This is a genomic window from Runella limosa DSM 17973 (assembly GCF_000482465.1).
GTDB classification, from domain to species: Bacteria; Bacteroidota; Bacteroidia; order Cytophagales; family Spirosomataceae; genus Runella; species Runella limosa.
In genome coordinates, this window is sequence record NZ_KI519426.1 from 258518 (window position 1) to 315661 (window position 57144).

Sequence of the window (57144 nt, forward strand, 5' to 3'; positions counted from 1 at the left end):
TTCAACAAATGCAAGCGGCCATGATGGCCATGAGTATGCCAGGGAAAGGTAGTAAAAAAGGAAAAGGTAAGAACCCAGGGCAAAGCATGGGTGATTTACAAAAGCAACTGAACCAGCGGATTCAGCAACTTCAGAAAAACCAGCAAGGAGGCCAAGGTGGCATGGGAGGACGCCAAATGTCGGAACAATTAGCTAAAATGGCGGCCGAACAAGCCATGATTCGCCAGATGATGAAAGAACTGATGGACTCTCAGAAAGGAACGGAAGCTGGTAAAAAGTTGGGCAATGAAGTCAAAGATTTGATGCAAAAAATGGACGAAACCGAAACCGATTTGGTGAATAAACGGGTAAATCCTAATTTGATAAAACGCCAAGAAGAGATTGTGACGCGGTTGTTGGAGTCGGAAAAAGCGCTACGTCAGCAAGAAGAAGACAACCAGCGGAAATCGGAAACGGCCAAGCCTCAACCAAAAACACCGCCTGCGGCTTTTGAACAATACGTGAAAGAAAAGCAACGCCAAACGGAGTTGTTGCGCACGGTGCCACCAAGTTTTGCACCTTTCTACAAACGAGAAGCCGACAATTACTTCCGAAAAACGGGAGGAAAGTAAGGATAAAAGTATTGACATGAAAAAAGGCGGGTTAACCCGCCTTTTTTCATGTATTCCAGTTGCAAACACTTACACTTATTTATTTCAATACGCCTATTTGTCAGCGCGAGTCGTATTCTTTACTTCTGTTTTTGTCGAAGAAGGAGCAATAACTGTTGATTTGGCTACTGCAACGTTTTCTACTACAATGGTTGGAATCTCTACGTTTACATCCTGCGTTGGAAGCATTGAGATCAAGCGCAAATCATTTTTAGAGAACAATACAGTTGACGTAGGCGCTGTGAAGTTATCGTGTGTTGGCAAAGATGCCATCAATTGTTCGGCAATCTGTGTTTGGGTGCGGAGGCTTTTGCCATCTTGTGCCTCGGCGAAATGTCCAAGTGTCGAAACACTTAAAACAAGGGCAATCATAATAGATTTCATAGTGGTACTCTGTTTAAAATTAACGATTTAGCAATCTGCTTTTGGCTGTTGTGGTGTCTCAGAGGTGTTGTTGTTCTGATGACGATGCAAATGTGCAGCCTTTTTTTGGGTAGAAGAATTGAAAATGGATAAGTGGATTATTTTAAGGGATGAGCGGTTGGTGAAATTTTAAAAAACAGAATAATATTCTTAAAATATACTAAATTGTTGCAGTTGAATAGTAATAGTTAAATGAAAAATAAATAAAATGCAATTTAAAACAAAATAAAATTTTGCTTATTATATAGTATTATTCCGCGACAATTGAATTTTGTAAAGATGGCTATTGTGGGGTGTAGAAGAAAAATAGATAAATCATTGTTTTTGTGATACTTATACTTATTTTCACCGTCGTAAGTGCAAATTCTCCTTTTCACCACCAATCCCCTCATTACGTACTATGTCTTCAGGTGTCAAAACGCTTGCTTGGATTCTGCTTGTTGGCTGGATAGGTGGGGCTACCTACTGGCACGTTTGTAAAATCAAACTCCTGTGTGATGGTCCCTCAACTATGACTACAGCTCCCACTTATGTGAATCCCCCGCTGTCTATTGTTGATGGCGCCCAGCTCAACCTAAGTTCACCGCTGAATTTTGGTTTTAAGAAATCGGTCGCCGACCCCAACTACGCCAATGTGAAGAAAGAGCTAGATTCGTTGGCGGCTTACCTCAAAGCAAACCCAGGTCGAAAACTGACCGTCACGGGCTTGTATGCGTCTATTGAGCAAAACAACACTACTTTCCCCGACTTGGGATTTGCCCGTGCCGATGCGCTCAAGAAGTACCTTGTTGATGCAGGTGTGCCAGCAGCACAGCTCCAAACGGCAAGTAAGATGATTGATTTGCAGTTTAGCGTCGATGATTCTACGCACGGAATGGAATTTGGTTTTGATAGCCTTGCTCTTCCAAAATCAGAAGAAGCGCTGGCCGCTGCCGAAAAATACGAGGATGTTTTTAAACCAATGGATTTGTATTTCAAAACGGGAAGTGCTGATTACATCCATACACCCGACAATGAGAAGTTTTTGGACGAAGCTAAAAAATACCTAGCTACGCACAAAGATAAAAAGCTGTCGTTGACGGGGCATACCGATAACGTTGGGGCTGATGATAAAAACTTGGCACTTTCGGGCAAACGAGCAGCAGGCGTGAAGTCGGCTTTTGTGAAATTTGGCATCGCCGCCGACCAACTATCGACCGAAGCCAAAGGGGAAACCCAACCCAAGGCATCCAATGATACCCCCGAAGGCCGCAAAGCCAATCGACGTGTAAGTATTGTGGTTCAATAAACATTTACTCATTCAAATTTGACTTTTATGTACGGACATTTTAATCCTTTTGAACAAACAGGTGCGTGGTGGCAGCATATACTCATGGTTGTGATAGCGGCGGTGTTGGGGTACATTATTGGCTATATCACCAAAAAAAGCGAAGCAGAAAACCTAGAGGCAGAACTAGCCTCTTTGGATGCAGCAGTGGATGATTGCCAAAAAACGCAAGTGATTTCAGTAGCGCCTGCGCCTGTTAAGGTCGAGACCGCAACGGTGGTGCCTGTTGCAGCGGCGCTTGCACCCCTGGTCGTTCCTGAACCCGTTGTCGTTCCTGACGATTTAAAAATTGTGGAAGGCATTGGGCCAAAAATTGAGGAATTACTCAATAATGAGGGCATTTTGACCTTTGCTCAACTTGCAACGACCTCCCCAGAGCGTATCAAAGAAATATTGGTGGCTGGGGGCTCGCGTTTCCAAATGCACGATCCAACTACTTGGCCTGAGCAATCGGCATTGGCCCGCGACGGTAAGTTTGAGGAATTGAAAGCGTGGCAAGACGAACTCAACAAAGGCCGCAAGGGATAATGGTTTTACTTTCAAACTGACTTTTACCATGATTATATTACAAGTAACTCCTTTAAGTCAAAATTTTTGGGTCGCAGGTTTAGAAGCAATTGCTCTACTTGCGTTGGCTGCCTATATTGGTTGGTGGCTAGGACAGCGAACTTTTGCCGTCAAAATCGAAGGCTTACATGCTGATATTGATGCGAAACGTACCGCTTTAGACGATTGTAAAAAATCAAAAGTGGCGGTAAAGGTAGCGCACGCACCCGTTGAAACACCAGTGGTTTCCGTACCAGTGGCGGCTCTTGCCCCCGAACCCGTTGTGCCTGTCGTGCCCGATGATTTAAAAATTGTGGAAGGTATTGGGCCAAAAATCGAAGGGCTGCTCAACAACGAGGGCATTTTTACCTTTGCCCAACTTGCCACCACTGCCCCCGAGCGCATCAAAGAAATATTGGAAGCCGCAGGGCCTCGCTTCCAAATGCACGACCCAACTACTTGGCCAACACAATCGGCCATGGCGCGCGACGGCAAATGGGATGAGCTAAAGACTTGGCAAGAAGAACTGAATAAAGGTAGGTTGGAGTAGCCAGACTAGACCTCTCTGTTTGATACATTTAAAAGAAAGCCCCTTTTTGGGGCTTTTTTATTACCGTTTAATAAATCGAAATACCGCTAACTAAGTTTAACATCCAGTTTAGGCCAAATTCAAGCTAGTTTTGATTAGTACATCGCGTACGAATCAGGTAATTAGGTTTGTTTCAATACTTTAAACTGTGATTGTTATGAAAATTCTTCCTGTTGTCAGAGGTGGTATCGGCCTCCTTTTTCTGTTTTTTTCTTCTTCCAATTTTCTGAGTTGTGCTTGTTTGGATGCGACCGTAGGCGAACCTGCCGAAACGGTTTCGGGCCAAGTAGTGGTCAATGTAACGGGGCTTGAACAGCTATCAACCAATGGCGAAAAAAAATACGTCACGGTGAGCTATTCGGGAAATTTAGAGAACAGTGATTCAAAATTTGGTGAGACGGCCTTTAGCGTCAATCGCTCTTACGAAATCAAAGCGGGGAGTGTACACCCCAATCCTTCCATTACCCGCGTTGCCCTGAAATATGGGACGTGGACTGTGCGGGTTCAGGCCGATAGTTGGTCGAGCCAATGTAGCTGCAAAATGGACGACAAACACAGTCCAAGATTTGTTTTTACCTATCCAAACTCCCAAGGAGTTTGCCAGTAGCGTACGCATTAACCTTTTGTTTTACACCTAAACTTTCATGTTATGAAGTCAACCCAATTCGATCTGTCGTATCGACAACTCAGGCTGCTGCTTTTGGGGATGTCGTTTATTTTATGCCTGTTTCCTCTAAAAATGGGACGGGCAATGGCCGATGCTGATGTGGATGTAAAAATTCCGATTGAAGAACTTCAGCGTTTGATTCAACAACTCGAAGACGTTACGCAAGGGCTAACGGGGCAGTTGGGGATTGAGCTACGGCGAACGGTAGATGAGCTGAATGATAAAATTACGCAGCAAATTAGCAACATCAAAGATGCTTCCATCGACGTATTGAAGGCGGCTTCTGCCGAGATTAGAGCCATTATCCAAACCCTTACCCAAGAAGCCCGAAAACTGCTGGCGGAAGTCAATCAAATGGTACGCGATGCCGTCAAATGCCTTGACGAGGTCTTGGCAAAACGGATTGCGCAAATCAAAGATACCATGATTGAGCTGATTGATAAAACCTCGGTCGTCATCCAACAAACGATTGACAGAGTGCGCATTGGCGCCGTTGAAATTATTGACCAAGGTACAAATAGTGTGGTGGTTGTGCTTGACAAAACCCTCGAAAATGCCATACGTATCGGGTTATTGGTGGCTATTTTTATTCTACTTTTTTGGATGGTGCGTACCCTTTACAAACAAAACATCAATCGGATGCAAACCCACCAAAAAATAGTGATGGGGTTTGTAACGGTGGTAATGATTGCGATGGGCACGGTGCTGGTGTCGAGTTCGGCCATGGCCAAAATCGCAGGAAAAGAGATTAAAATCCCCAAATGGGAAAAGTACTGCGAAGATGGTGACGCGTATTATGCCCAATTTGTGACCCAAAAAAACAACGGAGCAAGCACTGCTGATTTGCATATTATTGGCATGAAAGCCCTCGAAGCCCTTGATATGTGCCGCGTAGCCACGGTTAGCGCCGAAGTAGCGAGAAGTAAGCAGATGGCCATCAACGAGATTTCGGTGATTCTGTATCCACCCGCACCCACGCCCGAAACCATTCCAACGTCAGATCCGCTGGTGGCAGATTGTAAACCAAGTAGTCCGTCGGGGCCTAAAAAGCCATTTTACCCAGGTTGGTATTCTAAGTATGATTTTTTGAAAATAGCCACCTTGGCAAAAATGCAAGAGGAGAAAAAAATCAACGTGAAGGATATTTACGTGCGCGTTTCTCCCCAATTGATGACCGTTTCTCCAGCCCAAGTTGAAAAAACGTACAAGCAGAAAATTTCGACCTATACCAAAGTGTCGCCGCAGTCGCTTGAAGTGCAGCGGGTTACTCCACTGATGTTTAAATACAATGGTGCTTTGCAAAAAATAAATTCACAACGTTAACTCTTTACAATTATGCCAGGTCCAGCTGTCCATCACTTGATTTCGGATGAAGTGGCTAAACGCATACATGCCCTTAATCTGACTCCCGACGCCGCAAAATTACTAGCTGATTTTGCCCCGTATTTACATTTTGGTGCCCAAGGCCCCGACCCTTTGTTTTTTAACACCAAAGATTTAAGCCCCGAACTACGAACGCTCGTCAGATTGTATTTTGACGCAGTGGATTTTATGGAAGACTTCAAAAAAGAGATTCTGAAAATCATTCCTCCAGAATTAATTGCGGCAGTAGAAACCCTCGAAGCAGTTTGGGACAACGTTGCGGCACGTTCTTCCACCATCACCGAAATTCAACAACTTTTGGGTGAATCGCAGGCATTGCTGGGGCTGCTTCAATCGACTTTGCAACAAGCGGCGATAAAGTATTTGACCGATACAGTCAATGTTTTTAATCAGCTCAAACACCCGATTCAGGACGTGGGGCAGCCCCATGATATTTGGTGGTGGTTCGATACACTGCATTACCGACGCACGGGGAAGTTTGCCCAAACTTTGCTGAAAAATGCGACACCTGGCACGGCCGAACACGCTTACGCCATTGGTTATTTGACCCATTTTGCGGCCGATACCGTTGGACACCCATTTGTCAACATTATGTCAGGAGGGCCGTACCGTACCCACGCCCAGCGCCACAAATTTGTGGAGAATCACCAAGATACGTACGCGTTTAAAGAAATGCGCTCGGGGGAAGAGTTTGTAGAAAGTGATCTTTGGAAAGACTACGTAATGGGGAGTGAAACAAAACTGCCCGATGGCGTGAGAAACCTTATTTTGAAAAGTATCAAGGAGGTTTATTTCAAAAACAATGATTCGGAGTATGGTGCTGAAATGACCGATGAAGACCTTGACGATGTGTATCGAATGTGGTTGAAATGGTTTAAAAATACGACCCAAAGCGGAGAGTTACCGCCGCCAGTGCCTTATTCGTTTACGGCCGAAATTGCCGAAGTTTGGGAAACGTTTACCGACAACGTGGGTGATATTGGCGACATGGTTTCTGGATCTGCGCCAGGTGATTTTAGTTTGGCGTCTATTTTAGAATTTTTAGCAGCATTGGTACTTGGTGGAGCGTTGTTGGCGGCGGCATTGATTGACTTTTTGGCGGGCGCTATCACCACTTTAGGCGCCGCTCCCATTCGGTTTTTAATTTCTTTGGCCTACGAAAGCCTCTACAATGCCTTCATGAATTTCTACCAAGGGGTCGTGCTAAACGGCCTTGCTTTTCCTACCAAAGCGCAGTTGGGGCATTATTTGTCAAAACATACGGTGGCGAGTTATTTGCCCGATAATATGGGACAAACGGCCAATAGTTTGCTTGCGATGTATCCCACGCGATTTTTTGAGGTGGAAGGTTTGGAACAAGATTGTCACTTGGTGTATCCTGTACCAGCACTTGCCGAGCTCGAACCCGATGCCACGACGGGCGCACCAAGTAGCTACTACAAGGCCACTAACTTGCATTATATTCAAGGACAAATAAAATTTGAAAAGGAGATTTATAAAGAACTGAAGGAGTTTAGGGACAAAATTACGCCCGCTGACTCACCCACCGACATTCAGAGTCGGTTTGACCGCATGGAGCGAAAAGTGGTAGGAGACACGCTTGGGAATGCCATTGATTTTTCGGTTTTTTTGTACCGTGAGTTTCTAAATGGTGAAAAGATTCCTGATTTTAATTTGGATGGAGATAGGGGAGTAGGGTACTTGTGCTGGCGCAAAGTCAAGGATGATACGGCGCTCAACGACCCTTCTGCACCGACGGTGGCAGTGTTGCCCAGTGAAACGGTCAAACACGTTCAAACCGACATCATCAGCCCAAATTCTTCTACCATTCTCTAAACCACACTTCTTATGGAAACCCTCAAATTCATTCGTGAGCGTCGTCAAAAGGCGAAGAAAAATATAGAAATTTTTCAGAATAGCCGTGATTTTAAAGAAATGCGCCAGCACGAAAAGCGCCCTCCCAAGCCCTATCGTGATAAAACATTTTTATACATCAAAGGCTATGATTCGGATACGGGCAATCGCCCCATGCCCGCTGGTACGGTGTTTTGGATGAGCCCCGATATTGAAATTTTTGACGGAACTATGCCCATTGCCAATAACCAGCTGGTGGCGGGAAAAAATTACCAAATTGCCGTTACCGTTCGGAACGGAGGTGATTTGCCCTGTTATTCTTGTCACGTTGAGCTTTTTATCTGTAATCCATCCTTGGGTTTTGATCCCGTTCATGGCACATTATTGGGCGTACAAACCACGCAAGTGCAAGCCCAAGGAGATACGACCCTTTCGTTTCCAATTGTGGCAACCTCTGCCATGATTGGGCACCGCTGCCTTTTTGCAAGGGTGTTTAGCTTTGTCAATAATGACTTGCCCAGTTCGGCTACTACTTTTCCTGTGGTGGCAGACAGGCACATTGGTCAGCAAAATCTGAATATTATTCAGCAAAATAACTTTGTAAAAGTGCTGATGACAAATGAGTTTGCGGGGCAGAAAAACTTTCAGGTGAAAGTGGTGCCGCGTAAAATGGACGTCATCAAAGGCACGCGAATACCGCAGCTTCGGAGACTGATTTCGCCCCTACAGGCGGTGGTTCTCCCCGAATTTTCAATTAAACCCTTAAAAGTAAACGCAGGAATTGAGATAAATAGAATGCGAGCAACTACCCCAAACCGTGCCTTGTTGGTAAGAAATCCCGCTTTAGAGGCTTCTAACTTGGCCGTTTTGACTCCTTTGCGTAAAAATCTATGGGATTTTAAATTGGACAAAGGTACAAGAGAACTAGAGGTGGCGATTCCTGATTTTAAGCTTAAAAACAACGAAGCAGTAGTGGTCGATATTGAACTAACAGATGCTGACCAAAACAAGGTGGTGGGTGGAATTCGTTTTGTGGTAACGGCTTAGGTTAATTTCCCCAACCCCAATATTGGAAAGGGTTGGGGAAATTGCATTTATTCAAAAAAAGGAACGCCTTTGGGCGCGTATTTTCGCATTCCTTCTTCGTTGATGTCAACGCCAATGCCAGGTTTTTCCGAAAGAGGAATGTAGCCGTCTTTCACCATGGGGCCGTCGAAGGTGACAATTTCCTTAAACATTGGGTCTTCGTGAAAGTAAATTTGCCATTCCAAAATGAGGAAATTAGGCACGGTTGCGCATACGTGAGAAGCTGCCATCGCCCCCAAATACGAGGCTACCATGTGCGGCGCAAAAGGGACGTAATAGAGATTGGAAAGGTTCGCAATCCGTTGGCCTTCGCCGAGACCGCCTGCTTTTTGTAAATCGGGCATGACGATGTCAACCGCGCCTAATTCCAATAATTTACGAAAACCGTGGGCCAAATAATGGTTTTCGCCCGCGCAGATGGGCGTTTGGGTCGAATCACGCACAATTTTATAAGCTTCTGGATTGTCGGCGGGAAAGGGTTCTTCCAAAAACAACAGCTTCAAAGGTTCCATCATTTTGGCCACACGCTTGCCAGTGGTGGTGTCATAACGTCCGTGCATATCAACACAAATATCGACCTTAGGACCTACTGCCTCCCGAACGGCGGCGATTTGGTTGTACATCCGTTCGAGCTCGCCATTGCTGGCAGTCCAGTTGTACGAATCAAACTTGTTGGGGTCGTTGCGTTCGTCAATGTCAAATTTTACGGCCGTAAAGCCCATTTTAGCGGCATTTTTGGCTGCTTTGGCAAAATCATCAGGAGTGGGGCCGCTGGTTCGGTAGGCCCCTGTGTCGCAGTAAACGCGGATTTTATCCCGAAACTTTCCTCCTAACAATTGATATACAGGAAGTCCGAGGGCTTTGCCTGTGAGATCCCAAAGGGCTGTTTCGACGGCAGAAAGCACTGCGATGTACATTCCTGCTTGTGATCCTTCAAAGTAGCCCGAACGACGAATATCCTCAAAAAGTCGGTGTACGTTGAGCGGGCTTTTTCCCTTGATGCGTTCACCCATCATTTTTACCAAATGGTAGGTGCCAGGGGTGGCATCAACGCCTTCACCGCAGCCGTAAATTCCTTGATTGGTATAAATTTTGACAAACAAACTATGCCCGCCTCTGATGAATCCACATTTGATGTCAGTGATTTTGAGGTCGGAAGGTGCCGACGATTGAGGTGTTCGCTCGATGGCAGTTTCGAGTTCCTGCCCAAAACTTTGCAGGGATGATAAACCAAGCGCCGCCGAAATAGCACCCTTGGTTAAAAAGTTACGGCGTGATGTCATGAGTTACTGATGAGGTTTATGTAAACTGATAGGTAATGTTGCAACTGAAATCGGAGGAGGTTACCAAGTCCGTTTTTTGAGGTATTCTTGGATTTGTTCTTTGGGAACGGGCAATTCGTTGATGTGGGCGTTCAACCATTGCGAAAAGTCTTTTTCAATTTCGTCGGACCAGCGGTTGTCAATTTGCCCTGGGGTATATTTTTGTTGACGGAGCCGTTCGTGGCCAAACATGTCCCGCAGACGAACAATTTCGGAAACGGTAACTACTTTTTCGGCCAAATGAGGTGGGATGAAAGTTACGGCACCGTCGCGACCCAACACGATGTCCCCTGGTATGACCATAACTTTGCCGATGCGGGTAGGGCGGTTGATGGCCACGAGGGTCGTATTTAAGTCACCATCGGGGTTGTTGAGGTGATGCGAAGGGTGGTAAGTCCTAAAAAACGAAGTAAATCCACCAATTTCTTTTAAGCCCGCAATGTCCCGAATGGCTCCTTCATACACGATTCCATTGCCAGTTTTGGCATAAATAGAATTTCCCAAATTGTCGCCAATCGTTGGGCCGTTTTCGTGCGCACCTAGCTGGTCAACGACATACACGTCTCCCCTGACAAGCATGTCAATCGGCCACGCGTTTTGAGATTTGATACGACCGTCTTTTTCGTGTCCTTTTTTGTCGATAACCCGATGAACATCAGGCCGTCCAGGCATAAAAGTTGCCGTAAGCGCTCGCCCAATCAGCACACTGTCGGGGTTAATACACTGCCAGCCTTCGGCGTATTGATAGCGAAAATTTTCGCCTTTCATTACCGCCCAGGCCTCTTCGTGGGTTACCAAACGCATTCGTTTCAAAATAGCGTCGGGCACTTTGGGGCGGCCATCGGGGAAGCGTTCACCTTTCCATTCGGGGGTGAGAAAAAGAAGTTCTTCTTTGGAGATTTGTTGGGCAAAGGCAGGAAAATAAAGGCAACTGCATAGCAGTAGCACCTTACAAAGGGATACGAATTTCATGATGACTGATGATGGTTAAGGTTACGAATCTACGACCATAAAAGAAGGGTTATAGTTCAACTTACTTTATCTGTGTAGAATGAATGTGAAATAAAAAAAGCTACGTTTAAATTGCTCAATCTTTAACTCCGAAGAAACTATTCACTCCCCAAAAAAGGTTTTGGGAGAAACACAGTTTCAACCATGACGACGGAAAATACACTTTTTGCACCCCTGAAAATAAAGGGAATTACCCTCAAAAATAGAATTGTAATGTCGCCTTCGCCATTTTGTGAAATTTTCTAAAATCAATGCCAAAAAATATCCAAAAACAAGCGCTCAATTTTTTTGAAAAACAAGAGTTTAACAAAGCTTTGCCCCTTTTTGAAGAAGTTGCAGCAAAAGATAATCGTGCTGAAAATTGGTTTAATGTAGCCACTTGTGCCGTTATGGCGTTGCAACTTTCCAAAGGGAAAGAAGCATTGGCAAAAGCCACTACTTTGGCAGAAAAAGAAGCAAACCCCGATGGTCTTTCGGTGGGGATGATGTACTTTTATTTTATGTGTGCCTTGCGCGATAGTGGTTTTGTGGAGGAAGGTATGAAAGAATTGGAGCAGTTTCGGGAGAGTTATTCTTCCTTGAAAATTACGGATGACATGTTTTTGAGTATCCGTGGTTTGCCTTCTCTTCAACAATTTTTGGCAATGGGGGTAGGTCTGCTTAAAAAGCAGACGAAGGTGCTGCCACAAGAATGGTTAGCTCAATTTGGAAATGCACTCGACGCCGAGGGGCAAGCCGAGGTTGCGACCTTTGCCAAAGAGCAATTCTAAAATAGTTGGGTCTTCGCGACGCTGTATGCTTAAAATTGTTGCTCTAAAGCGGAATTTTGAGCGTGACACGCGTGCCTAAGCTTTGTCCCATTTCATCTAGTAAATCGTTGTAATGCACCAATTCTTGGGAGTTGAAGGACGAACTTAAAAGCCTAAGTCGTTCGGAAGTGGCAGCTGTTGAAAATGATTCGTGCGAAGCGAATCGTTTTTGTTTTATTTCCGCTGATTTTGCCCTGCCTACGCCGTTATCCTCTACCACGCATATAATATGTTCTTCCGTTTCGTCCATCGAAAACATGATTGACAACCGTTTGTCGCCATTTTTATGCAATAATCCATGCTTGATGCTATTTTCAACGAAGGGTTGAATCAACATGGGTGGAAGTTGGTGATAATCTTCATCCAATTGGTCATCAAGTGAAATTTCGTAGCTAAAACCCTCTGAAAATCGCATTTTTTCTAGTTCAAGATATTTCGTAAGGAGTTCGATTTCGGTTGCCAGTGTGATGCGTTTTTTTCCTGAAATACTTAAAATTTGGCGAGTGAGGTAGGTAAAATTCCCCATTTGCTCGTTGGCAAGGGTTTTGTCACCGTACATAAACTGTTCTTGAATGCTATTGAGGGCATTGAACATAAAGTGAGGATTCATCTGGCTTTTGAGGGCTTTCAGTTCGCTTTCGGTCGCTTTTTGTTCAATTTCTATGCGGCGTTGTGCTTCTTCGAGTTGGGTGGTAAGGAGTTCGTTTTGCTTTTGTGTTTTAAAACGCATAAAAAGCGCATAAGCCAAGATACTTCCAATCAGCAAGAAAGCCAGAATAGCGTAGATAATGGCAGTTTTTCTTCCTGATTCAAGTTCCGAAATTTGTTTTTGTTGGGCCAAAGATTTGATTTCGCTGTCCTTTTTTTCGGTTTCGTATTTGGTATTAAGCTCTTGGATAGTTTTGTTTTTCTCCGAACTAAACACACTGTCTTTCAGGGTAGTGTATTTTTCTAAATACTCGAATGCCGCTTTAAATTGATTCGTTTGGGCGAATCCTTTTTGCATTTCAAAATAAATATCTCGAAGCGCCTCATTGTCCTGATTTTGAAGGGCAATGACCTTGGCTTGTTGTAAGAAATCCAGTCCTTTGGTGGGATTGCCAAGGGCGGAGTAGGTTTTGCCTATGTTATTAAGGTTTTTCCCCCTGACAAAATCGACGCGGTATTTTTCAATTTCAACCTTGGCTTTTTCAAAATAATCGAGGGCTTTGGGGTATTGTTTAAGCTCAAAATACGTTTTGCCAAGGTTGTCAAGCGTAAGTGCAAGTCCAAAACCGATGTTAAGTTTTTGACAAATAGCAAGAACTTCGTTGTAGGTTTGAATCGCTTTGGTGTATTGTTTTAATTGAAAGTAAGAATTTGCCAAGTTAGTCAAAATGGCTGCTCTGTTTTGGGTGAAAACTTGCCCGTTTTTGAGCAAAAGTTGGTCACATTCAGTCAATAATTTGATAGACTTTTGGTCTTCAAAATTATGCGAGAAAACGTTGGCTAAATTACTTTTTCCGATGACGATATTTGAGTAATCGTTTCTCTTTTCGGCGATTCGAAGGGCTTGGAGGTAAAAATTGATTGCTTTGTCGTTGAGGGCGCGGCTAAAATAGTAATTTCCTAAGCAATTTAGCGACCGAATTTTCCCAAGTTCATAACCCAATTTATTGGACAACTGGTTGGCCTCCGTCGCCATTTTTAACACCAACGTGTCGGCCCGAAATGTGGCAGCTACGCAAGCATCAACGAGCAATTCTACCCGAATACTATCTTGCGGACGGTGGTTTTTAATATCAACGAGCAGTTGTTCGTACGTTTTCTGACCCCAAAGGCTTTGAGTCATGAGTACCAAAAGAACGAGAAGAAAGGGTTTCATTTGGGCTTATTTTTAAACGCGAATGCCAGCAATGAAATCATCAAACTCTTTGACTTTTTCACGGGCAATGGGCACACTCAAACCGTTCTCAAATTCGACAGAAGCACCGTCTTTTTTATTGTACTTTCTAATTTGGTGCGTATTGATTAAAAAAGAGCGGTGAATTCGATAAAAGCGCGCGTCGTTACTAAGCAATTCATCAAATTCTTTGATTTTTTTACTAACCAAGGTTTTTCCGTTTTTGGTGACTACGTGGGTGTAGGAACCGTCGGCTTCAAAAAAGAAAATATCCTCCAATTGTACAAAAACAAGACTGTCTGACATCGGAAGGGCTATTTTTTGAAGGGTAGTAACGCTTAAATTCTCCCGTAAAGTTTGGAAGCGTTGGGGCAATTGAGGTTGCCCAATTAGCTTGGATGCTTTCTCAACGGCGGCTACGAGTTTGGAAATACTAACGGGTTTAAGGATATAATCCACGGCCGAAACTTCAAACGCTTGGAGCGCATATTCCGAGTAGGCGGTACAAAAAATCACTTGAAAAGTAGGCTGGTTGAAATACTCAAACAAGGCAAAACCGTTTTCTTCGGGCATTTCGATGTCCAAAAATACCAAATCTACTGCATGTTTATTAATCAATTTTACGGCCGATTTTACGTCGGCGGCCTCTTCAAGTACGCGTACCGCAGGGCAGTGTTCCGAAAGAATTTGTCGAAGCAATGAACGCGCCGAGGGTTCATCATCGACAATAATTGCATTGACGAGCATAGGTAGGGGTTGAAACGAACGGCTAAAGATACTTCATGTTTTGGTATATTTTGAAACATCACATCTCTGTTTTTGGGTTTATGAACTGAAATAAACAGTTGGTGGATGGTAGCCTACGTTTCGTGAACTGGGCAATTTGACAAAGGAGGAGCTTCGTAATTTTGAATCATGAACACAATTATAATTTCTACTCAAATGAAATCAATTCTTTTCCTTGCCATGTTGTCTTTGTCAACGATGCTTATTGCCAAGCCTTTAGCAGAAGTAGTTGATGAAAAAGAAGGGTATTTTACCGTTGTCCTATTACAGCCAAAAAATCAAAAAACGGTAGCTCACGTAACAAAAGTAGTTGCGACCATACTAGGCGTATCTCAAAAAGAAGCTAAAGCTATCGTAGCAAGTGCGCCTGTAGTGCTCTCAAAAAATCCTACGAAAGAAGAAGCGGCAACGATTAAGTCTGCTTTGGAAGCAGCGGGTGCTGAAGTGGAAGTAAAATAAAGTAGATAGGGTGTTGGGCATAACCACCAGTACGTTCGGTATTGGTGGTTTTTTTGTATTTGAACCAGGTCTTACTAAATTAATTTCCAGTTCTCTTCGTCAAAGGGTAAAAACTCCACGCCCAAATAAATGTCCTCAAGCGAAAGTTGTACATCTATTGAATGAAGTTGAACAGTATCTTGAAGGTTATTGTAAGCGCGGTATTCCCAAACGTCAAGCGTGTTTTTGAAAAATACTTCGACCAAGGGCAGGTATTGGTGTACCAAAACGTACTCTTTTAGGGTGTCAATCATGCGATAACGCATAAATTTTCCGCCACGATCGTAGGCTTCGGTGTCTTGTGACAATACCTCAACAATCACAACGGGGTTGTTGGCGGCATTCTTCAACTCTTCAAAATAAGTAACCTTGCCACAAACCACCGTAACATCAGGGTAAACATAACGATTGCGTGAAGTCGCAACGCGCAAATCACTGTTATAGGTAAAGCACCGTTTTCCTATTAAAGCATTGCCTAATCCACTACCCACATTGTTTGAAATCAAACTGTGAGTAGGTGTACCACCCGCCATGGCATAGACTTCGCCGTCGTGGTATTCGTATTTGGTGTCCGTTTCTTTTTCCAACGCAAGGTATTCTTCGATACTAAAACGTGGCTGTTTCATACTAAATCAATTTGCTGAATGGAAAAAAAGCGGCTTACCCTCAATAGTAAGGTGTAAGCCGCTTTTAGATTTTCTATTTTGGTAAGTATTATTTTGCTCCTGCTGGGCAGTGCTCTCTCAAGTACTTTGTAAACAGTGTATTTAAGTGCTTCGATGTACCATCGCCTTCGTAAATTCCGTGCGAACGATTAGGGTACGGCATAAACTGAAACTGTTTGTTGTGCTTGATAAACTCATTGACCAATCGCTCGGCATTTTGGTAATGAACGTTATCGTCGCCCGTGCCGTGGATATACAATAGGTTTTGGTTCGATTGTAGTTTGTGCGCGTGCGTGATGGGCGAGCCTGCCACAAAATCTTCGCGATTTTCTTGCGGAATCCCCATATAGCGTTCTTGGTAAATGTTATCGTACGTCAATTGGTCGGCCACGGCAGCTACGGCAATGCCTGTTTTGAACAAGGCAGGGTATTGAAATAACAAATTGAGGGTAGAAGAACCGCCACCGCTCCATCCGTGTACGGCTACGCGGCTGGTATCAATGAACGAGTTTTTCTCAAACATAGCTTTGGCTCCCATTGCCATGTCACGAATGTTAATGACGCCAATCTTACGATAGATGGCTTTTCTCCAGTTTCTACCACGGGGAGAAGGTGTGCCACGGTTATCAACCGATGCGTAAATGTAACCGTCTTTGGCCATGTCGCCTGCGTAGAGTCCATTGCGCCCTGTTCCCCAGCTATCGCGCACGGTAGCGCTGGCAGGTTCGCCATAAACCGTAAAAACGATGGGGTATTTTTTGGTAGGGTCGAAGTTGGCAGGTTTTACCATCCAAGCGTCTAGCTCAATACCATCTTCGGTTTTTACTTTAAAAAACTCCACTCGTTTTGGCGCATCGGCTTTGGCCGCCAATTTTTTTGAAATGTCGTCGGCGTCTTTTAAGGCTTTGTGTTCAGGTAAACGAAGCCACTCATTCATGGGCGATGTGTTGGCATTGGAAAATGAATGCGAAGCCCACATGGCGTTAGGAGAGAGGTCGTAGCGGTGCGAGCCAGACTGGTCGGCTGGAGTGACACGTTCGGCTTTTTTACTGCCATCGAGCGGGGCATGGTACAAATAACTCTGCGTGGCATTGTCGGGCGAGGCCATGAAATACAACTGATTATTTTTTTCATCGACCAACACCACCGAAATAATGTCGTAGTCGCCAGCAGTAATGCACTTTTCACTTTTACCGTCGCGGGTTACGCGGTACATGTGGCGCCAGCCGTCTTTTTCGCTCATCCACAAAAATTCTTTTCCGCCGTTGATCCAATCCCAGCCTTCGGGTGTTTCGCTCCACGAATAGCTACTTTTAGTCTCTACCCAAGCATCGTCGCGGTCGGTATAAAACTGGGTAGTTTTTCCAGTTTTGATGTCGGCGGCCAAGATACTAGATTCATTTTGTTTACGATTCAACTGTTGCATAATCAGTTCGTTAGCGTTTCCCCATTCCATGCGTGGAATGTAGGTGTTGCCAGGGTCGCCAGGAGTGTTCATCCATTTGGTAGCGCCACCGTTGGCACTTACAACTCCTATTTTGTAAGGAGAAGGACGTTCACCTACTTTCGGGTACTCTACTGGAACATTGAATGCGTAAATAGAATCGGTGTTATTGATCATCATGAAGTTGCGAATTTTGGTGGCATCAATTTGCCAATACGCAATATTTTTGCTGTCGGGGCTCCAACGAAATCCGTCACGACAATCAAATTCTTCCTCATATACCCAGTCGAACGTACCGTTGATGAGGCGGGTGGTGCCGTCTTTGGTAAGTGCGGTTATTTTGCTCGTAGCGAGGTCTTCCGAATAGACGTTACGCTCACTGACATAAGCTACTTTTTTGCTATCGGGCGAAAATTTTGCAAACATGAGCGATGACACAGGGCGGCCTTTGCCGAGTTGGGTCAGGGTATTTTTGTCCAAATCAAGTACCCAATAATCGCCGCGCGTATCGTAGCGCCAAACGCGTTGGGTATTGGTATAAATGAGGACTTTACGAAAATCATTAGAATACGTGTAACTACGTACGTTAAGGGCGTCGCTTTTGCCCGCTGGCGTAAGTTGGGTAGCACTTACGACTACTTTTTTTTGCAAATCAGGCAGGTTATACTGGACAATTTCCTTGTTTTCTACGCGGTAATAGGCATTTCCGTCTTTGGTCCACTGGACACCACGGTTGAATTGTGCGAATAACGTACTGCTGATGAAGAGAAGGGTAAGAAAAAATGAGGTGTGTTTCATTGGTTACGGTATTTAGCCATTGCTTCTTTTATTTTAACAATCCGATTTTCGGGGTTGGGGTGGGTACTTTGGAACTCGGCGGGGCGCTCGGAGCCACCACCTGCTTGGGCCAAAATTTCCATGACCTGAATCATCGCTTCGGGGTCGCGACCTGTCTGAACCATGTACTTAACGCCAAAATCATCGGCTTCGAGTTCGTCGTCGCGTCCGTATTTTAGGTTCATCAAATTGGCAACGTATTGTGCAATATACGCGCCGCTACTGGGAGAATTTGGATCAGACATGGCAGCAGAGGCTGCGCCTGCTAGTCCGCCCACCAATTCTTGCTTGGCCATTTGCTGGGCTGAATGTCGTCCTACCACGTGCCCAATTTCGTGCCCCAAAACTCCCGCCAATTGGTCTTCGGTTTTGAGTCGTTTGAGCAAACCCATGGTAATAAAAACCTGTCCGCCAGGGATGGCAAAAGCGTTGATGGTTTCGGGGTCGGCCAATACGTGAAAATCAAATTGGTAAGGCGAGTTTTTGGCTTCGGTACTTTGGACGATGCCTTGCCCTACTTTTTTGACCAAAAATTGTACTTTTTCATCACGGTATAGGCCACCATACTCGGCAGCCATTTGGGGCGCACTTTGTAAGCCGATGGCAACTTCTTCTTCGGGCGTGAGGCTTACTTGTTGCTTTTTGCCCGTCACGGGATTGACTTGGGTTTTGCTGAAATACCCAAAAAGCGCCACGACAGCCATGATAATCCCAATCAAAAGCCGTCCACCAATTCGCGTACGTTGCATAGATGTTTAGGGTTGAAAATTGACCTTCCCGAAAGTTCTAACTTTCGGGAAGGTCAACAGTGAAAAGTATTAAAACAGTAGTCCCGCAATTGTAGCGGACATATAAGAGGCTAATGTGCCACATATCAGGGCTTTAAAGCCCAAACGTGCCAAATCAGAACGACGGCTCGGAGCCAACTCACTGATGCCACCTACTTGAATGGCGATAGAGCTAAAGTTGGCAAAACCACAAAGGGCAAAACTGGCAATTGCAATCGTTTTAGGGTCGAGTGTTTCTTTGATTTTTACGAGGTCAAGGTAAGCTACAAACTCATTGATAACCATTTTGGTGCCCATTAACGAACCCGCTGCTTCTACGTCTTTGGCAGGGACGCCCATGGCCCAAGCGAATACGGAGAACACTTTACCCAAAAGGAAATCGAGGCTTAACTGTGGAAAAGCAAATAATCCACCTGCTTTGCCAAGACAGTAATCAAGAAGACCAATTAAAGCGATAAAACCAATCAACATCGCAACCACGTTGAACCCTACCTTGAGTCCCTCACTGGCACCTGCCGCAATGGCATCAAGAAGATTGGCGTGGGCTTTTTTGATTTCTAATTTTACAACCCCTTTTGTTTCAGAATTTTCTGTTTCTGGAAATACGATTTTGGCAATCACCAATGCCCCTGGCGCAGCCATCAAACTGGCCGCAATTAAATAAGGAGCAGGTACACCTAATTTGATATACGTTGCCATAACCCCGCCCGCAATACAGGCAAAGCTACCCGTCATGGAGGCCAAAAGCTCAGAGTTAGTCATTCCTTTTAAATAAGGCTTAATCATGATTTGGGCTTCCACTTGCCCCACAAAAGCCGAGGCAACGTTTGACAATGCTTCAGCACCGCTGACGCCCATCAACCATTTCATCAGGCGTGCCAATACGGCCACAATGCGCTGCATCAGGCCAATGTGATAGAGCATATTGACCAACACCGCCACAAAAATGATGGTAGGAATGATGCTGAAGAAAAAGATAAAGCTATTGCTTTCACCAAATGCTTTGCTGAGAACGGTAGCATTGACCAACGGGCTAAATACAAACTCGGCTCCTTTGTCAGAAAAGCTCAACGTTTTTTGGACAGCACGTCCTAGCCAGTCGAAAATATTTTGTCCGACGGTCGTTTTTAAAATAAATACGGCCAAGCCAAACTGCAAACCAAGCCCTACGCCAACCGTGCGATAGTTGATGGCTTTGCGGTTGTTAGACATGGCGTAAGCAATGCCCAAGATAAAAACGATACCAATGAGTCCAGTAAAACGTTCCATGAAGTGTATTTGGTGACTTATAGTTAGGTTTAAAGTTGATTGAATCAAGCGAGTAAAGATAGGAAGGGCATTTGTTTTTTGGTAATTCTTCGCCCTTTTTCCAAAAAATACTACCTTAATTTGCCCCAAATTGGGGTAAAATTTCAACGATAGTATGACTTTCTACAACTATTTAGCAAGAATTTTAGGGTATTTTGCTTTACAGTTTGTAGTTTTATGGCTGGAAAATTAACTCATCCTATATTAATACCATGGCGTTATTCGATTTAGATATGATGCAGGGCCTCTACGCAAAACTCGGTGAACGAGTGGAGGCGGCTCGTAACGTAGTAGGACGTCCTTTGACCTACACAGAGAAAATTTTGTACGCTCACCTTACCCAAGGTGATGCCACTACTGTTTATGAGCGCGGCAAATCATACGTTGACTTCGGACCCGACCGTGTAGCTATGCAAGATGCCACTGCTCAGATGGCTTTGTTGCAATTTATGCAGGCTGGCCGTCCGAAAGTAGCAGTTCCTTCTACTGTACACTGTGACCACTTAATTACTGCCCAAGTTGGGTCTTCGGAAGACTTAGGCAAAGCAGTAGTTGAAAACCAAGAAGTGTATGATTTCTTATCGTCGGTTTCTAATAAATACGGCATCGGTTTCTGGAAAGCAGGCGCGGGTATCATTCACCAAGTAGTGATTGAAAACTACGCTTTCCCAGGCGGTATGATGATTGGTACCGACTCACACACCGTAAACGCGGGTGGTTTGGGTATGATTGCTATCGGGGTAGGTGGTGCTGATGCGTGCGACGTAATGGCGGGCCTTCCTTGGGAGCTTAAATTCCCAAAACTAATCGGGGTAAAATTGACAGGTAAACTCAATGGCTGGACTTCTCCAAAAGACGTTATCTTGAAAGTAGCTGGTATCCTTACCGTAAAAGGTGGAACGGGTGCTATCGTAGAATACTTCGGCGAAGGAGCAACTTCTATGTCATGTACGGGTAAAGGTACTATCTGTAACATGGGTGCTGAAATCGGAGCAACGACTTCGACCTTTGCTTACGACGAGTCGATGGAGCGCTATTTGCGCGCTACAGGCCGTGACGCCGTTGCTGACCTTGCTAACTCGGTAAAAGAACACCTTACGGCGGATGCAGGCGTTTATGATGAACCAGAGAAATACTTCGATCAAGTAATCGAAATCAATCTTTCGGACCTTGAGCCACACTTGAACGGGCCTTTCACACCAGATTTGGCTACGCCAATTTCTAAGATGAAAGAAGCCGCTGCGGCCAACGGCTGGCCAACCAAAGTTGAGGTAGGTTTGATTGGTTCTTGTACCAACTCGTCGTACGAAGACATCGCTCGTGCGGCTTCATTGGCAAAACAAGTGGCCTCTAAAAACCTTAAAACCAAGGCTGAATTTACCATTACACCAGGTTCAGAGCAAGTTCGCTACACGATTGAGCGCGATGGTTTCCTCGAAACATTCGACGAAATTGGCGCGAAAGTGTTTGCTAACGCTTGCGGACCTTGTATCGGTATGTGGGCACGTGTAGGCGCTGAAAAGCAAGAGCGTAACACCATCGTTCACTCATTCAACCGTAACTTCGCCAAGCGTGCCGATGGTAACCCTAACACGTTGGCATTTGTAGCTTCTCCAGAATTGGTGACTGCTTTGGCCATTGCGGGTGACTTGACTTTCAACCCATTGACGGATACACTTATCAACGAAAATGGCGAACAAGTAACTTTAGACGCGCCAACGGGTGACGAATTGCCACCGCGTGGTTTTGACGTAGAGGATGCAGGATACCAAGCACCAGCAGCAGACGGTAGCGGTATTCAAGTTGCAGTTTCGCCAACGTCAAATCGCTTGCAGTTGCTCGATCCATTTGCAGCTTGGGAAGGTACTGACCTTAAAGGTTTGAAATTGTTGATCAAAGCCAAAGGCAAGTGTACAACTGACCACATCTCAATGGCAGGCCCATGGTTGAAGTACCGTGGTCACTTGGATAACATTTCTAACAACTTGTTGATTGGCGCGGTTAACTTCTTTAATGAGAAGACCGACAACGTAAAAAGTCAAGTAACGGGAGAATACGGGCCAGTTCCTGCTACCCAGCGTGGGTACAAAGCCGCAGGAGTGGGCACGATTGTGGTTGGAGATGAAAACTACGGTGAAGGTTCATCACGCGAGCACGCGGCGATGGAGCCACGCCACTTGGGCGTTCGTGCGGTATTGGTAAAATCGTTTGCCCGTATCCACGAAACGAACTTGAAGAAACAAGGTATGTTGGCCTTGACGTTTGCGGATAAAGCAGATTATGACAAAATCAAAGAAGACGATTCAATCGACATCGTTGGATTGACAGAATTTGCCCCAGGAAAGTCACTTACGTTGGTGCTCAATCATGCTGATGGTTCAACAGATGAAATTACGGTAAACCATACCTATAACGAACAACAAATTGAGTGGTTCAAAGCAGGTGCGGCTCTTAATATCATTCGTGCGCAAGTAGCAGGAAATTAATATTATTTAGACTTCCCAAGTTTGACAATTTCGTTATTGGCAACTTGGGGAGTCTTTTTCTTTTACAGACCTTCCAAGTTTAGTGATTGTGTTTACATTCAAACTTGGAAGGTCTTTTAACGCCCAGAAACCCTTGTCATTACACTCATTTGTAGCCATGTTACTACTCGAACAAAATATCATGCGAAAAGAGTACGATGAAGTTTCAAACGACATTTATGCGGCACTTTTTACTTCTACTCAGTTAATAGACGAGTACTCTGAGCTATTGAAACAGGCGCTTCTCAAACAGGTATTTACTACCAAGGAGCAGAAAGCACACATTATTCAGTTTTTGGCCAAACTCAAAACCCAACGGGAATTAGTAGAAATCTCACAGAGTTCTACCTTACTCCAACAAACCCACCAAGCCGCAGAATCGTTTGCTCGGAAAATGGTGAAAAATTCTTAAATTCAGACATTGAATAAGAATGGGAAAAGGTCTTTTAACGCCCAGAAACCCTTTTCAAAAACGTTGTAATATCCTCTAAAAACTCTTTCGGCTTCTCATAGTGGACATTGTGTCCCGTATTTGGATAAATTTTGTGTGTGATTAACTTTGAGTGTTGCTGTTGTAAGGCGGCGTTGTCTTTCTCGAAGGGAAAAAGGTCGTTGGGGGAGGTTGGGTCGATGATGAGGAGAGGGACGTGCAGGCTTCGATAAATAATTTTCGGTTCAATCATCGCCATTGATTGACCAAACAAAGAAGCTTTGGTAGGGCGCAAAATGGTTTCTTTGAACTCAACCTCGTTGCGCATGTGAAATAGCTTCTCGACACCCGCTCCAATCGTCCATTTACCGCCTGAATCCTTTCCTAGCCAGGCCAACAGTTCAAACTGAGTGCCCGATGACGAATAATCGTAGTAAGCTTTGTATGCCTCAAATTCTGTGTCAAAAGTAGCAGAAGAGAATCTATTTGTGAATATACTTTTTACTTGGGCATCCAACGTACTATCAGGTAGTTGGTGGTAGTGGGTATTGGTAGCTACCGACCCGCCGTCTTCGAGTACCAATCCTAACACATTTTCGGGATAAGCATCATAAAATGCCGAGGCAATAAATCCTCCCCTCGACCAGCCACCAATGACTGCTTTAGACAGTTTTTTGACCGACATCAAGGTTTTAATATCGTCGGCGACGTGGTACAACGAGACGTCATGGGTAGGAATGGGCGTTTGGCCGTGACCGTAATAATCAATCGCAATGACGTAATACCCTTTTTGAACCAATTCTTTTGCGAGGTCAGCAAATTCGTAGGCGTTGGTGAAGCTACCATGCACCCAAATGAAGGGAGTATGGCGAGGATTTCCCCATTCTAGGTAGTGCATTTTTACGTTTTTGGTTTGTACAAATCCGCCGTGTTTTTTCTCAAATTGTGTAAATTCCACCCGAGCACTATCGTACTTGGCTTTGATATTAACTGGCTGAGAAGGGCTGCCTTGCGACCACAGTAGGAGGGATGAAGTACCAAAAAACAAAAGGAGCAATAATAGTCGCATGGTGTGAAAAAGCTGACAAGAGATTATAATACCTTGATAGTGACATTAGGGATAGGTACTCATCTCGCTATGATTCTTTCTATTCCGTATTTTGATTTTCGGCGGCCATCTTATTTGGAAGATTATTAAGATAGTAAATATTGGGAATAAATTGACAACAGCAAGGGTAACTTGGCCGTACGTAAGCAAATTTTGGGCAAGAAAAAGCCCTCAAATTAGCGAAATTTGAGGGCTTTTAGTGGTCACGTAGGGATTCGAACCCCAAACCTTCTGATCCGTAGTCAGATGCTCTATCCAATTGAGCTACGCAACCGTGTTGTTTTTTTTACTTATCTCCCGTTGTTTGGGAATGCAAAGGTAGGGGTATTTCACCCCTTTGTCAAGCCTTTTTTTGATTTTTTTTGAAAATATTTTTTGTCAAACCTGCGTTTTTGAGCTAAACACGCTGCTTTTCAGAAAGATAAGTGTTGAAAAAAAATAAAAAATATTTACTTTTTTTCAACAAAGCCTTCGCCCGCTGCCGCCATTGCTCGTAATTTGGGGGTGGGGCGGAAGCGCTCCCCGTAAGTTTCGGCAAGACGATCGCATTCGGATACGAAGGTGGAAATACCCACGTAGTCAACAAAAGACAGTGTGCCGCCCGCGTACGGAGGGAAACCCCAGCCGAGAATCGATCCCAAATCGGCGTCAAGGCGCGTTCGTATCACACCTTCTTCAAAACACCGCACCGTTTCTATCGCCTGACGGTACAACAAACGGGTTTTTACTTCTTCCAATGTAGGCTGTTGGGCATTGGCGGGGAATAATTCCGCCAAACCTTCCCATAGGTGTTTTTGACCGCCTTCGGGGTATTCGTAGAACCCTGCTTTGGCTTTTTTACCTAAGCGCCCCATTTCAGTAAATTGTTTCCCAATTTGGTAGCTAGTATCAGTTTCGGCCAGTACCCCGTCTTTTACGGCTTGTCCTGCGATTTTATATACCAAATCAAGTGCCACTTCGTCTGAGACTGCCAACGGCCCAACGGGCATTCCTGCCAGTTTGCCTGCATTTTCAATCAAAACAGGGTTTACGCCATCTTTGAGGAGTTCCATTCCTTCGGAAGTGTAAGTGCCAAAACAGCGCGACGTATAAAAGCCCCGCGAGTCGTTGACAACAATCGGCGTTTTTTTGATTTTACGGGTATAATCTATTGCTACCGCTAGGGCGTAGTCAGAAGTCTCTTTGCCAATAATCAATTCCACCAACATCATTTTATCGACGGGAGAAAAGAAGTGTATGCCAATAAAATTTGAAGGATTCGCCGAGGCTTTGGCAAGGCCCGTGATGGGCAAGGTGGATGTATTGGAGGCAAATACGCCGTTTTCTGCTAATTGAGGTTCGGCTTCTTGGGTAACGGTGGCTTTTAGCTCGCGGTTTTCAAAGACGGCTTCGATGATTAATTCACTACCCGCCAAGTCATCGGCGTTGGCTGTCGGTTTGATTAAGTCTAATACGCCTTCGGCTTTCAATGCGTCGAATTTGCCGCGTTCTACCGCTTTTTTTAACAAGCCACGCGCGTAGTCCTTGCCTTTTTCAGCCGCTTCTTGGCTGACATCTTTTAAAATGACTTCGATGCCCGCTAGCGCACTTACGTAGGCGATGCCCGCACCCATCATACCCGCCCCCAAAACACCCAATTTTTTCACGTCGGTTTTGGGAATGTCTTTGGGGCGACTTGCACCTTTATTGGCTTCATTTAAACCCAAGAACATGGTGCGAATCAGGTTGCCCGCTTCTTTGGAAGTGGCCACTTTGACAAAATGACGGGCTTCTATGGCAATACCTCGGTCGATGTTGACCAACAGTCCTTCGTAAACACACGACATGATGTGCTGCGTCGAAGGATAATTACCTTTCGACTTGTCCATCATCATCGCCGTACCCACTGTGAAAGTTTGCATTCCGACGGGGCTTAAAACCGCGCCATTAGGCACTTTATAGTTGTCTTTGGCCTGAATTTTACCCGTTTTTTTATTGATTTCGTCCCAAGGTTTGAGTGGCTTGGGATTGGCTGCAATCCACGAAAACGCCTTTTCGAGCATCTCTTCGCGGGTTTCGGCTACGGCATCGACAATTCCCATTCCTAAGCCATCTTTGGGGGAGAGTTCTTTTCCTTCCAAAATCAACGGTAAAGCGGCCTGCATTCCAATCATGCGCGGCAATCGTTGCGTACCACCCGCACCAGGGAGTAGCCCAACCTTTACTTCGGGAAGCCCTAGTTTGGATTTGGGATTATTGAGGGCGACTCGGTAATGGCAGGCTAGGCAGATTTCCAAGCCACCGCCAAGTGCTGTGCCATTGATGGCAGCGACGACGGGTTTTCCGTTGGTTTCGATGCGCCGAAAAAGTTCGTTAAGTCCTGCGGAGATTTTGAGCATTTCGGCAGGGTCGCCTCCTTGGTTGCGCAAAATCATTTTTAGGTCAGCTCCTGCCACAAACTCGGGCTTGGAGGATGTAATGACGATTCCTTTTACGTCAGCATCAGAGAAGGCTTTTTCTAGGGCTTCTCCGAAAGCAGGGACAGAGTCGTCGTTGAGGACGTTCATGGGTGAGCTTGTCATGTTCCACACAATCATTGCTACCCCGTCTTTTATTGAATAATCAATGGCCATTGGTTGTTGATTGATAAGTGAGTATCTGATTTTTACATAAACTTGAAATTGTATGCCAAAGATACAATTGGAGAGGCAAAAATCTGCAGCTGGTAGGCGGTATAGGCAGTTCCTTGGGTCTTCAAAAATACCGAGTACTGATTTTTACGACCGTAGAGGTTATAAACGGTGAAAATCCAACTGCCAATCCAACGTTTGTCCTTGAGCGTCGGATTGTTGATTTGCCAAGAAAAATCAAGTCGGTGGTAGTCTTTGATACGGCCTTGGTTACGTTCGGCATAGTAAGGATAGGCTTTCCCTTGGAAACTCACAAAGCCGTTGGGGATGGTGTAAGGGCGACCTGTACCGTAGGTGAAAGTCAACGAGAGGCTGTGGTATTTGTTCTCACTGAAATTGAACGACATGTTCACGTTGTGTGGACGGTCGAAGTTGGCAGGATACCATTTGCCGTCGTTGATTCGTTCGTTAAAGCGAGGGCCTTCGTCCACCAAATTAAATACCCTTGAGTAAGTGTAATTGACCCAACCCGTCATTTCGCCTTTTTTCTTGGTAAGCATTAATTCTAACCCGTACGATTTACTACGTCCCTGTAATACTTGGGTTTCGATGTAATTTTGCAACAAAAAATCGGCTCCTGGTTTAAAGTCTAGTACGTTTTGGGTGGCGCGGTAATAAGCTTCTACCGAAAACTCGTAAATGTTGTTTTTGAGGTTTTTGAAATAACCAACTGTCCACAACTGACTCACTTGCGGTCGAATGTGGGCATCACTCATTTTCCAACGCGAAGTGGGAAGGGGAGTGGTGGTATTGGAAACTACTTGTAAATACTGACGCATGAGGTTGTACCCTAACTTTACCGACGACAGCTCGTCGATGGTATAACGCAGCCCCACTCGTGGCTCAAAACCTCCGTAGGTTTGGAGGGGTTTGCCGCTTCCGTAAAAAGTGGAGTCGATGATGCTGGCTTCGGATTTAGGGCTACCGTCGGCGTACGAACGCACAGCGGCGGGGCCTAAAGCCATAAAATACGAATAACGCAGTCCTACCGAAACAGTTGTTTTGGGGTTTATTGAGATTTCATCTTCCGCGTGTAATGCCAATTCTAGCCCATATTCGTTGGGGACGCGCAGCGGGTTCACGCGGTCGTTGGCGCCAGGATTTAGTGTGCCAGGCTGTAACTGATAATGGGTCATGTTTGCCCCAAATTCTATTTTATGGGCTTTGTTTGGGGTATAGTTAAAATTGGTTTTGGCCTGTCGCTGAAGGATTTCGGAGCCAATCGTTACTTTATTGTCGCTGTTGAGTTCGGGCAAAAGGATGGTGGGTCGATATTGGCTAAAAACGGCGGTGGTTTGCACGTTGAGTCGGTCGTTGAAAGCATGAAACCAACGGGCGGTGAAATTAAGGGTGTTGTAATCGTATTGGGTAGAAACAGAGTTGATGTTGTTTATTCCGCCCAATAGGTCGGTTTGGAAGAAGTCGGTGCTGTAATAATTGGACAGTGAAAACGTGTTTTTATCATTGATTCTCCAGAACAATTTAGCGGCGGCATCCCCAAAACTTGCCCGAATGTTTTTTAATTTTTGAGGACCCCACTGAAATGCGAAATCATTGAATGCCCCGCGCCCTGTTATCAACAAACCTACTTTTTCTTTGACCAACGGGATTTCGGCGGTCAATCGGTTCGCGACGAAACTAATGCCGCCTTGGAGTTTAAATTTGTCCAATGATGGATTGGCCATTGAAATATCAAGCACCGCCGCTGCACGTCCACCAAACCGAGCGGGAGAAGTGCCTTTGTACAATTCCATGCTCGAAACGGCATCGGGCGGAAAAACGGAGAACAAGCCAAACAAGTGGGTGGGGTTAAAAATAGGGGCGTCGTCGAGTAGAATAAGGTTTTGATCAACGGCCCCTCCCCTGATATTGACGCCGTTGGAGGCTTCCCCCACCGAAGTGACCCCAGGTAGCATTTGCAAACTTCGTAGGACATCGACTTCCCCCAAAATGGCGGGGAGGCGCCTGATGGTTTTAATGTTCAACTGTGTCACTCCCAGCAGTGGGCGAGCCACATTTTCGTCCACGGCTTGGGTAGAAATAACAACTTCTTCAAGCTCTTTTGCCACGTTGAGAAGTTTTACATCTAAGTGAATGTTTTGGTCGAGCCTAAATTTTAGGCGGTGCGGTCGGTATCCTAATCGGCTGATAACTAAGGTGTAGTCGGCTTCACTAAGCATGATAGTGAAGGTGCCTGTGGAATCGGTATAAAGGCCCGATTTATCAAAATTGATGCGAATGGCGGCGTTGTTGATAAACTCACCCGTCAGTGAGTCCCGAACGATACCACTCAGTTCAAATGGCCGGGTGGGGGCTTGTTTGACGCGTTGTTGCGCCCCAGCTATCCCTATTCCAGCTGTTAGCCAGAGAAAAAAAAGTAGCCTTATTTTCATTTTTACAAAAGCCATCCTTCGGGGCGAGTTGGGGTTCGGGTATTACTTTTAACACAAGGTGCCAAGGGCGGCCTGGACTCAAACAAAGGAGGCATAGGAGGGGAATCTGGCTCAAGAGAAGGCTCTCGGCCAAGCATAAGGTACTTGTAGGCGTTAGAATAAGGGCGTTTGTCAATAAAATGACGGGATTTCGAGACCCCCGCTGTCCCGAAATAGCCAACTACTTCTTCGGTGCTGTCATCTATGTTTCTGACGTTGCCGATAATGGCAGAGGGCGGTGTATCGGTCAGATTACCAGTATTCTGGGCTTGGTCTCGCAGGAGTTTGTAATATTCGTAGGCATTAGGAGAAATGGATAACTGCTGGATTTCGACCAGCGCTGCCCGATTGGCAAATCCACCACCCATAGAATAGAACGGAATTTTGGCAACTTGTTGGGCTTCCACCTTACGACCATTGGAATAAATATCCGAAAAGACGGTAATTTCATTACTGTAAAAAATCTCCCAACAAGGTGCATCACATCGATAGTCGTATATCGTCCGACTGTTACGCTCAGGAGTACATATAAAAGTTTTTGAGTCCAGTTTTCCGCCTTCGCAAGTAGCACATAAGCCTTGCTCTTCGTAGTCTGTCCAGCGCCACAAATAGAAGTTGCGCTCATTGGCGGGGTCTTTAAAATCAACGTAAACATCTAACGAAGAAAAAGCAACTCGTTTACCTGTGCGGTCCAGGATGCCGTCACGGTTGTATTTATGGTAGATTTTATCAATTTCAGGGGAAGCCCTCAGCTGCTCTTTTTCTGACTCATATACTTTTCCTGTGGGGGTTCGGAAATGTAATTGGTAGGTTTGACCGACTTGGCCATTAAAAGTAGCTGGGGCCATATACACGCCACTTTCGTATTCGGCTAGTTTTACAACCGAACCATCGCCTACCCTGACTTCGACCTCACAATTTCGCAGCGGGACTGAATAATAGGTGGCTTTTTCTGAACGGGCTGTTTTTAAGGTGACAGTCAGACCGTATCCATTGGTTACAAATCCATCAACTGTGATGACATCCGAATTGAAATGATAGTTTACCTCATAGACTTCAACGCACGAAACCCACAGCAAACAGAGAATAATAAAGGTGATGGCTCTTGGTAAAAACATCCCTAAATGTAAGATTTTAAGATGAGTTTTCTGAGTAATATCTTATTCAGTCTTTTTATTTTACTACAATGTGCAGACTAATTACCCTATTTTATAGATGAATGGAAGAGATTGTTCTTATTTTTTTCGTTGGGAAATAGCGGTTTCATTGCGTAAATTACCCCCAAATTCTAAAACCATTTTCGATGAAAAACCTCATTCCCAGCACCCTAGTGGTGTGTTTGGCTTTGGGAGCGTGCAAAACCACTCCCGAACAAACAAAAGTCCTCACCCAAGCCGAATATCCTGCCGCTCCCGTTGCTGCCAAAAAGCCCCAAACTTTTACCAACCATGGCTATCAGCGCGTGGACGATTATTATTGGTTAAAGGATAAAACCAACCCTGAAACAATTGCCTATATAAAAGCCGAAAATGCCTATGCTGATACGGTGATGGCTTCGACCAAAGCGCTTCAAAAAACGCTTTTTGACGAAATGAAGGGCCGAATCAAAGAAGAAGATCAGTCGGTGCCGTCGTTCGATAATGGGTATTACTACTATTCTCGCGTTGGGAAAGGCCAACAATACAGCGTTCATTGCCGCAAAAAAGGCAGCCTTGACGCCGCCGAAGAAGTCATTTTTGATGAAAACAAAATGGCCGAAGGAAAAGGGGCTTTCATCATGGGAGGCTATGAAGTAAGCGATAACAACAACATCGCTGCTTATGTCAGCAACACCACAGGTTCTTATGCTGAGTTTGAGCTGCGTTTTCGGGATTTACAAACGGGCAAAGAGTTACCCGACGTCATCAGTCGCATGGGAGGTAGCCTTGCGTGGGCGGCTGATAACCAAACGGTGTTTTATTCGGTGCCTAATGCAGCCCTTCGTTCGCACAAAATTTATAAACATGTAGTCGGAAGCAAAGCCAAAGACGAATTGGTATATGAAGAAAAAGACGAGCTATTTAACTGTTATGTAGGTCGTTCAAAAACCAAACGCATCATTGCGATTCAATCGGGAAGCTTCACCAGCAGCGATACCCGAATCCTGCCCGCTGACCAGCCCAATGGAAAGTTTACGCTGTTTTTACCGCGTCAAAAAGATGTTGAATACAACATTACCGACCACCCCGCTCACTATTATGTGTCGTGGAAAGACCCGCAAAACAAAAACCAAAAAATATACGAATTGCCCAAAGAGGGATACGAAAATCGCAGTACTTGGAAAGAGATTGTTGCACATGACCCCAAAGCAAAAATCGAAGGGATAGATATTTTTGAAAAGTATATGATTATCACCAAACGTATCAATGGGTTGCTCGAGATGCAGGTTAGAGAATTGACAACGGGGAATAGCAAAACGATTTCGTTTCCCGAACCTGTCTATACCGCCTATCCGATGGGTACGCCTGATTTTACTTCGACGAAATTCCGTTACGCTTACACTTCGCTCAACCGCCCCACCACGACCTACGATTACGATATGCTGACCAATAGCAGCACAAAACTCAAAGAGCGTGAAGTACCGAGCGGTTTTAATCCCGACGACTATGAGGTAAAGCGGCTTTGGGCCACTGCCAAAGATGGTGTTAAAGTACCGATGGCTGTAGTGCATAAAAAAGGAATCACGCTCGACGGTACGAATCCGAGCCTCTTGTATTCGTATGGGTCGTACGGGTATTCGTCAGATGCGGGTTTTAATGCCAATATCTTTAGCTTGGTCAACCGTGGTTTTGTCTATGTCATTGCGCAAATTCGTGGTGGGTCTGACTTGGGCGAACAGTGGTACGAAGACGGAAAATTGCAGAAGAAAATGAACACCTTTACCGATTTCATTGCCTGCGCCGAGCACCTCGTTAAAGAAAAATACACGTCTCCAGAAAAATTGGCCATCAACGGTGGAAGTGCGGGGGGCTTGTTGGTGGGGGCTGTGACCAACCTACGTCCCGATTTGTTTAAAGTAGTGGTGGCGGAAGTGCCTTTTGTCGATGTGATTAATACCATGCTTGACCCCAATCTCCCGCTGACGACCCAAGAATACGAACAATGGGGCAACCCCAACGTAAAAGCTGACTATGACTATATCATGACGTACTCACCTTACGATAACCTTAAAAAGGGGAATTGCCCGAACATTTTGGCTACGGGTGGTTTAAATGACTCGCAAGTTGGCTTTCACGAACCTGCCAAATGGGTCGCCAAAATTCGTACCCTTAAAACTGACCAAAATGTAGTCCTTCTCAAAACCAACATGGACTCAGGCCACGGTGGTTCGACGGGGCGTTTTGACTACCTCAAAGACGAAGCTTTCAACTACGCCTTTATCCTTAGTCGATTGGGCATCGGAAAATAAACTGTTTTTAAACCATACCATTCATTAACAATTATCAAGATGATTGACATACTAATTCCTTTGGTTTCGCTCATTGCCCTTGAGGTTATTCTGGGTATTGATAATATCATTTTTATATCCATTTTGGCGGATAAATTGCCAGAAAATCAGAGGAATAAACTCAGGTTTTGGGGGATTTCGCTGGCCATGGTAATGCGGCTTTGTTTGTTGGCCTTTATTTCTTGGATTTTAAAATTAGACCAAACCTTATTCACCCTGTTAGATATTCCTTTTTCAGGGAAAGGGCTGATTTTGATTGGGGGAGGTTTGTTTCTTCTTTATAAAAGTACCAAAGAGATTTACCATAAAACAGAAGCTAATAAAAATGACGCAGCTGTCACTTCTAAAAAAAGTACATTCAATCAGCTACTTGCGGAGGTGATAGTGTTGGATTTGGTGTTTTCTATCGACTCTATCATCACGGCCGTTGGGATGGTTCAAGAACTTTGGGTAATGTACACCGCAGTGATTGTTACAGTGGTAATCATGCTGGTGGCTTCAAAACCTATTAGTGATTTTATTAGAAAACACCCTTCCTTCAAGATACTTGCCCTATGCTTTTTAATGATGATTGGTGTGGCATTGTTAGCCGAAGGTTTTCATTTTGAAATACCCAAAGGTTATATCTATTTCTCGATGGCATTTGCTTTTTTAGTAGATATAATTCAAATGAAAACGATTAAGCCACAGAAGGATTGAAATGGCATTTTAAACTTCCCAAGTTTAGGTCAAACTTGGGAAGTAATTAACCTAAGATAGGTAAATTACTTTGCTTGTTTTACTGAAATTAGGGTTTGTAAAACAACTGAAAGCATGACAAAAAATAACCCAATATAAAAAGAGATATTTACTTGTTTTCCTTCTCCAAAGAAGAGAAATGCGATGATAATAGAATAAATGGGTTCAAGATTAAATGTTAAATTAACCGTAAATGCAGGTATTTTTTTTAATACTTCAGCAAATGAAACATATAAACCAACCGTACAAAAAAAGATAATAATAACAGATAAAGGGTGTCTTTTGGGGTAGGGATAATATTTGTGGTAGGCGAAAAATGTAAATAAACAGGAAGTAAAATGCCTAGCCCAATTGTTCCCCCAAACATTTGGAAATAATTGATGAGTTTACTGTCATAATTACTTACCAATCGCTCATTATAAATGGTATAAAGTGCAGCAAAAGATGAAGAGATTGTACCTAATACAATTCCTAATTGATAAGAATGGTCAAGGTGAAATAGTAAACTAATACCCAGTAATGTTATTCCACTTAACAACATCTCAGAAAGTACAAAGCGTTTCTTTTCAATTAGAGGTTTAAAAAGCGCTGTAAAAAAACTTGTTAAACTATAACAAACGACTCCAACAGAGATATTTGAATACTTAATACTTGCATAAAAAAATAACCAGTGGGTAGTGATAAGTAACCCAACTTTGGCAATGTTTAATTTTTCTTTTAAGCTTATTCGTGTGTTAATCTTGAATAGCTTAAGTATAATGAAGAGAAAAATAGTAGAAAATAAAACTCTATACCAAGTTAATAGCCCTTCATTTAAGGAGATGAGCTTGCCGAAAATACCCGTAAATCCAGCAAATACTACCGCTGTGTGTAGTAATAAATATGATTTTTTCATAAAAAGTTATCTGCCTTGTCCCTTTTAGGAACAAGTTTGTTTAATAATACTGTTTAATTGAAGTCTTCTATTGTAGAAGGAAAAATTAAACAATTGGAGGAGAAAGACAACTTTTACGATTCATACTTATTTTAGCGAATTACAAAGCAAAGGTAATAAAAAATGCTGTAGAAGCATTCCCAGGGGGAGTTATCTACAGCACTTATCTTGGAATATCGCCTTTACTCTACGAGGACAGTGATTATTGTCCAATCACAATTTCTTTCTCTTGATAACCTCCTCGCGTTGAAAGCAGCTTAACTTTGGCTTTAACACTTCCCGTTTGGTTGAGTTTTACGCGGAAAATGCCTTCTTTGGTTTCGTTAGGAGCCGTATAACCCGCAAAAATGGTTTTATCAAACAAGGTTGGCTGCGTAATCACCACTTTTGCTTCTTCAAAACCTTTCAATAAGTTCTTGTCAATGTCGAGGGTAAGACGGTCTTCTTGAACGATTTTGACGCGTTTGGCCTGTTCCAATGCCACGGGAAGTTTTCCAGTGTTACTCCATTTTACCCTAATTTCGTACTCTTTGTTAGGAAGGGCTTTCACTGAAACGTCTTTGAACTCTACCTGTGGAAGCTCCAGTGCCATGCCTAAGTTGAAGAGCGATTGCTTTGAAATCCACGTTTCTAAGTTCCAAGCAGGGCCATTTTGGGCAAAAAACTTGGGATGAAAACCACCAATTTCAACCTCACCTAACACAGGGTGAGCTAGTTTCGTCCAAGGTTTAAAACCGTTTTTCTTATTGGCTTCATCGTCCCACATTAAGCCGTCGTATTCGTCGTATTGGCCATCTTTGTCGTAATCTTTCATGGCGCCACCGTTCCAAAGTTCATCACCATACCAGATTGAACCGTAATAAAAATACCCAAAGTCGGGGCCGTGGCCAAACAGCGGCTGAGGCTTGGAAGGATCACCCGTGACACGGTCGGTTTTGCTGCGCGTGGCGTAAGTATAATACACATCGCCCGCCCACGGATAGTTGGTGTGCGATAGCCCGAGGCTGTCCATGTGCTTGTAAATAGCAAGGTCAGCAGGAAACATACTTTCTTCACTTTTGGACGTTGACGGTGGGCGTAAGTGCATGGGCACACGCGTATCCATCGAGTTGACGACCGAAATATTGGGATGTTGGAGTAACCACAGCACCGTAGAGCGGGTTTCGATTTCGCTCAATGGATACTCTCCTGCGCCACCTTGCGTGTAGCCGCGTCCTGTGAGGTCACCGCCTTGGTCGGGCCGCCAGTTTTCGGGGTAGTTGCGGTGGTTGTCGAGGCCGCCAATCCCGTCTTCGTTGTACTTGCCATCACCGTCATTGTCAATGCCTTCGGTATAAACCAACCATTCTCCTTTGCCTTCCTGTACCCGTTTCATCAAGCGCGGGTCGCGGGGGTCTAGGATAAAGTCAGCTTTTTCTTTTTCGGCTTTAGTAACGGCTTTTTTACGAATTTGATAAATCACGCCGTCGCCATCGAGGTCTTCTTCGGGGTCTTCGTCGAGCAAACCGTCGCGGTCATCATCTTTGGGATGAACTGTGCTGCGGTTGCGTTGCGCCGAAAACAAATACATGGTTGAGCCATCAGGATTATTTTCGGGGCGTAAATAAATGGTTTTGGTGTCAATCAGTTTGGTAATGGCGGCGTCTTTGCCATAATTATCAAGCAAGTGCTTGGTCAGCCACAAAATCGCCTCGCTACTGGTCACTTCGCCGCTGTGACGGCCAGCTTCAAAGTAAGCAGCGGGCTTGTCGGTATGCTTGCCTGTCTTTTTATTAGTGAGGGTCATTTGAAGAATCGGACGCCCTTCGTAGCTTTTCGCAACTTCGTATAAATCAACGAGATTGGGGTATTGTTCGGCCCATTTACGGTACCAATGATACATCACATCGGGTGAGTGATAGACGTCAAACGCGAGTTTGTCGGTGGGGGTATATTGGACGTCTTTGAAGTAATGTTTTTTGAAAAAACTCACGCCATGACGTTCTCCTTTGACGGTGTAAAATTTGTTAGCGGTGTCTTGTTCGGGCCATTTTGGTTCGGGATAATAGGGTTTTTGTGCCCAAATACTGACAGAAATCAGGATGAGGGAAAGAGTAGAAAGGTTTTTCATTGGATTTTATGAAGTGTTGTTGAATGGGCAAATTAGCTATTTTTGGCCAAAAATCAGTGTATTTTACGTTTAACCTAACCAATAAAATGAGCCTAAAGAAAGTTGTTTCGCTGTTTTTGGCGATTATGTTTTTGTATTTCGTGGTGGTGCAGTACAACGACCCCGATCCTGAGCTGTGGATGCCGATTTATGGTATTGCCGTCGCAGCTAGTTTGAGTATATTTTTTGGGAAAGCCCCCAACAGGTACGTGTTTTTTATTTTGGCGGGAGCTTATTTTTTAGCGGCTTTTCAGCAGTGGCCACCGAAGTATGAAGGTGTATTTTGGGGAGAAATGGCCATGCGTTCTATCAACATTGAGCTTGCCCGTGAGTCGTTGGGCTTGGCCATCAGTGCAATAGGAATGATTATTTTGGGCTTTTTACGGAACTAGAGTTTCATCTTCCCGAAAGCGCGTTATACCTTCCCGAAAGTTCAAAACTTTCGGGAAGATGCTGATGCCTTACTTGATTTTTACCTTAGTGGCTCCATAGCCAAACTTTTCCTTTTGGGCATCCTCGTAAAACTTTACGTTTTTGTGCTTGCTCATTCGGCGGTGAAGTTCAGTACGCAAAACTCCGTTCCCAACGCCATGAATAAACGTAATTTCGTCCATGCCACTTGCGATGGCTTTTTCGAGTTGTTGCTCAAAGGTCTTTAATTGAATCGCAATCATCTCGTTATTGCTCAACGCCAAAAAATCGCGCGTTAGTTTTTCAATGTGCAAATCAACCACCGACGAAGGGCGTTCAATAGGTTGAGAAGCAGCAGGTTCAGGCTCGTTTTTCTCCATCATTTTCTCTTTCAACACTTGCGCATTGAGCGGCTGGTCTAGCTTTTCGTCGGCGTCGAGTTGAAAAAGGTACGCGTCCTTTTCAAGGATTGGTGCTTTGCGTTTGTTCTTAAAAAAAGTATTGGCCCTAAACTTAATACGCTTCGTAAGCGGAGCCCTTTCGGGAGAAAACCCAACGGTAAAATAGAGGCAATGAAATACAAACGTGCCCCAGTCTTCAAAATCTTTGATCAGTAATTCGTGGACTTTAATAGCGCTTTTGGCCTTGAGGTAGCCCCCCGAAATACCACGTTGATGGCGTTCGGTGGGAGTAGCGAGCGAATAAGGCAAATCCCAGTCGGTATTATTGACGAGATGGAGAACAATTTCGCGGTCATTGAGCGGAACAAAGGCCATAAAAATCCCTTTTTCGGCACGAATGCCTGTGGGGCGGCTATCGGTGGCTTTATCGGGCGTTGGCTGTGGTTTTACCGTACGAAATGCCTGTGCTTCAGCTGCTGAAACTACGGCCAATTCACGCTTTAAAACGGGCAAACGGAAACCGTCTTCGATTTCGATTTCGATGACGTTGTTAGGTAAAATTCGGGTAACGATACCCTCTTCTTTGGAATGAATTAATCTGACTTTGTCGCCTATGTTCATTGTGTTAGTATGCGTTGTCTTATTGTTTTTTGAAGCTTCATTACTCCTTTAGTCGTATTCTTCCTTCACTTTCATACAAAACGACTTCGTCCTCCAATAGTTCCCGCAGGGTTGCAATAGCAATTTGTTCGTTTTTTAATCCAAAGGCGGCTACCAGTTGTTGAGGACTCAAGGGACTAAGTTTTAACAAACGTAGCATTTCAGCTCGAATGGGGGCGTGTTCGGCGGGAGAAGCAGTTTTTTTCTTTTTGGCCAAACAATTATCGCAAATCCCACAGTCGGTGTCGGTGGCCTCGCCAAAATAGTTTTGAAGTAATTGCGTTCGACAACGGTTTTTTTGTTGAACGTAACTAATCACTGCTGCAATTCGTTGCAAATCGGTCTGATGCTTTTCTTCAATTGCCAGAGAATTAATGGGCATCTGGGAGGCACCGAAGCGGGGAGTAGCAAAGCCAAATTGGGGCTTAACTCGCTGTTTGTCATAGACAATCATGCCAAGGTCGTGAAGTCCTTGTAGAAGTTTGACCACATCGTTTTCCATTGTGTAATGTTTTTGGCCAATGGCGGTTTCCGAAATGGGTACAAACTGGCTAAATAGCTCGCCCCCGTACATACGCAATAAAAGTTTGATAAAACTATCGTATTGAGGGTATTTGAGTTGTAGCTCGTACAGAGATCGATTATCGACCGTGATATGAATTTTAGAAACGCTATTGTAGGCTTCGCTAAGTTGCACCAAGCCCTCTTCCTCAAGGAGCTTTATGGCAAAGTGTGTTTCAGAAAGGGGCAAGCCAAACGTGCCTGTAAAATCTTGTAAGTCGAAGTCAAAGGTATCAAATTCGCCTCCTCCCACGGGGACTTTATAATAGTTGGAAAGCGCCTGATACACACGACGGAGAAGGTCGATAGGTGGGTATTTTTGGTCAACATTTCGGGCTAATTCGTCCAAATCCCGCTGAGAATAGAGGGCCACAGCATAGGCGCGTTGCCCATCCCGCCCCGCTCGCCCCGCTTCTTGGTAGTAGGCTTCGAGGGTATCGGGCAAATCAATATGAATGACGGAGCGAACGTCGGGTTTGTCGATACCCATGCCAAAAGCATTGGTGGCGACCATCACCCGCGAACGGTTACGAATCCAAGCTTCTTGCTTTTCGCTGCGCTGTTTATTGGGAACACCCGCGTGGTAAAAATCGGCGCGAATACCGTTACGGTTGAGCCAATCGGCTACTTCTTTGGTACGGCGACGATTACGGACATAAATGATGGAACTTCCCTGTACATTTTGTAAAATACGGAGTAACCGAGCGTCTTTGTTTTCTTCAAAAAATGCTGAATAGGATAAGTTAGCTCTTGCAAAGGTCGATTGGAAAATGGCGGGTTCGCGCATTTCCAATTTTTCACAAATATCTATCTTAACGGGGTCGGTGGCGGAAGCCGTAAGGGCAATAAGAGGAACCGCAGGTAACAGTTGACGAAAGGCGGCAATTTGTAAATAGGCTGGCCGAAAATCATAGCCCCATTGCGAGATACAGTGGGCTTCGTCGATGGCCAAAAGCGAGATTTTCATTTGCTTGACCCGCGTCAAAAAAATCTCGGTACGTAGCCGTTCGGGCGAAACATACAAGAATTTAGTCGTTCCGTGAATGCAGTTATCAAGCACAATGTCAATTTCGTGCCAATTCATCCCCGAATAAATGGCCGCTGCCATGATGCGTCGCCGTTTGAGCTGCTCCACTTGGTCTTTCATGAGGGCAATCAACGGCGTAACGACGATACAAACACCCTCTTTCGCCAACGCAGGTACTTGAAAACACACCGACTTTCCCCCGCCCGTCGGGAGTAACGCGAGCGTATCTCGCCCCGACAAAATACTTTGAATAATGTCTTCTTGTAGCGGACGAAACGAATCGTAGTTCCAGTACTGTTTTAAAATGTCATGAATCATACTTCCCTAACTCCAATCGAAACGCAAAGGTAACAGTTGGGGTGGAAAAACGTCTTTCTCCCAAAAAAACAAGGCGCGACATTTGTCGCGCCTTGCCATGAAAATACGTTATGGGATTCTCTTATAGACCCAACGATTTCAATACTTCAGTCACTTTCGCTGCTGCTTCTTTGAATTCGATGGCCGAGAAAACTTGCAAACCAGATTCATTGATGATGCGAGCACCTTCTTCGGCGTTGGTTCCTTGCAAACGAACGATGATAGGTACTGGAATGTTACCAATCGCTTTGTAAGCTTCAACAACCCCCGTTGCAACGCGGTCGCAACGAACGATACCACCAAAGATGTTGATTAAGATGGCTTTTACGTTCGGGTCTTTCAAGATGATACGGAAACCAGCTTCAACCGTTTTTGCGTTAGCACCACCACCTACGTCCAAGAAGTTTGCAGGTTCACCACCCGACAATTTGATAAGATCCATGGTAGCCATTGCCAAACCAGCACCGTTTACCATACAACCCACGTTTCCGTCAAGTTTTACGTAGTTAAGGTTGCTTTCTCCAGCTTCTACTTCCAAAGGATCTTCTTCGTTAGTATCGCGCATGTTAGCAAGGTCAGCGTGGCGGATGAGCGCATTGTCATCAAGGTTTACTTTGGCGTCAACGGCTAAGATTTTATCATCCGAAGTTTTCAACACAGGGTTGATTTCAAACATGGCTGCATCCGATTCGATGTACGCACTGTAAAGTGCCGAAACAAATTTTACCATTTCTTTGAAAGCATTGCCAGTAAGACCAAAGGCAAACGCAATTTTGCGGGCTTGGAATCCTTGCAAACCTACGCGGGGATCAACCCACTCTTTGATGATCTTTTCTGGCGAGTGTTCGGCCACTTCTTCAATGTCCATTCCACCTTCAGTACTTGCCATGATAACTGGGCAACCTTTGGCGCGGTCAAGAAGAATTGACATGTAAAACTCTTTCGGCTCAGAAGCTCCAGGATAGTAAGCATCCTCTGCCAAGAAAATCTTGTTTACTTTTTTTCCTTCTGGGCCAGTTTGGTGCGTCACCAACACGTGTCCGAGGAGGTTAGTAGCTGTTTCACGAGCTTGGTCAGGTGATTTTACCACTTGAACGCCGCGTTGTTCGCTACCAACAATTTGACCCTTTCCGCGTCCACCTGCGTGGATTTGAGATTTAATAACGACAAACTTAGAATTTGTACGTTCTGCAATAGTGCGGTAGGCTTCTACTGCGCGTTCTGGGGTATCAACCACGATGCCGTCTTGGACTCTGACACCGTATTTTTTGAGTATTTCTTTTCCTTGGTACTCGTGGATGTTCATACTATTATTAGGTGAGTGTTTGTTTTTTTTTAGTTTGGCCGTGCCAAATTACACAAAAGTTTTAACTTGGTTATTGAATTTCGGCATATAATTCAGCGTTATTTGTGAAACTAACCCTCAATGTCTTGCTAAAACGTCTCCTTTATAAATTCTGGAAATACCGTTTTATGGTATCTGAGCCCCCAATTATTACCATGCAGGGGCTATATCCGCTACTTTTGCTCTTGTTGTTGAGTATGGTGGCCTTGACATACCACATGGTCAGAATTCAGTTCAAAGAAGCAGTCGATTTTTCAATGGATTGGAATTTGTTTTTGAGCTGGATTCCCCTAATCGTCGCTTTTATCGTGGACATCACTGTCAAACGTTTTCATCGTTGGTACGTATGGGTGGGGCTGTGGAGTGTGGTCTGGATTTTATTTTTCCCCAATGCACCTTACATGATTACGGACTTGGTGCATTTGTCGGTGGACATGGGTAGCGATCTCACTTGGCATGATATGATTATGCTTTTTTTCTACGCCGAAGTGAGTTTGTTCAACGGGCTTGTCTCGGTGTATTGGATGCACCGCAGTTGGCAAAAAACGTATTCCAAGCTCATCGGAAATATCCTACTTCTGGTTAGCTTTCCTTTGGCAGGTTTTGGAATTTATTTAGGAAGAGTTCGTCGGTGGAACAGTTGGGACATCTTGCATAATCCGCAGGAACTGTTCAATGCCATTTGGCAAAGCCTCACCGACCGAACGGCACTCATACTTAGCTTGGAGATTGGGGTATTGCTCGGAATGCTCTACTTGGTTCTTTGGGCGTTGCTTCGTTTTAGAGTTCGACATATCAATGACTAATGGAGTAACCTCCCGAAAGTTTTGCACTTTCGGGAGGTTAGTTCAGAATTTGTACTCCAGCCTTCGAAAATGCTTGGATGACCTCCGAATCTTGTTCATCAGTAACCAGAACATCTATTATTGACAAAGGAGCAAAAGTTAGGTATTTATCTTTTCCCAGTTTTGAAGAATCACACAGCAAATAAGTGACTTGGGCATTGGCTGCCATCGAGAGCGTCATTTCTGCTTCTTTTTCGCTGACCGCACTGAGTCCTTTTTCAACTGAAATTCCCCCAACTCCTAAAAAAGCCTTATCGGCTTGGTAGCGTCGAACATGTTCGGTAGCCATGGTGCCGTGGACAGCTTGTCGCTCTGGATCTACTTCTCCACCAATTAAATTGACCGAAACTGCGCTGTTGAGAAGTTCGTGGACAACAGGTAATGAATTGGTAATGACCTTAATGCGCTTGTCCCGAATAAAGCTGCACATCCTAAAAACGGTACTTCCACAATCCATAAAAATAACGTCTCCGTCTTGGATTTGTGCCGCTGCAATGCGACAAATGTGGTCTTTCTTCTCGGCATTTACGGCTGATTTTTGAACAAAACTGATTGGCTGGTTGACCAAGCTTAACCTCATAGCCCCTCCGTGGGTTCGATAAAGCAGGCCATCGGCGGCCATTGTTCCCAAATCACGACGCACCGTAATCTCCGAAGTCTCAAGAACTTGGGCCAATTCCTTGACGTCAACGTCGCCTTTTTCATCCAGTATTTTAAGGATGATTTGCTTTCTGCTTTGATAACTCATGGATTTTGTTTTGATTTGTTCAAAAATAATCAAAATAAATCAAAAATAATCATTTTTATGAATCCCAACGTTCAAATCATTGAGGAAAAATTGCTTTCGGACAATTGGTACGTTCTCAAAAAAATCACGTTTGACTACCAAAATAAGTCGGGCGAATGGCAACGGCAGTCGCGAGAGGCGTATGACCGTGGCAATGGCGCGGTGATTTTGTTGTACCATCCCACCAACAAAACGGTGATTTTGACGCGTCAATTCCGAATGCCTACCTACGTCAATGGAAACGAAACGGGAATGCTCATTGAAGCCTGCGCGGGGCTGTTGGACAAAGATAACGCAGAAGATTGTATTCGTCGAGAAACGGAAGAAGAAACAGGTTACCGTGTTTCGTCGGTACGGAAGGTTTTTGAAGCCTACATGTCACCTGGCTCAGTCACCGAAATTCTTTACTTTTTTGTGGCCGAATACGAAGCTACCATGAAAGTAAACGAAGGAGGAGGCGCCGCACACGAACAAGAAAATATAGAAGTGCTGGAGTTGCCGTTTGACCAAGCCCTAAATATGATAAAAACGGGGGAAATCAGGGATGGGAAGACAATAATGCTATTGCAATACGCGAAATTAGAAGGGTTGATTTGAAAAATGTTCAATTTGGCCATTTGAAAATGTGATAATTTGAAAATTTAATTTCGTAAACTTTAATTTTCAAATTATCACCTTCATGAATTTTCAAATTATCCTTTTTCCTTGTGGTAAAGGGTTAGTCCAGCGATGGGAGTTTCCATGATGTGCCCGATGGTCATGCCTTTGTCGGCGGCGGCGCGGCGTAGAATGTCGTTGTAATAAAAAGCGACCGAACCCACGAAGTGAATTTTGTGCTGGTTGTAATTGGGTAGCTTGGCGACGTACTTGTCCAAAAACTCGCCGAAGGCATCATAGACCAATTGATAAGCAAAGGGGTGGTTTCGATTGTCAAAAAGAAATTTGGAAAAACTGGCGAAATAGCGGTTGGGAAACGGTTTTTTGTAGGCATTTTCCAATACGATTTCGCGGGTAAGTCCATAACGTTTGGCAAATTTTTCGGCCAAGTCGGTCGGCATTTCTTTGTGTAAAAAGGCTAAAACGGCTTTCTTGCCTAAATGGCCGCCGCTACCTTCATCGCCGAGCCAAAAGCCGAACGAAGGAATTTTGTCAGCGATGTTTTCGCCGTCGTATAAGCAATTGTTGGAACCCGTTCCCAATATACAAGCAATCCCCGCTTGGTGTCCACAAAGGCCACGGGCAGCCCCCAACATATCGCTATCGACTTCAATGAGGTGCGCGCTTGGAAAAACGGCCTGTAAGCCTCGACGAACGATGGCGCAAGGTTCTTCGCCCGCGCAGCCTGTGCCATAAAAGTAGATTTCGGTTACTTCGCCAACGATTGAAGGCAAAAGGTTTTGTCGAAGTTCGTTGGCAATAGAATCGGAATCTTGGAAATAGGGATTGAGGCCAATGGTTTTTGCCTGTTGGACATTTTTTTCGTTGTCGATAATTCGCCAGTCCGTTTTGGTCGAACCGCTGTCGGCAATTAATATCATTCGGAGCTACGTTAGTGATGAAATGGAGGCTACAATAACGGCAGCAAAATTGGCTAATTCGTCGTCACGAACCAACTCTTTGAAAAAAATGTAATAAAGGAAAACCTATAAGGTTTGAAAAATCGACGAGTATGAAACCTTATAGGTTTAAAAGACGTAGCCCCATGAATACGATTCAAAATAAAAAAGTACGTTTTGAGGACTTAGGAATGATTGATTACCAAGCAGCTTGGGATTACCAAGAAAAACTGCTTGCCGAAACGGTGTCTATCAAAACACAAAACCGCAAGTTATCAGTCGAAGAACAGCTAACGACGGCGAATCATTTGTTGTTTTGCCAGCACCCGCACGTATATACATTAGGTAAAAGCGGTCACCAAGAAAATTTATTGATGAACGACGAACAACTGAACGCAGCGGGAGCGCAATTTTATAAAATAAACAGGGGAGGAGACATCACGTACCACGGGCCTGGGCAACTCGTCGGGTATCCTATTTTGGACTTGGAAAATTTCTTTACCGACATTCACAAATACATGCGAATCTTGGAAGAAGCCATCATTTTGACGTGCGCCGATTATGGACTTTCGGCAGGGAGAATCGACGGCTTGACGGGAGTTTGGTTGGGGCACGAAGATGGACAAAATCCCCGTAAAATTTGCGCGATGGGTGTCAAATGCAGCCGCTGGGTGACCATGCACGGCTTTGCTTTTAACGTCAATACCGATTTGAACTTTTTTGGGAATATTATTCCCTGTGGTATTAGCGACAAAGCAGTCACTTCTTTGCAGCAGGAGCTTGGTCGAGAGTTGATGATGAGTGAAGTAGCGGAGAAATTAAAAGGGCATTTGGTAAGATTGTTTGAGATGGAGTTGGAGCTTATTTCACCCAAACTTTGATGCCATTCATGGGCTTGAGCGTAATCAGTGGAAACATTTTGGGGTTGTGGGTGTTATCGGGTACGAACGTGAATCGCTTGAGTAAGGATGCCAAAATCAGTTGCATTTCGATGAGGGCAAATTGCTGACCAATACAAATGCGTGGCCCTGCGCCAAAGGGTAAGTATGCAAATTTAGGGCGATTTTTGACGTTTTCTGGGGTAAAATGGGAGGGATCAAAGGAAAGCGGATTGTGCCAAAATTCAGGGTTACGGTGAAGCTCGTACATGGGTAAAAATACAATGGTGCCCTTCCGAATTTCAAAACCTTCAATCACATCATCAGCGGTGGCTTCGCGGGCAACAGCCCAAGCGGGCGGAAATAACCGCAAGCCTTCTTCAACCACTTGACGAGTATAAGTGAGTTGCAACAGTTGTTCCCAAGTCGGGACAGTATCAAAAATGGCACATTCTTCCCTGATTTTTTGAACCATCTCTGGGTGTTTTGATAGCTCCAACAACAACCAATTGAGGCCGTTGGCAGAAGTTTCATGCCCTGCGGCAAACATCGTAATCGCTTCATCCCGAACTTGTTGGTCATTCATTTGCTGACCCGTTTCTTCGTCGGTACAGTCGAGAAGCATTTGTAAAAGGTCATCTTGCGGCTGACCCGAAGCGCGTCGTTTTTCAATTATATCAAAAATGAGGCGATTAAAATAGCTCAAATCGGCTCTAAAACGGCGATTGGCGCCGTTGATTGCCATCCAAGGCTTGAGAAAAGGCTTTCGAATATTGGCAATGATAAATTCTTGGGTACGATTGATTTGCTGATAAATCGTTGCTTTATCTTCGTTAGTAATGGTGGTAAACAAGGTTCTGAGTGCAATGTCAGCAGTGATGGCCATCATTTTTTCGTCGAGGTCGATGGCTGATTGGTTTCGGTTCGTTTCAAAATCTTTGACAAACTGAGCGGTTAATTCTGTCATAATTTGGTACAACCCTAGCATTCGTTCACGGTGAAAAACGGGTTGAATGAGCCGTCGTTGACGCAGCCAAAAATCCCCTTCGCTTGTGAGTAATCCCTTCCCTAGTACCTTGCTCAATTCGGTAAAAGCACTTCCTTTGGCATATCCACGGTGGTTTTGCTGGAGAACATGCCTAAAAAAAGCAGGGTCACGAGAAAAGACAATATCCCGAAACAAGTGTAATCGAAAGGTGTTTCCACAAGTCGAAAATCCACTTCGAATAAAGGTCAATGGATCTTTGGCAAACCGAAGTGGAGTAGCCAGAGCAATAAAGCTGGGTTGGTAGGTAGGGACTGTGGGCATGCTTGTAAGGCAAATATTGAATGTGCCCAAATGTACTGTAGGTTTGGGAGTTTTGACAATAATGCGCTTTAAAATCTTTTAACTTAGGGCTAATTATAGTAAAGGAGCTTTTACCTTTTATAAATAAGGTGAATCTTATAAGAATATTTAAGATATACCTAAACGGCAGTTTTGTGAATTTTGGTATATCTTATTTTCTGTTAAAAAATTTATTTGTACACTGATTTAATAATTATAAATTTGCATTTGTAATTATTCGTTAAATGAATATCAAAACACTGGTTTTTTGAATTTATTTGGCAATTAAAATAAATGATTTTATACAGTTTTAACAAATGTCACAAATGAGAATTTTTTTTACTTTATTTTTCTTCGTTTTACTTAATTCAGTATTTGGACAATCATCACAAATAACACCCAATGGGGTTGTCATTCCTTCAGTAACAACTTTTCCAGTAGGTTCTTCGGGTAGCCTAGTATTTAAAGTTCCCGAAAATGCGCTATTTACGTATGATGGTACGTCGTGGAAGCAGTTACAAGTAGTTTCTCAAGAGGGGTTTTCAAGCTCTATAGGTTCATATAATAATTGTTGTACTTATCCTAATAGCCCTTCTAATGTATATCTAAATACCCCAAGTTTTCAATTAGGGAATGGGGTTTTCTCAAATAATTCATATAAAGTTGATAAAAGCGGGTTGTATCAATTTTCGGCATCATTTACGACAAGTACATTTGATTCAACCCCAACCAACTTCTTTTTAACGATTTATATTTTTAAAAATAATAACATGATTAGGCTTAACTCTTTCAATAACCAATCCTCGGCTATGAATTCTACCTCTCAGTGCTCTGATTTTATATATCTTAACTCAGGGGATATAATTCAAATGAAAATTGCGCATAATTATACAGGTGGTATGGGACCCAATCCAATTGGTTCATTTTTTAGTTTAATAAAAATGTACTAGAAAGAAAAGTTAAGCCAAACTGGTTACTTGTTATAGTGTATTTTTGGCGCCGCTTGTACATTTACATCAAAGCTACCAATGCACAAGGACAGGAAGTTTCTAAACTTACTCGCGCTGCGGGCGGTGGTTTCCAGCCCGTTACGCTAATGCTAGTTGTGAGGTGTTCTTTACCCTCAGCGGTACACCTTGTGTGGTAAGAGACTACAGCACCGCCACTTGCCAAAACATCAGCATTAATGCCCCTACCCAAGGCAACAGCCTTAGTAATTTGGCCGTAGGCGATAGCTTCAATGCTGCCGACTACACCATCACCGTGACCGAAGTAGCTCCCCCATCGGGCGGTCAGACGGGTCTGGCGGGGGGGGCTTGGAGTGGCCGTGGCTACGTAAGTGTGCTGCCGCCCATGGGTGTTACCCAAAATGTGGCCGTGACTTTCGACAACATTTCCATCAACGACTGCTACGAACTCGTTAATGGAAAAATTGAAACGGAGTATGATCCTAATAAAAGAGGGATTCTTGATTTAGGCGAAACAAAAACAAAGGATGTACTGGGAGAGGTAAGCGATTTACTAAGTCAATACAATGGGACTCAAAAAGAAAAAAATGAGATAGACAAGTTAATGGAAGAATTTAAATCTTCAATTGAAAAGAACCTTTCTATCTCAGAAGAAAATAAACAGTTAGCATTGCAAAAATATAATGAAGCCCTTACTTTGTGGACAACATTGAAAAATTGTAGCAATGCAGCCCCTAACCTTAGAAAATCAGTTGAATCAACTGAAGTTTGTCCTAATCCATCAGCAATCAGCGAAAAACTGTCTGAAAGTAACTTGTATATTCCTACAATTGAGGATTGGATGGAAAATTATGCCCCGGTATCCCCTGCTTGGCAAACAGATGGCCATTATGGCACAGTGTACTTAATTTGTTTAATGCTGGGAATAGAGGATGCAAAAAAAATTGCCGAAGCAGCAGAGTTTCCTGACAATGAACTAACCACAAATACTGCTATTTTAAAGACAACATGGTGGGATCCAGATTATCAGCGTTCAATGCATGCTCTTACATATGGTTTCCATAGTGATGAAGAATTTAAAACTTGTTTAGAAATTATAAATACAGACAAATCAAATCTTTCTCAGTTAGGACTACTAATACACAAATATGGTGACACTTATTCCCATGTTGATTTAAGATATAGACTTCAAAAATCACATTTACAAAGGCTATATGGTAAATTGCTTGAAACATCAATACCCATAGTTGATGATATTGGCAATGTTCTTAACTATAAAGTTAAGTTAGATAGAACTTTTGAACATGAATATGTGGATGGAAGAAATGTTGGAGAAACTCCAGATTTAATAAGGACGGACGTGGATTTTTACCTGAAATATGTTCATAATCTTTCTGAGATACTTTCAGTACTTTTTAATAAAGACATAAAAAAGATGGATTATCATCTTTTTAGTAGATTGGCTAATTATGCGTTAAAACAAAAAGTTTCATTAATGGGGATTATACATTATGAAATAGCAAGATTAGAAAGCAAAAATAGCTTCATTTTACCTTATCCTATATTTAAATCAAATGTAATGGCATTTGGACATCAACCTATAGCGTTAAAAGCCCTACAAACTGAAAGAGATAGATATGATAAATGGGTAGAGAATACAAAACGTTATATTGAAATAGACAGGCAACAAACAAACTTACGTTTAATTAGGAGGACAGTTTTAGAAACGATAGACCCTAAAGGTGATATAACCATTGAACATTCTTATGAAGCTAAATTTGAATGGTAAATAGAGTCAAATAAACTTCAATCGCATATTAATTAAAATTTTAACACAATGAATCTTAGATTTTTTCTTAAGGAAGTGTTTTACAATACTTTATATTTTGTTTTAATTAGTTTAACTACAAACTTACTTGGACTACAAATATTAGTCAAAGGAATTGGTTCTATTATGTTTATGCAAATTTATTTTGCCTTAATTGTGCCTCTAATTATATATCATTTCTTTACAGTTGTTTCAATATTTTTATTAAAAAATTTTAGTTCTAAGAGGGGAATATTTTGGATAAATATTTTCATATTTTGTATATTACCTATTATATATATATTAGCAAATAACAATATATACATAAATAATAATTTAGACGACCCCATTTTAATTGATATCGATAAACGATTAGAACAAAATATGGCTTATACAATTTTACTCTTAACATCTATTGGTTTATTAATTACCTACTTGGTGCGTTATAATCATTGGATTAAAATTATAGAAAAACATTAAAACTATTCTTAGAAAGCTATATTGACTCAGTTGTGAGTTAATATATTTGGAACACTGCGTATCCAAAATAAATAGCAGTTTGTAACTGCTATACCGTTCATTGATATTTTGAGAAACACGAAAGTGTGAATCGAGCCTAAGCAAAGGCTACGTAAGTGTGCTGCTGCCCATGGGTGTTACCCAAAACGTGGCCGTGACTTTCGACAACATTGCCATCAACGACTGCTACGAACTCGTTAATGGCAAAATTGAACTCGTCGTTGACCCTAATAAGCAACTTCTTGATGTCGATGATGCTTGGGAAGGAATGCAAGATTTATTGGCTCAAACCGAGGCTCGCATTGAAACTGCCCAAACCTCCATTGATAAAATTTTAGCCCTGAATAAAAACGCGACAGCAAACAAACAGGCCATACTCGACGAATTGGCCAAACTCAAACCCACTATTGATTCCCTTTTGGCTGATGATTGTCGTACTCAAGCCTTTAAAGACTCTATTTTAAGAGAGTACAATGAGATGGTTGCTTATGCCCAGTCCCGTAATGCACGACTGGCCGCCACCAATGCCGACAACCCTATCACAAAATACCTCACTTCGTGGGCTGAAAGGTTGCTTACCCCTGTTTTGATGTGCGTGATTGATAAGTCTAACTTTCCTCAACTTATCAATTTAATTGTTCAGGAAACAGAGTATAAAAAATCTCTTTTACGGGTCAACTCAGCTGGTGTAACGGGAGATACCAAGTGCAATTTGCTCTTTGTAGAAGGCTTTGTCCATCAATTCTTTGGCAACCTAGATGCCATTGGCCTTTCAGAAGCTATTGCAAAAGTCGGAGTGGACAAATTAAAAGGCTTTTTAGAATACATTAAAAATTGCTCTAATTCCTCTGTTACAGGGCAAAGCTACTTTGAAAACTGCTTATTGAATGAGCCTCTTCTGATTAAACCTACGGTTGATGCTTTTCAAATGACGAAAGGACTCTACGACGTTGTCAGTACATCGGTTGGAGAAGCCTATAGTTGTACCTGTTGGGATCAAAACGGTGCTGTTGCCTCCGTAGAATGTGCCCATATTAGGGGGCAGATAACAGGATTTGTAGCCTCTGCTGTTTTGGAAGAAATATTGACAGGAGGTGCCGCTTCTACCTGGTTGGCAGTAAGAGCCGCAAGTATTGCTAAAAAATCTATCCGAAAAGTAGAAGCTTTGGTTGTAAATGGAAAAACGATTCTAACCAAAACCAACCTCAAAACGGCTGATTTTAGAAAATGGATAAATAACAAATCTGTTGATTTAACGGAAGTTGTTAAAAAAGCTTTGGGAAAAGGTAAATTTGTAGCAGAAATTACCCAAGAAACTATTGACGAAATTTTCAAAGGAAAAATTTCAAAAATCCCGCCCTCAGAGGGACAAACACAACCTAGTTTCAAAGCAATAGGAGTCCATCATAAGTTAGCTATATCAAATAGAACGGCTGGTTTTGTAGAAGGGGATGTAAGAATAAGTAACATAACACCTATCGATGCTAATGGTATTTATCAAGCTAAAGTTGAAATATATCATCCAGATCTGATTCCTATCAATGGCACAGGCTGGAAAGTAAAATATAACCAAGGAGGAAAATCTACTTTTTTTCCAGATAAATGGAGTCAAAACAAAGTACTTGAAGAAATTTCATATGCTTTTAATAGAAAATCTCTTCTAACAGGTAATAAATATAAAAGCTATACATCCAATGGTATTGAATTGCATTTTTATTTAGATTCATCTGGTAATATAAGTACTGTCTTTCCAATTTATAAACCTTAAATTTCATATTATATGAGCTTTGAAATAAAACTAACTAAGAAAAAATTCGATACAGATTGGGGTTTTTTCATGGAGACTAGTGATTCTTACAAGGGATTAGGAGAACTTTTTTGGGATTATACAGATGTAAAAGATATCGAAATCCTTAAAATTGGTATTGAACAAACAATATTTGGAAAATGGGAAGATCCCTTGCCAATGGAATTTGGCAGTGGCATAACAAGTGTCTTTGTTCACGCTGAAAAATCCTATATACACAATTATGATGGAGAGTTTCTAAAAATACCTACGGAGAAATTATTGCTATTTTTAAATATTTGGCTAAATTTTATCAAACTTTCTCAATCTATATAGTCACAGGATTTCAACTTAAAGGAAGTTCGTAAGGTTATTTAAACCCATAGTCTGTGTCTTCTCAGAACTAATATAAGAATGGGATTTTATGAAAAATAATACATTGTTTGATTGCTGGGGGTTGAAGGCAAACTTAGTGGGCAAGCACAGAATATTCTTAGGCAAGCAAGATTAGGCCAAATACAAATAGAGAAATTTGATTCTTTTAATCATCAGAGATCTGAAATGCTTATAAAACAAGGAACAACAACTGTTGACTACAAAATTATCACAGAAGCTGAAATTAGAATTTTAGCAGAAAGACAATTTGATGCAGCACAAGTACCTATGGATCTTAGAAAGGCTTATTATTTAGAATGGAACAACTATAGGTAAAAACTAACTAAATTTTAATATGAATACTAATAATATACCCCAAAAATTACATATTTTAATTCCATTTGCTTCAAAATGTGGCATAGAAGATGATGGTATTAGGGACTCAATGATTTTTAATTGTTCCATAGAAGAATTAAAAGAAATCGTAGAGTCTCTTAATGACGAAAACCTTAAAATTATTAATAATTGGTTAGGAGGTGCAGAAGCTTTTTCACCCCCTTATTCTAATGAATATATAACATTTACCTGTTATATTATGGCATTTGAATATGCCAAAGCAAGGTTAGAGAATTTAGATAAATAGATAACTCACTAGATAAAGTTCCCCTATTCATGCTGAATTATGCCGAACAAAACGACTGGAAGTTTATCTTGTAAGTTAGGCGGTTTAGGTTCTAAAAATAATTTCAAGCTGTGAGATTCTCCTCTGTTATGAGAAGAAGTGAATAACATTATGTACTAAAAATAAACAGGTAGTTTGTGTCTATCTAATCAAAATTTAATATAACTCTCGTTCATTGACATTTTGAGAAACACGAAAGTGTGAGTTAAGCCCAAGGGTTTTGCTTGTAAGAGAGGCTGCTCCAACAAAAAAGTAGCCTCTCAACAGGCCGTGGCTACGTAAGCGTGCTGTTGCCCATGGGCGTTACCCAAAACGTGGCCGTGACTTTTGACAACATTGCCATCAACGACTGCTACGAACTCGCTAATGGAAAAATTGAACTCGTCGTTGACCCTAATAAGCAACTTCTTGATGTCGATGATGCTTTAGGTATAATAGACGATTTGAAATACAAGGCGCAAGCCTTATTAGATGCCAAAGCCATTGGAGATACTACTCAATATAATGCTATTTTGAAGGATATTGAAAAAGACAAAGTAAAATTAAGTAGTAGTAATACCATAAATGATGAAACAAAGGACTTTGTGGTTAATAATATTAACGATTTACTTCTTTGTGAAAGGCAGACTAATAGTAATACAAATAAACGGATAGGAGCTATCAACTGTGATGCTGTAGTAAAAAACTTTATCCCCAATGAGTATTTAGAAGAACCTATCATTGATGAGAGCGTACAGTTAGGTCTAAAAGAATATGTAGCTGACAGTGAACATTGGGAAGATTTAACGCCAGAAAAGATGAGAGATTTGTGCCTTGATGCTGGGGTTAAAGCAAAAGTTCTTCAAAACCCTAAGACAGCTCCTTATGTAAATGAACTTTTCCCTGTAAGAATCGGTGTAATATTTGAGAATGCGGTTTTAAAATCATTAGATAGACCTAAAAATGGAGCATCTTATCCTGTTCAAAACCCAAATCTTAACCCTAAATCAGTAATACCCGATGCTATTGCTGAATCAGGTACTATACAAGAAAAAATGGTTAGTGAAAAAAAAACAAGGGTATATTATTGGTGGCCAAATGGCGTATTTATAGATGCAAAATTTACATTAAGGGCTGAAAAAATGATATATTTCAAAGGGAATAATCCAAAAAATGAAGATCAAATTGAGGGTTTTTTAAATGTACTAATGAAAGAAAATAATGCCTTTTATACTACAAGTTGGTTAGGCACTTTATTTGGAATAGGAACACCTATTAAAAAAAGTGCTACAGAAGCAAACGCTTCTTATTTAGTGATAGTAACCCCAGTAGGTGTAAATTTAGAGGATAAAATTCTAAGAGAAGCTGGTAGTAGAAATATTGCTGTACTACAATCTGATTGTCAATATTTTAAAAAAGGAAAGGATGTTTACTTGAAAGTTTCTACTTCCACACTTAAAAATGATGCATATTTGAGGAACAAAGTACGATTAATAGGTACTTATGCAGGAGGAGCGTCTTTAATAGATTTTAGTAAATAAAACACTAATAGTTATGTCAGGGAATCACATTTTAAAAAACTTAAACCCTTACGGTATTAAGTTTCCAAATTATATTGATGAAATTATTGATGATTTAACTCAAAAATTTCAATTTAATAAAACCGAATTAGACATGTCTACAGATAGCTTGTCTCTTTTTGATGTATATTTTATTGAAAAAAAGCCAATTATTGATGAAAAGTATATCAATGACATTATTTTAGGATTAGTTGCCTATACAGGACAATCATATATCTATAGAAATGGTGGTCATTGGAAAATGAAATTGAACGATGATGGTAAGACATGGATTCCTATTGTTGTCTCAAAATATGGGTACGAAAACGAAGACTATATTGCATATTTATATAGTACATTAATAGAAGATGAGTACCCAAGTATTTATGCAGCTTCAATATTTCAAGAAAAACCTAATACATATGAGTGATATTTGTCCAAATATATTTCCTCAGTTGTGCGTGGTGTTCTTTGGACACTGAGTACCTAAAATAAATAGCATATACCGTTCATTGACATTTTGATAAACACGAAAGTGTGAATCGAACCCAAGAATTTTGCTTGTAAGAGAGGCTACTCCAACAAAAAAGTAGCCTCTCAGCAGGCCGTGGCTACGTAAGCGTGCTGCTGCCCATGGGTGTTACCCAAAACGTGGCCGTGACTTTCGACAACATTGCCATCAACGACTGCTACGAGCTCGTTAATGGTAAAATTGAACTCGTCGTTGACCCTAATAAGCAACTTCTTGATGTCGATGCGTTGGTGGATGCCGTAAAAGAACTGCTGCCGAATGTTAAACTTTTTGCCCAAAATTATAAAGGAACGGCCGAAGACATTGAAAGTGCTAAGTACCTAAAACAACAATTGGAGGCGGCCAAAGCAGCTTTACTCACTAATGACTCCTACGACACAGCCGATAAAAACCTCATCCAACAAGGCTATGACCAGCAATTGGCAGGGCTCACTTACCTCATTGAAAACGGAGGAAGCTGTTCTGCACCGATTGACAGCACTACCAACCTTGCAGGCGGGCGTTTGGCGGCTTTTGACGCTACTTATGCCGATGTTTGTACGGCACGAAATGCAACCATTCAAGGGGCAAAAAAGGCAGAAGAAGGTATATTCTCTGCCATTTGGAAGGTTCTCCAGCGATGTCAATCCACTAATTTTGCACCTCACAATGGCGGCCTTGTCCCCAAATGCCTCTGGGACAACAACCTCGGAACAGCTTACCTCTCTGACCCTGCTTTTATCGCAGGCTTTATTGACGGGGCTTATCTGACAGTTTCAGACTTATTCCAAACCGCCGTAAGTGCCTCCGAATGTGCTATTTGCTTTAATCCTACTGGCCCAGGATTTTACAGCGCTAAGTGTCAAGATGTTCGGAGTAAAACAATTGAGTTTTTTGAATTTTTCCGAACGTTAGCTACCGACGGTCAGCTTCGAGACAAAGTATGGGGCGATCTCAAACAACAAGCCGCTGAGTACTTAGACCAAACTATTTGCGTACAGGAGCCTATTTGCCGTTACAACCAAGGTAAATTGATGTTCGACATCGCTTCGATGTTTGTGGGCATTGGCGAAGTAAGTGGTGTGGTAAAAACGGGACTCAAAGCACAAGGGCTTATAAAAGTAGTGCAAGCCATTGAGAAAGTAGAAAGCAAGTTAAAAACGATACATCGTACTATAAACGGCATCAAATGGAAAATAGTTAAGTTGAGTACCAACACGAAAGTTTATAAGATTGCTTCTGCGACAGGCATTGAAATTGGGGAGTTTTCTCAAGGGCTTTTACGTAATTTGCGTTGGAAAACAGGCAGTGGCTGGATACAATCCAAAGTACTGTATGGCGTCGATTACATCAACTCAACTGGATATAAGGTAAAAAATGGTGTACTAAAACTTTACAAACGTACCAACTGTCGCCTCTCTGCCGATGCCGCCGATGATGCTTGTGATTGGGCTGTGGAGGGAGTGGTAGCTGGTATAAAAGAGTTTTTTGAGAAAGGAGCGACAAAAAAAGGCAGATCAAATCGAAATATAAAAATTGATAAACCACGAAGTGCAACAGACTTACTTGAAACCAATGCTAAGTATAATGTTGATGGGTATTTGTTTGAAACTGATGCTGATGGTCGGGTGAAAAAAGTCTCAGGTGATTTACAGTTAAATAGTGACAGAGAACGAGAATTAAGCTACCAAGACCAGATTCAATTTCAAGATAAACAAGGAGGTGACGATGGAGGACATTTGATAGGCAATCAATTTTATGGTCCTAATGAAGCTGTTAATATTGTACCTATGCGATATGACCTTAATCAAAGACGTAAAACAGATGGAGCATGGTATAATATGGAAGCCCAATGGGCAAAAGCTCTAAAAGGCGAAGCACCCTACACAACACCTCAAAAAGTAAATGTTGAGATTACAATAAAATATGGGGTAGATAGAAGACCTGTTGGTTTTGTTGTAAAGTACAAAATTAACAATAGTGAATTCACTCAAAACTTTATAAACTAAACATGGAATACAAGCAAGAAATTATCAACAAACTCAACACCCTTAATTTAGGGTTAGAAGGCTATGGTGCCTGTCATCAAATTGAGTATTATACAATAGAAAAAGGTTCAGGTATTAAAGGGTATATTTTTGGCCAAAATATGGACTCAATAAGATATATCAGTTATGACCCAGATTTTAGTTGGGATTTACATATGCTACTTTATGAATGGCAAAGTGAAACTTCTGAGAATAACAAATGGAATAAAGCAACTTTTAAGCTATATAACAATGGAAATATAGAAGTAAAAATATGGTGGGATGAGGATTTTCAAAAACAGTTATATCCGAATGGGTAACTGCCCCAATTGTGCCCAGTTGTGCGTAGTGTTCGATAGAACACTGCGTACTAAGAATAGATGGCAGTTTTTAACTGCCCGACCAACTTGGAATATCAACCAAATAACC

50 protein-coding genes, 1 tRNA gene and 1 pseudogene (1 of these 52 running past the window's edge) are annotated in these 57144 nt (G+C 42.9%); 29 read left to right on the plus strand and 23 right to left on the minus strand.

Features of this window, described 5'->3' with window-relative positions; translation table 11 throughout:
* Positions 1-611: the 3' portion of a DUF4175 family protein gene (locus K339_RS0125855; protein ID WP_028526199.1), read on the plus strand. It extends 2809 nt beyond the left edge of the window; only the last 611 of its 3420 coding nucleotides appear in the window; the start codon falls outside the window, past its left edge; the stop codon is at positions 609-611.
* A 93-nt stretch (positions 612-704) separates the two neighbouring features.
* Here the strand turns inward: K339_RS0125855 and K339_RS0125860 are convergent, their stop codons facing one another.
* Positions 705-1034 (minus strand): hypothetical protein, encoded by a 330-nt coding sequence (locus K339_RS0125860; protein WP_157607750.1) that lies wholly within the window; start codon positions 1032-1034, stop codon positions 705-707.
* A 550-nt stretch (positions 1035-1584) separates the two neighbouring features.
* Between K339_RS0125860 and K339_RS0125865 the strand changes: the two genes are divergently transcribed.
* The 7 genes from K339_RS0125865 to K339_RS0125895 all read left to right on the plus strand — a co-directional run bounded on the left by K339_RS0125865 (position 1585) and on the right by K339_RS0125895 (position 8486).
* On the plus strand, positions 1585-2361 hold the full coding sequence (locus K339_RS0125865) for an OmpA family protein (protein ID WP_229598815.1): 777 nt from the start codon (positions 1585-1587) through the stop codon (positions 2359-2361).
* A 27-nt stretch (positions 2362-2388) separates the two neighbouring features.
* Positions 2389-2928, plus strand: a complete 540-nt coding sequence (locus K339_RS34835; RefSeq protein WP_051398257.1) for a helix-hairpin-helix domain-containing protein — start codon at positions 2389-2391, stop codon at positions 2926-2928.
* Between the two features lie 28 nt (positions 2929-2956).
* On the plus strand, positions 2957-3496 hold the full coding sequence (locus tag K339_RS36235; RefSeq protein WP_051398258.1) for a helix-hairpin-helix domain-containing protein: 540 nt from the start codon (positions 2957-2959) through the stop codon (positions 3494-3496).
* Between the two features lie 196 nt (positions 3497-3692).
* Positions 3693-4142: a hypothetical protein gene (locus K339_RS0125880; protein ID WP_028526202.1), complete on the plus strand. Its 450-nt coding sequence runs from the start codon at positions 3693-3695 to the stop codon at positions 4140-4142.
* A gap of 42 nt (positions 4143-4184) precedes the next feature.
* On the plus strand, positions 4185-5525 hold the full coding sequence (locus K339_RS0125885) for a hypothetical protein (RefSeq protein ID WP_157607751.1): 1341 nt from the start codon (positions 4185-4187) through the stop codon (positions 5523-5525).
* Positions 5526-5537: 12 nt separating this feature from the next.
* Positions 5538-7421: a zinc dependent phospholipase C family protein gene (locus tag K339_RS0125890; protein ID WP_028526204.1), complete on the plus strand. Its 1884-nt coding sequence runs from the start codon at positions 5538-5540 to the stop codon at positions 7419-7421.
* Between the two features lie 12 nt (positions 7422-7433).
* A complete protein-coding gene (locus K339_RS0125895; protein ID WP_028526205.1) occupies positions 7434-8486 on the plus strand; it encodes a hypothetical protein in 1053 nt (350 codons plus the stop codon).
* A gap of 47 nt (positions 8487-8533) precedes the next feature.
* Here the strand turns inward: K339_RS0125895 and K339_RS0125900 are convergent, their stop codons facing one another.
* Positions 8534-9808 carry a mandelate racemase/muconate lactonizing enzyme family protein gene (locus K339_RS0125900; RefSeq protein WP_028526206.1) on the minus strand — a complete coding sequence of 425 codons (1275 nt, stop codon included), beginning with the start codon at positions 9806-9808 and terminating at the stop codon, positions 8534-8536.
* Positions 9809-9868: 60 nt separating this feature from the next.
* Positions 9869-10819, minus strand: a complete 951-nt coding sequence (locus K339_RS0125905) for an RraA family protein (RefSeq protein ID WP_028526207.1) — start codon at positions 10817-10819, stop codon at positions 9869-9871.
* A 290-nt stretch (positions 10820-11109) separates the two neighbouring features.
* Between K339_RS0125905 and K339_RS36240 the strand changes: the two genes are divergently transcribed.
* Positions 11110-11628, plus strand: coding sequence for a hypothetical protein (locus K339_RS36240; protein ID WP_028526208.1), 519 nt, complete (start codon positions 11110-11112; stop codon positions 11626-11628).
* 43 nt (positions 11629-11671) lie between these two features.
* Here K339_RS36240 and K339_RS0125915 read toward each other — a convergent pair whose 3' ends face one another.
* Both K339_RS0125915 and K339_RS0125920 read right to left on the minus strand, forming a co-directional pair.
* On the minus strand, positions 11672-13531 hold the full coding sequence (locus tag K339_RS0125915; protein WP_084332316.1) for a tetratricopeptide repeat-containing sensor histidine kinase: 1860 nt from the start codon (positions 13529-13531) through the stop codon (positions 11672-11674).
* Positions 13532-13543: 12 nt separating this feature from the next.
* Positions 13544-14296 (minus strand): LytR/AlgR family response regulator transcription factor, encoded by a 753-nt coding sequence (locus K339_RS0125920; protein ID WP_028526210.1) that lies wholly within the window; start codon positions 14294-14296, stop codon positions 13544-13546.
* 195 nt (positions 14297-14491) lie between these two features.
* Between K339_RS0125920 and K339_RS34850 the strand changes: the two genes are divergently transcribed.
* Positions 14492-14794, plus strand: coding sequence for a ribosomal protein L7/L12 (locus K339_RS34850; protein ID WP_051398259.1), 303 nt, complete (start codon positions 14492-14494; stop codon positions 14792-14794).
* Positions 14795-14868: 74 nt separating this feature from the next.
* Here the strand turns inward: K339_RS34850 and K339_RS34855 are convergent, their stop codons facing one another.
* The 4 genes from K339_RS34855 to K339_RS0125945 all read right to left on the minus strand — a co-directional run bounded on the left by K339_RS34855 (position 14869) and on the right by K339_RS0125945 (position 19836).
* On the minus strand, positions 14869-15459 hold the full coding sequence (locus K339_RS34855; protein WP_051398260.1) for a Uma2 family endonuclease: 591 nt from the start codon (positions 15457-15459) through the stop codon (positions 14869-14871).
* 88 nt (positions 15460-15547) lie between these two features.
* Complete coding sequence (locus K339_RS0125935) at positions 15548-17740, minus strand: S9 family peptidase (RefSeq protein WP_028526211.1); 2193 nt, start codon at positions 17738-17740, stop codon at positions 15548-15550.
* Positions 17737-18528 carry a M48 family metalloprotease gene (locus K339_RS0125940; protein WP_028526212.1) on the minus strand — a complete coding sequence of 264 codons (792 nt, stop codon included), beginning with the start codon at positions 18526-18528 and terminating at the stop codon, positions 17737-17739. Before K339_RS0125940 ends, K339_RS0125935 begins: the two co-directional genes overlap by 4 nt.
* A 69-nt stretch (positions 18529-18597) precedes the next feature.
* Positions 18598-19836: a NupC/NupG family nucleoside CNT transporter gene (locus tag K339_RS0125945; protein ID WP_028526213.1), complete on the minus strand. Its 1239-nt coding sequence runs from the start codon at positions 19834-19836 to the stop codon at positions 18598-18600.
* A 251-nt stretch (positions 19837-20087) separates the two neighbouring features.
* On the opposite strand from K339_RS0125945, the gene K339_RS0125950 reads away from it, so the two are divergent.
* Positions 20088-22361 (plus strand): aconitate hydratase, encoded by a 2274-nt coding sequence (locus K339_RS0125950; protein WP_028526214.1) that lies wholly within the window; start codon positions 20088-20090, stop codon positions 22359-22361.
* Positions 22362-22518: 157 nt separating this feature from the next.
* Positions 22519-22812 carry a hypothetical protein gene (locus K339_RS0125960; RefSeq protein WP_028526215.1) on the plus strand — a complete coding sequence of 98 codons (294 nt, stop codon included), beginning with the start codon at positions 22519-22521 and terminating at the stop codon, positions 22810-22812.
* 34 nt (positions 22813-22846) lie between these two features.
* On the opposite strand, the gene K339_RS0125965 is transcribed toward K339_RS0125960, so the two are convergent.
* From K339_RS0125965 to K339_RS0125990, 5 genes are all read right to left on the minus strand, one after another.
* Complete coding sequence (locus K339_RS0125965; protein WP_037301902.1) at positions 22847-23899, minus strand: alpha/beta fold hydrolase; 1053 nt, start codon at positions 23897-23899, stop codon at positions 22847-22849.
* Positions 23900-24138: 239 nt separating this feature from the next.
* Positions 24139-24212, minus strand: a tRNA-Arg gene (locus K339_RS0125970).
* A 175-nt stretch (positions 24213-24387) separates the two neighbouring features.
* Positions 24388-26550: a 3-hydroxyacyl-CoA dehydrogenase NAD-binding domain-containing protein gene (locus K339_RS0125980; RefSeq protein ID WP_028526217.1), complete on the minus strand. Its 2163-nt coding sequence runs from the start codon at positions 26548-26550 to the stop codon at positions 24388-24390.
* A 32-nt stretch (positions 26551-26582) separates the two neighbouring features.
* The gene (locus tag K339_RS0125985) at positions 26583-29000 is read right to left on the minus strand and encodes a TonB-dependent receptor (RefSeq protein WP_028526218.1); all 2418 of its coding nucleotides are present in this window, start codon (positions 28998-29000) and stop codon (positions 26583-26585) included.
* Positions 29001-29002: 2 nt separating this feature from the next.
* Positions 29003-30157 carry a DUF4249 domain-containing protein gene (locus K339_RS0125990; protein WP_028526219.1) on the minus strand — a complete coding sequence of 385 codons (1155 nt, stop codon included), beginning with the start codon at positions 30155-30157 and terminating at the stop codon, positions 29003-29005.
* Between the two features lie 185 nt (positions 30158-30342).
* Between K339_RS0125990 and K339_RS0125995 the strand changes: the two genes are divergently transcribed.
* Together K339_RS0125995 and K339_RS0126000 are read left to right on the plus strand one after the other, a co-directional pair.
* The gene (locus tag K339_RS0125995; protein ID WP_028526220.1) at positions 30343-32487 is read left to right on the plus strand and encodes a S9 family peptidase; all 2145 of its coding nucleotides are present in this window, start codon (positions 30343-30345) and stop codon (positions 32485-32487) included.
* 39 nt (positions 32488-32526) lie between these two features.
* Positions 32527-33225, plus strand: coding sequence for a TerC family protein (locus K339_RS0126000; RefSeq protein ID WP_028526221.1), 699 nt, complete (start codon positions 32527-32529; stop codon positions 33223-33225).
* 65 nt (positions 33226-33290) lie between these two features.
* On the opposite strand, the pseudogene K339_RS38140 reads toward K339_RS0126000, so the two are convergent.
* From K339_RS38140 to K339_RS0126010, 3 genes and pseudogenes are all read right to left on the minus strand, one after another.
* Positions 33291-33530 (minus strand): annotated as a pseudogene (locus K339_RS38140) (EamA family transporter); the annotation flags it as partial.
* Entirely contained in the window at positions 33473-34159 is a 687-nt protein-coding gene (locus K339_RS34860; RefSeq protein WP_229598816.1) for a DMT family transporter, read from the minus strand. The pseudogene K339_RS38140 and the gene K339_RS34860, both read right to left, overlap by 58 nt.
* Before the next feature lie 241 nt (positions 34160-34400).
* Positions 34401-36308 (minus strand): M14 family metallopeptidase, encoded by a 1908-nt coding sequence (locus K339_RS0126010; RefSeq protein ID WP_028526222.1) that lies wholly within the window; start codon positions 36306-36308, stop codon positions 34401-34403.
* 86 nt (positions 36309-36394) lie between these two features.
* Here K339_RS0126010 and K339_RS0126015 point away from each other — a divergent pair, with 86 nt between their 5' ends.
* Positions 36395-36739, plus strand: coding sequence for a transmembrane 220 family protein (locus tag K339_RS0126015; protein WP_028526223.1), 345 nt, complete (start codon positions 36395-36397; stop codon positions 36737-36739).
* A gap of 69 nt (positions 36740-36808) precedes the next feature.
* Here the strand turns inward: K339_RS0126015 and K339_RS0126020 are convergent, their stop codons facing one another.
* The 3 genes from K339_RS0126020 to sucC all read right to left on the minus strand — a co-directional run bounded on the left by K339_RS0126020 (position 36809) and on the right by sucC (position 41070).
* On the minus strand, positions 36809-37780 hold the full coding sequence (locus tag K339_RS0126020) for a Smr/MutS family protein (protein WP_028526224.1): 972 nt from the start codon (positions 37778-37780) through the stop codon (positions 36809-36811).
* A gap of 40 nt (positions 37781-37820) precedes the next feature.
* Positions 37821-39725, minus strand: a complete 1905-nt coding sequence (locus K339_RS0126025) for a RecQ family ATP-dependent DNA helicase (RefSeq protein ID WP_028526225.1) — start codon at positions 39723-39725, stop codon at positions 37821-37823.
* A gap of 121 nt (positions 39726-39846) precedes the next feature.
* Entirely contained in the window at positions 39847-41070 is a 1224-nt protein-coding gene (gene sucC / locus K339_RS0126030; protein ID WP_028526226.1) for an ADP-forming succinate--CoA ligase subunit beta, read from the minus strand.
* A 125-nt stretch (positions 41071-41195) separates the two neighbouring features.
* Here sucC and K339_RS0126035 point away from each other — a divergent pair, with 125 nt between their 5' ends.
* A complete protein-coding gene (locus K339_RS0126035) occupies positions 41196-41915 on the plus strand; it encodes a DUF1361 domain-containing protein (RefSeq protein ID WP_028526227.1) in 720 nt (239 codons plus the stop codon).
* Positions 41916-41952: 37 nt separating this feature from the next.
* Here K339_RS0126035 and K339_RS0126040 read toward each other — a convergent pair whose 3' ends face one another.
* Positions 41953-42702 carry a DeoR/GlpR family DNA-binding transcription regulator gene (locus K339_RS0126040; protein WP_028526228.1) on the minus strand — a complete coding sequence of 250 codons (750 nt, stop codon included), beginning with the start codon at positions 42700-42702 and terminating at the stop codon, positions 41953-41955.
* Between the two features lie 57 nt (positions 42703-42759).
* On the opposite strand from K339_RS0126040, the gene nudK reads away from it, so the two are divergent.
* On the plus strand, positions 42760-43338 hold the full coding sequence (gene nudK / locus K339_RS0126045) for a GDP-mannose pyrophosphatase NudK (RefSeq protein ID WP_028526229.1): 579 nt from the start codon (positions 42760-42762) through the stop codon (positions 43336-43338).
* A 95-nt stretch (positions 43339-43433) separates the two neighbouring features.
* On the opposite strand, the gene K339_RS0126050 is transcribed toward nudK, so the two are convergent.
* Positions 43434-44279: an N-acetylglucosamine kinase gene (locus tag K339_RS0126050; RefSeq protein WP_028526230.1), complete on the minus strand. Its 846-nt coding sequence runs from the start codon at positions 44277-44279 to the stop codon at positions 43434-43436.
* Between the two features lie 164 nt (positions 44280-44443).
* Between K339_RS0126050 and lipB the strand changes: the two genes are divergently transcribed.
* A complete protein-coding gene (gene lipB / locus K339_RS0126055; protein ID WP_028526231.1) occupies positions 44444-45178 on the plus strand; it encodes a lipoyl(octanoyl) transferase LipB in 735 nt (244 codons plus the stop codon).
* Here the strand turns inward: lipB and K339_RS0126060 are convergent.
* Positions 45159-46484: a cytochrome P450 gene (locus K339_RS0126060; RefSeq protein ID WP_028526232.1), complete on the minus strand. Its 1326-nt coding sequence runs from the start codon at positions 46482-46484 to the stop codon at positions 45159-45161. The genes lipB and K339_RS0126060 overlap by 20 nt on opposite strands.
* Before the next feature lie 344 nt (positions 46485-46828).
* Here K339_RS0126060 and K339_RS34865 point away from each other — a divergent pair, with 344 nt between their 5' ends.
* The 11 genes from K339_RS34865 (at position 46829) to K339_RS0126110 (ending at position 57035) form a co-directional block, all read left to right on the plus strand.
* The gene (locus tag K339_RS34865; RefSeq protein WP_037301905.1) at positions 46829-47452 is read left to right on the plus strand and encodes a hypothetical protein; all 624 of its coding nucleotides are present in this window, start codon (positions 46829-46831) and stop codon (positions 47450-47452) included.
* A gap of 190 nt (positions 47453-47642) precedes the next feature.
* Positions 47643-49259, plus strand: a complete 1617-nt coding sequence (locus K339_RS0126065) for a hypothetical protein (protein WP_028526233.1) — start codon at positions 47643-47645, stop codon at positions 49257-49259.
* 48 nt (positions 49260-49307) lie between these two features.
* On the plus strand, positions 49308-49757 hold the full coding sequence (locus K339_RS0126070) for a hypothetical protein (protein WP_028526234.1): 450 nt from the start codon (positions 49308-49310) through the stop codon (positions 49755-49757).
* 187 nt (positions 49758-49944) lie between these two features.
* Positions 49945-51564 carry an EndoU domain-containing protein gene (locus tag K339_RS36245; RefSeq protein ID WP_169731900.1) on the plus strand — a complete coding sequence of 540 codons (1620 nt, stop codon included), beginning with the start codon at positions 49945-49947 and terminating at the stop codon, positions 51562-51564.
* 12 nt (positions 51565-51576) lie between these two features.
* Positions 51577-51918, plus strand: a complete 342-nt coding sequence (locus tag K339_RS0126080) for a hypothetical protein (protein WP_028526235.1) — start codon at positions 51577-51579, stop codon at positions 51916-51918.
* A gap of 111 nt (positions 51919-52029) precedes the next feature.
* Entirely contained in the window at positions 52030-52293 is a 264-nt protein-coding gene (locus K339_RS37770) for a hypothetical protein (RefSeq protein ID WP_028526236.1), read from the plus strand.
* Positions 52294-52312: 19 nt separating this feature from the next.
* Positions 52313-52600 carry a hypothetical protein gene (locus K339_RS0126090; protein WP_028526237.1) on the plus strand — a complete coding sequence of 96 codons (288 nt, stop codon included), beginning with the start codon at positions 52313-52315 and terminating at the stop codon, positions 52598-52600.
* Positions 52601-52935: 335 nt separating this feature from the next.
* Entirely contained in the window at positions 52936-54159 is a 1224-nt protein-coding gene (locus K339_RS0126095; protein WP_028526238.1) for a hypothetical protein, read from the plus strand.
* 13 nt (positions 54160-54172) lie between these two features.
* Positions 54173-54607 carry a hypothetical protein gene (locus K339_RS0126100; protein WP_028526239.1) on the plus strand — a complete coding sequence of 145 codons (435 nt, stop codon included), beginning with the start codon at positions 54173-54175 and terminating at the stop codon, positions 54605-54607.
* Between the two features lie 203 nt (positions 54608-54810).
* Entirely contained in the window at positions 54811-56697 is a 1887-nt protein-coding gene (locus K339_RS0126105; RefSeq protein ID WP_028526240.1) for a DNA/RNA non-specific endonuclease, read from the plus strand.
* Positions 56698-56699: 2 nt separating this feature from the next.
* Positions 56700-57035, plus strand: a complete 336-nt coding sequence (locus tag K339_RS0126110) for a hypothetical protein (protein ID WP_028526241.1) — start codon at positions 56700-56702, stop codon at positions 57033-57035.
* The last annotated feature ends 109 nt before the right edge of the window (positions 57036-57144 follow it).

What these genes read in the sequence shown, in the direction of transcription:
- K339_RS34855 (WP_051398260.1), bottom strand. Translation starts at nt 15,459, where the DNA reads ATGAAACAGCCACGTTTTAGTATCGAAGAATACCTTGCGTTGGAAAAA.
- K339_RS0125980 (WP_028526217.1), bottom strand. Translation starts at nt 26,550, where the DNA reads ATGGCCATTGATTATTCAATAAAAGACGGGGTAGCAATGATTGTGTGG.
- K339_RS34850 (WP_051398259.1), top strand. Translation starts at nt 14,492, where the DNA reads ATGAAATCAATTCTTTTCCTTGCCATGTTGTCTTTGTCAACGATGCTT.
- K339_RS0125985 (WP_028526218.1), bottom strand. Translation starts at nt 29,000, where the DNA reads ATGAAAATAAGGCTACTTTTTTTTCTCTGGCTAACAGCTGGAATAGGG.
- K339_RS0126020 (WP_028526224.1), bottom strand. Translation starts at nt 37,780, where the DNA reads ATGAACATAGGCGACAAAGTCAGATTAATTCATTCCAAAGAAGAGGGT.
- K339_RS0126080 (WP_028526235.1), top strand. Translation starts at nt 51,577, where the DNA reads ATGAGCTTTGAAATAAAACTAACTAAGAAAAAATTCGATACAGATTGG.
- K339_RS0126090 (WP_028526237.1), top strand. Translation starts at nt 52,313, where the DNA reads ATGAATACTAATAATATACCCCAAAAATTACATATTTTAATTCCATTT.
- K339_RS0125940 (WP_028526212.1), bottom strand. Translation starts at nt 18,528, where the DNA reads ATGCAACGTACGCGAATTGGTGGACGGCTTTTGATTGGGATTATCATG.
- K339_RS36235 (WP_051398258.1), top strand. Translation starts at nt 2,957, where the DNA reads ATGATTATATTACAAGTAACTCCTTTAAGTCAAAATTTTTGGGTCGCA.
- K339_RS0125860 (WP_157607750.1), bottom strand. Translation starts at nt 1,034, where the DNA reads ATGAAATCTATTATGATTGCCCTTGTTTTAAGTGTTTCGACACTTGGA.
- K339_RS0125935 (WP_028526211.1), bottom strand. Translation starts at nt 17,740, where the DNA reads ATGAAACACACCTCATTTTTTCTTACCCTTCTCTTCATCAGCAGTACG.
- K339_RS0125885 (WP_157607751.1), top strand. Translation starts at nt 4,185, where the DNA reads ATGAAGTCAACCCAATTCGATCTGTCGTATCGACAACTCAGGCTGCTG.
- K339_RS0125990 (WP_028526219.1), bottom strand. Translation starts at nt 30,157, where the DNA reads ATGTTTTTACCAAGAGCCATCACCTTTATTATTCTCTGTTTGCTGTGG.
- K339_RS0126095 (WP_028526238.1), top strand. Translation starts at nt 52,936, where the DNA reads ATGGGCGTTACCCAAAACGTGGCCGTGACTTTTGACAACATTGCCATC.
- K339_RS0126050 (WP_028526230.1), bottom strand. Translation starts at nt 44,279, where the DNA reads ATGATATTAATTGCCGACAGCGGTTCGACCAAAACGGACTGGCGAATT.
- K339_RS0125880 (WP_028526202.1), top strand. Translation starts at nt 3,693, where the DNA reads ATGAAAATTCTTCCTGTTGTCAGAGGTGGTATCGGCCTCCTTTTTCTG.
- K339_RS0126015 (WP_028526223.1), top strand. Translation starts at nt 36,395, where the DNA reads ATGAGCCTAAAGAAAGTTGTTTCGCTGTTTTTGGCGATTATGTTTTTG.
- K339_RS0126060 (WP_028526232.1), bottom strand. Translation starts at nt 46,484, where the DNA reads ATGCCCACAGTCCCTACCTACCAACCCAGCTTTATTGCTCTGGCTACT.
- K339_RS0126105 (WP_028526240.1), top strand. Translation starts at nt 54,811, where the DNA reads ATGGGTGTTACCCAAAACGTGGCCGTGACTTTCGACAACATTGCCATC.
- K339_RS0125960 (WP_028526215.1), top strand. Translation starts at nt 22,519, where the DNA reads ATGTTACTACTCGAACAAAATATCATGCGAAAAGAGTACGATGAAGTT.
- K339_RS0125965 (WP_037301902.1), bottom strand. Translation starts at nt 23,899, where the DNA reads ATGCGACTATTATTGCTCCTTTTGTTTTTTGGTACTTCATCCCTCCTA.
- K339_RS0125945 (WP_028526213.1), bottom strand. Translation starts at nt 19,836, where the DNA reads ATGGAACGTTTTACTGGACTCATTGGTATCGTTTTTATCTTGGGCATT.
- K339_RS34835 (WP_051398257.1), top strand. Translation starts at nt 2,389, where the DNA reads ATGTACGGACATTTTAATCCTTTTGAACAAACAGGTGCGTGGTGGCAG.
- K339_RS0126110 (WP_028526241.1), top strand. Translation starts at nt 56,700, where the DNA reads ATGGAATACAAGCAAGAAATTATCAACAAACTCAACACCCTTAATTTA.
- K339_RS0125895 (WP_028526205.1), top strand. Translation starts at nt 7,434, where the DNA reads ATGGAAACCCTCAAATTCATTCGTGAGCGTCGTCAAAAGGCGAAGAAA.
- lipB (WP_028526231.1), top strand. Translation starts at nt 44,444, where the DNA reads ATGAATACGATTCAAAATAAAAAAGTACGTTTTGAGGACTTAGGAATG.
- K339_RS0125920 (WP_028526210.1), bottom strand. Translation starts at nt 14,296, where the DNA reads ATGCTCGTCAATGCAATTATTGTCGATGATGAACCCTCGGCGCGTTCA.
- nudK (WP_028526229.1), top strand. Translation starts at nt 42,760, where the DNA reads ATGAATCCCAACGTTCAAATCATTGAGGAAAAATTGCTTTCGGACAAT.
- K339_RS36240 (WP_028526208.1), top strand. Translation starts at nt 11,110, where the DNA reads ATGCCAAAAAATATCCAAAAACAAGCGCTCAATTTTTTTGAAAAACAA.
- K339_RS0125950 (WP_028526214.1), top strand. Translation starts at nt 20,088, where the DNA reads ATGGCGTTATTCGATTTAGATATGATGCAGGGCCTCTACGCAAAACTC.
- K339_RS0125865 (WP_229598815.1), top strand. Translation starts at nt 1,585, where the DNA reads ATGACTACAGCTCCCACTTATGTGAATCCCCCGCTGTCTATTGTTGAT.
- K339_RS0125915 (WP_084332316.1), bottom strand. Translation starts at nt 13,531, where the DNA reads ATGAAACCCTTTCTTCTCGTTCTTTTGGTACTCATGACTCAAAGCCTT.
- K339_RS34860 (WP_229598816.1), bottom strand. Translation starts at nt 34,159, where the DNA reads ATGAAAAAATCATATTTATTACTACACACAGCGGTAGTATTTGCTGGA.
- K339_RS34865 (WP_037301905.1), top strand. Translation starts at nt 46,829, where the DNA reads ATGAGAATTTTTTTTACTTTATTTTTCTTCGTTTTACTTAATTCAGTA.
- sucC (WP_028526226.1), bottom strand. Translation starts at nt 41,070, where the DNA reads ATGAACATCCACGAGTACCAAGGAAAAGAAATACTCAAAAAATACGGT.
- K339_RS0125900 (WP_028526206.1), bottom strand. Translation starts at nt 9,808, where the DNA reads ATGACATCACGCCGTAACTTTTTAACCAAGGGTGCTATTTCGGCGGCG.
- K339_RS0126040 (WP_028526228.1), bottom strand. Translation starts at nt 42,702, where the DNA reads ATGAGTTATCAAAGCAGAAAGCAAATCATCCTTAAAATACTGGATGAA.
- K339_RS0126010 (WP_028526222.1), bottom strand. Translation starts at nt 36,308, where the DNA reads ATGAAAAACCTTTCTACTCTTTCCCTCATCCTGATTTCTGTCAGTATT.
- K339_RS0126070 (WP_028526234.1), top strand. Translation starts at nt 49,308, where the DNA reads ATGAATCTTAGATTTTTTCTTAAGGAAGTGTTTTACAATACTTTATAT.
- K339_RS0126025 (WP_028526225.1), bottom strand. Translation starts at nt 39,725, where the DNA reads ATGATTCATGACATTTTAAAACAGTACTGGAACTACGATTCGTTTCGT.
- K339_RS0125890 (WP_028526204.1), top strand. Translation starts at nt 5,538, where the DNA reads ATGCCAGGTCCAGCTGTCCATCACTTGATTTCGGATGAAGTGGCTAAA.
- K339_RS0126000 (WP_028526221.1), top strand. Translation starts at nt 32,527, where the DNA reads ATGATTGACATACTAATTCCTTTGGTTTCGCTCATTGCCCTTGAGGTT.
- K339_RS0125995 (WP_028526220.1), top strand. Translation starts at nt 30,343, where the DNA reads ATGAAAAACCTCATTCCCAGCACCCTAGTGGTGTGTTTGGCTTTGGGA.
- K339_RS0126100 (WP_028526239.1), top strand. Translation starts at nt 54,173, where the DNA reads ATGTCAGGGAATCACATTTTAAAAAACTTAAACCCTTACGGTATTAAG.
- K339_RS0125905 (WP_028526207.1), bottom strand. Translation starts at nt 10,819, where the DNA reads ATGAAATTCGTATCCCTTTGTAAGGTGCTACTGCTATGCAGTTGCCTT.